The 57,063-nt window shown below is 41.1% G+C and carries 64 protein-coding genes, 1 riboswitch and 1 other annotated feature (2 of these 66 cut by a window edge); of the genes, 43 read left to right on the top strand and 21 right to left on the bottom strand.

What is annotated here, in order from left to right; genetic code table 11:
* From menD to menC, 5 genes are all read left to right on the top strand, one after another.
* Positions 1-385, top strand: the end of a protein-coding gene (gene menD / locus MKY11_RS14300) for a 2-succinyl-5-enolpyruvyl-6-hydroxy-3-cyclohexene-1-carboxylic-acid synthase (protein WP_342501507.1). The gene continues 1,358 nt to the left of window position 1, outside the view; the window shows 385 of its 1,743 coding nt (coding positions 1,359-1,743); its start codon lies beyond the left edge, outside the window; it ends in the stop codon at positions 383-385.
* Complete coding sequence (menH, locus tag MKY11_RS14295; RefSeq protein ID WP_342501506.1) at positions 370-1,200, top strand: 2-succinyl-6-hydroxy-2,4-cyclohexadiene-1-carboxylate synthase; 831 nt, start codon at positions 370-372, stop codon at positions 1,198-1,200. Before menD ends, menH begins: the two co-directional genes overlap by 16 nt.
* A 14-nt stretch (positions 1,201-1,214) precedes the next feature.
* Complete coding sequence (menB, locus tag MKY11_RS14290; RefSeq protein WP_039168312.1) at positions 1,215-2,033, top strand: 1,4-dihydroxy-2-naphthoyl-CoA synthase; 819 nt, start codon at positions 1,215-1,217, stop codon at positions 2,031-2,033.
* A gap of 70 nt (positions 2,034-2,103) precedes the next feature.
* Positions 2,104-3,564: an o-succinylbenzoate--CoA ligase gene (locus tag MKY11_RS14285; protein ID WP_342501505.1), complete on the top strand. Its 1,461-nt coding sequence runs from the start codon at positions 2,104-2,106 to the stop codon at positions 3,562-3,564.
* The gene (menC, locus tag MKY11_RS14280) at positions 3,551-4,675 is read left to right on the top strand and encodes an o-succinylbenzoate synthase (protein WP_008342917.1); all 1,125 of its coding nucleotides are present in this window, start codon (positions 3,551-3,553) and stop codon (positions 4,673-4,675) included. The genes MKY11_RS14285 and menC overlap by 14 nt, the downstream gene beginning before the upstream one ends.
* Before the next feature lie 105 nt (positions 4,676-4,780).
* On the opposite strand, the gene MKY11_RS14275 is transcribed toward menC, so the two are convergent.
* The 4 genes from MKY11_RS14275 to MKY11_RS14260 form a co-directional block, all read right to left on the bottom strand.
* Positions 4,781-4,972: a hypothetical protein gene (locus MKY11_RS14275; RefSeq protein ID WP_024720421.1), complete on the bottom strand. Its 192-nt coding sequence runs from the start codon at positions 4,970-4,972 to the stop codon at positions 4,781-4,783.
* Between the two features lie 25 nt (positions 4,973-4,997).
* Positions 4,998-5,156: a DUF1540 domain-containing protein gene (locus tag MKY11_RS14270; protein WP_008360682.1), complete on the bottom strand. Its 159-nt coding sequence runs from the start codon at positions 5,154-5,156 to the stop codon at positions 4,998-5,000.
* Positions 5,157-5,224: 68 nt separating this feature from the next.
* Positions 5,225-6,271: a cytochrome d ubiquinol oxidase subunit II gene (locus tag MKY11_RS14265; protein WP_206428041.1), complete on the bottom strand. Its 1,047-nt coding sequence runs from the start codon at positions 6,269-6,271 to the stop codon at positions 5,225-5,227.
* A gap of 22 nt (positions 6,272-6,293) precedes the next feature.
* Positions 6,294-7,625, bottom strand: coding sequence for a cytochrome ubiquinol oxidase subunit I (locus MKY11_RS14260; protein ID WP_017358375.1), 1,332 nt, complete (start codon positions 7,623-7,625; stop codon positions 6,294-6,296).
* A gap of 175 nt (positions 7,626-7,800) precedes the next feature.
* On the opposite strand from MKY11_RS14260, the gene MKY11_RS14255 reads away from it, so the two are divergent.
* A complete protein-coding gene (locus MKY11_RS14255) occupies positions 7,801-8,043 on the top strand; it encodes a type B 50S ribosomal protein L31 (RefSeq protein ID WP_017358374.1) in 243 nt (80 codons plus the stop codon).
* 76 nt (positions 8,044-8,119) lie between these two features.
* Here the strand turns inward: MKY11_RS14255 and MKY11_RS14250 are convergent, their stop codons facing one another.
* Positions 8,120-9,112: a zinc ABC transporter substrate-binding protein gene (locus MKY11_RS14250; RefSeq protein WP_025207846.1), complete on the bottom strand. Its 993-nt coding sequence runs from the start codon at positions 9,110-9,112 to the stop codon at positions 8,120-8,122.
* Between the two features lie 213 nt (positions 9,113-9,325).
* On the opposite strand from MKY11_RS14250, the gene MKY11_RS14245 reads away from it, so the two are divergent.
* The gene (locus MKY11_RS14245) at positions 9,326-9,892 is read left to right on the top strand and encodes a carbonic anhydrase (RefSeq protein WP_017358372.1); all 567 of its coding nucleotides are present in this window, start codon (positions 9,326-9,328) and stop codon (positions 9,890-9,892) included.
* Between the two features lies 1 nt (position 9,893).
* On the opposite strand, the gene yidD is transcribed toward MKY11_RS14245, so the two are convergent.
* Positions 9,894-10,118, bottom strand: coding sequence for a membrane protein insertion efficiency factor YidD (gene yidD / locus MKY11_RS14240; RefSeq protein WP_008342933.1), 225 nt, complete (start codon positions 10,116-10,118; stop codon positions 9,894-9,896).
* A 128-nt stretch (positions 10,119-10,246) separates the two neighbouring features.
* Between yidD and MKY11_RS14235 the strand changes: the two genes are divergently transcribed.
* Both MKY11_RS14235 and MKY11_RS14230 read left to right on the top strand, forming a co-directional pair.
* Positions 10,247-10,720 carry an S-ribosylhomocysteine lyase gene (locus MKY11_RS14235; RefSeq protein ID WP_008342935.1) on the top strand — a complete coding sequence of 158 codons (474 nt, stop codon included), beginning with the start codon at positions 10,247-10,249 and terminating at the stop codon, positions 10,718-10,720.
* A gap of 123 nt (positions 10,721-10,843) precedes the next feature.
* A complete protein-coding gene (locus MKY11_RS14230) occupies positions 10,844-11,281 on the top strand; it encodes a FixH family protein (protein WP_008342936.1) in 438 nt (145 codons plus the stop codon).
* Positions 11,282-11,289: 8 nt separating this feature from the next.
* Here MKY11_RS14230 and ytzI read toward each other — a convergent pair whose 3' ends face one another.
* Complete coding sequence (gene ytzI, locus MKY11_RS14225) at positions 11,290-11,436, bottom strand: YtzI protein (RefSeq protein ID WP_017358370.1); 147 nt, start codon at positions 11,434-11,436, stop codon at positions 11,290-11,292.
* Positions 11,437-11,567: 131 nt separating this feature from the next.
* Here ytzI and MKY11_RS14220 point away from each other — a divergent pair, with 131 nt between their 5' ends.
* The 4 genes from MKY11_RS14220 to MKY11_RS14205 all read left to right on the top strand — a co-directional run bounded on the left by MKY11_RS14220 (position 11,568) and on the right by MKY11_RS14205 (position 13,234).
* Positions 11,568-12,005 carry a Dps family protein gene (locus MKY11_RS14220; RefSeq protein WP_007501934.1) on the top strand — a complete coding sequence of 146 codons (438 nt, stop codon included), beginning with the start codon at positions 11,568-11,570 and terminating at the stop codon, positions 12,003-12,005.
* 123 nt (positions 12,006-12,128) lie between these two features.
* Positions 12,129-12,320: a hypothetical protein gene (locus MKY11_RS14215; RefSeq protein WP_008342942.1), complete on the top strand. Its 192-nt coding sequence runs from the start codon at positions 12,129-12,131 to the stop codon at positions 12,318-12,320.
* A gap of 157 nt (positions 12,321-12,477) precedes the next feature.
* On the top strand, positions 12,478-12,882 hold the full coding sequence (locus MKY11_RS14210; RefSeq protein ID WP_008342944.1) for a phage holin family protein: 405 nt from the start codon (positions 12,478-12,480) through the stop codon (positions 12,880-12,882).
* Positions 12,883-12,925: 43 nt separating this feature from the next.
* The gene (locus MKY11_RS14205) at positions 12,926-13,234 is read left to right on the top strand and encodes a hypothetical protein (RefSeq protein ID WP_017358369.1); all 309 of its coding nucleotides are present in this window, start codon (positions 12,926-12,928) and stop codon (positions 13,232-13,234) included.
* A gap of 192 nt (positions 13,235-13,426) precedes the next feature.
* Here MKY11_RS14205 and MKY11_RS14200 read toward each other — a convergent pair whose 3' ends face one another.
* Together MKY11_RS14200 and MKY11_RS14195 are read right to left on the bottom strand one after the other, a co-directional pair.
* Entirely contained in the window at positions 13,427-14,209 is a 783-nt protein-coding gene (locus MKY11_RS14200; RefSeq protein ID WP_008342947.1) for an AIM24 family protein, read from the bottom strand.
* Between the two features lie 22 nt (positions 14,210-14,231).
* Positions 14,232-14,885 carry a TerD family protein gene (locus MKY11_RS14195; RefSeq protein WP_342501504.1) on the bottom strand — a complete coding sequence of 218 codons (654 nt, stop codon included), beginning with the start codon at positions 14,883-14,885 and terminating at the stop codon, positions 14,232-14,234.
* Between the two features lie 246 nt (positions 14,886-15,131).
* Between MKY11_RS14195 and ytkD the strand changes: the two genes are divergently transcribed.
* Positions 15,132-15,608: an RNA deprotection pyrophosphohydrolase gene (gene ytkD / locus MKY11_RS14190; RefSeq protein ID WP_008342951.1), complete on the top strand. Its 477-nt coding sequence runs from the start codon at positions 15,132-15,134 to the stop codon at positions 15,606-15,608.
* 30 nt (positions 15,609-15,638) lie between these two features.
* On the opposite strand, the gene MKY11_RS14185 is transcribed toward ytkD, so the two are convergent.
* Genes MKY11_RS14185 through MKY11_RS14175 form a run of 3 tightly spaced genes read right to left on the bottom strand, consistent with a single transcriptional unit; the run spans position 15,639 to position 18,207 of the window.
* On the bottom strand, positions 15,639-16,433 hold the full coding sequence (locus tag MKY11_RS14185; protein ID WP_007501924.1) for an ABC transporter permease: 795 nt from the start codon (positions 16,431-16,433) through the stop codon (positions 15,639-15,641).
* On the bottom strand, positions 16,420-17,190 hold the full coding sequence (locus MKY11_RS14180; RefSeq protein WP_008342956.1) for an ABC transporter ATP-binding protein: 771 nt from the start codon (positions 17,188-17,190) through the stop codon (positions 16,420-16,422). The genes MKY11_RS14185 and MKY11_RS14180 overlap by 14 nt, the downstream gene beginning before the upstream one ends.
* Before the next feature lie 15 nt (positions 17,191-17,205).
* Positions 17,206-18,207 carry an ABC transporter substrate-binding protein gene (locus tag MKY11_RS14175; protein WP_342501503.1) on the bottom strand — a complete coding sequence of 334 codons (1,002 nt, stop codon included), beginning with the start codon at positions 18,205-18,207 and terminating at the stop codon, positions 17,206-17,208.
* Between the two features lie 173 nt (positions 18,208-18,380).
* Here MKY11_RS14175 and MKY11_RS14170 point away from each other — a divergent pair, with 173 nt between their 5' ends.
* The 6 genes from MKY11_RS14170 to MKY11_RS14145 are packed head-to-tail and all read left to right on the top strand — an operon-like array spanning position 18,381 to position 23,517.
* Positions 18,381-19,109, top strand: coding sequence for a carotenoid biosynthesis protein (locus tag MKY11_RS14170; RefSeq protein ID WP_017358367.1), 729 nt, complete (start codon positions 18,381-18,383; stop codon positions 19,107-19,109).
* The gene (locus MKY11_RS14165; protein ID WP_342501502.1) at positions 19,078-19,824 is read left to right on the top strand and encodes a lysophospholipid acyltransferase family protein; all 747 of its coding nucleotides are present in this window, start codon (positions 19,078-19,080) and stop codon (positions 19,822-19,824) included. Before MKY11_RS14170 ends, MKY11_RS14165 begins: the two co-directional genes overlap by 32 nt.
* The gene (locus tag MKY11_RS14160) at positions 19,809-20,936 is read left to right on the top strand and encodes a glycosyltransferase family 2 protein (RefSeq protein WP_342501501.1); all 1,128 of its coding nucleotides are present in this window, start codon (positions 19,809-19,811) and stop codon (positions 20,934-20,936) included. Before MKY11_RS14165 ends, MKY11_RS14160 begins: the two co-directional genes overlap by 16 nt.
* Positions 20,933-22,414 carry a phytoene desaturase family protein gene (crtI, locus tag MKY11_RS14155; protein WP_342501500.1) on the top strand — a complete coding sequence of 494 codons (1,482 nt, stop codon included), beginning with the start codon at positions 20,933-20,935 and terminating at the stop codon, positions 22,412-22,414. Before MKY11_RS14160 ends, crtI begins: the two co-directional genes overlap by 4 nt.
* Before the next feature lie 26 nt (positions 22,415-22,440).
* The gene (locus MKY11_RS14150) at positions 22,441-23,235 is read left to right on the top strand and encodes a prolyl oligopeptidase family serine peptidase (RefSeq protein WP_017367901.1); all 795 of its coding nucleotides are present in this window, start codon (positions 22,441-22,443) and stop codon (positions 23,233-23,235) included.
* Positions 23,236-23,274: 39 nt separating this feature from the next.
* Positions 23,275-23,517, top strand: coding sequence for a DUF2584 domain-containing protein (locus MKY11_RS14145; protein WP_017358362.1), 243 nt, complete (start codon positions 23,275-23,277; stop codon positions 23,515-23,517).
* 40 nt (positions 23,518-23,557) lie between these two features.
* Here the strand turns inward: MKY11_RS14145 and pckA are convergent, their stop codons facing one another.
* On the bottom strand, positions 23,558-25,144 hold the full coding sequence (gene pckA, locus MKY11_RS14140; RefSeq protein ID WP_007501908.1) for a phosphoenolpyruvate carboxykinase (ATP): 1,587 nt from the start codon (positions 25,142-25,144) through the stop codon (positions 23,558-23,560).
* A 225-nt stretch (positions 25,145-25,369) separates the two neighbouring features.
* Positions 25,370-25,504: riboswitch (SAM riboswitch) on the top strand.
* A gap of 195 nt (positions 25,505-25,699) precedes the next feature.
* On the opposite strand from pckA, the gene metK reads away from it, so the two are divergent.
* Positions 25,700-26,902 carry a methionine adenosyltransferase gene (gene metK / locus MKY11_RS14135; RefSeq protein ID WP_008342973.1) on the top strand — a complete coding sequence of 401 codons (1,203 nt, stop codon included), beginning with the start codon at positions 25,700-25,702 and terminating at the stop codon, positions 26,900-26,902.
* A gap of 148 nt (positions 26,903-27,050) precedes the next feature.
* Entirely contained in the window at positions 27,051-28,949 is a 1,899-nt protein-coding gene (asnB, locus tag MKY11_RS14130; protein WP_047945244.1) for an asparagine synthase (glutamine-hydrolyzing), read from the top strand.
* Between the two features lie 141 nt (positions 28,950-29,090).
* Here the strand turns inward: asnB and MKY11_RS14125 are convergent, their stop codons facing one another.
* A complete protein-coding gene (locus tag MKY11_RS14125) occupies positions 29,091-29,606 on the bottom strand; it encodes a gamma carbonic anhydrase family protein (RefSeq protein ID WP_008342977.1) in 516 nt (171 codons plus the stop codon).
* A 45-nt stretch (positions 29,607-29,651) separates the two neighbouring features.
* Here MKY11_RS14125 and MKY11_RS14120 point away from each other — a divergent pair, with 45 nt between their 5' ends.
* The 3 genes from MKY11_RS14120 (at position 29,652) to MKY11_RS14110 (ending at position 32,548) form a co-directional block, all read left to right on the top strand.
* The gene (locus MKY11_RS14120) at positions 29,652-30,431 is read left to right on the top strand and encodes an alpha/beta hydrolase (RefSeq protein WP_019743683.1); all 780 of its coding nucleotides are present in this window, start codon (positions 29,652-29,654) and stop codon (positions 30,429-30,431) included.
* 29 nt (positions 30,432-30,460) lie between these two features.
* Entirely contained in the window at positions 30,461-31,540 is a 1,080-nt protein-coding gene (locus MKY11_RS14115; protein WP_017358359.1) for a tetraprenyl-beta-curcumene synthase family protein, read from the top strand.
* Between the two features lie 231 nt (positions 31,541-31,771).
* On the top strand, positions 31,772-32,548 hold the full coding sequence (locus tag MKY11_RS14110; protein ID WP_144680040.1) for a sporulation protein: 777 nt from the start codon (positions 31,772-31,774) through the stop codon (positions 32,546-32,548).
* 19 nt (positions 32,549-32,567) lie between these two features.
* On the opposite strand, the gene MKY11_RS14105 is transcribed toward MKY11_RS14110, so the two are convergent.
* Positions 32,568-33,146 carry a class I SAM-dependent methyltransferase gene (locus MKY11_RS14105; protein ID WP_017367896.1) on the bottom strand — a complete coding sequence of 193 codons (579 nt, stop codon included), beginning with the start codon at positions 33,144-33,146 and terminating at the stop codon, positions 32,568-32,570.
* Complete coding sequence (locus MKY11_RS14100) at positions 33,143-34,108, bottom strand: TIGR01212 family radical SAM protein (RefSeq protein WP_017358356.1); 966 nt, start codon at positions 34,106-34,108, stop codon at positions 33,143-33,145. Before MKY11_RS14100 ends, MKY11_RS14105 begins: the two co-directional genes overlap by 4 nt.
* A gap of 149 nt (positions 34,109-34,257) precedes the next feature.
* Between MKY11_RS14100 and MKY11_RS14095 the strand changes: the two genes are divergently transcribed.
* The 8 genes from MKY11_RS14095 to MKY11_RS14060 all read left to right on the top strand — a co-directional run bounded on the left by MKY11_RS14095 (position 34,258) and on the right by MKY11_RS14060 (position 39,739).
* Positions 34,258-34,533 (top strand): YtzC family protein, encoded by a 276-nt coding sequence (locus MKY11_RS14095; protein WP_017367895.1) that lies wholly within the window; start codon positions 34,258-34,260, stop codon positions 34,531-34,533.
* Between the two features lie 150 nt (positions 34,534-34,683).
* Positions 34,684-35,016, top strand: a complete 333-nt coding sequence (locus MKY11_RS14090; protein ID WP_268418643.1) for a hypothetical protein — start codon at positions 34,684-34,686, stop codon at positions 35,014-35,016.
* Positions 35,017-35,281: 265 nt separating this feature from the next.
* Positions 35,282-35,461, top strand: coding sequence for a hypothetical protein (locus tag MKY11_RS14085; RefSeq protein WP_047945253.1), 180 nt, complete (start codon positions 35,282-35,284; stop codon positions 35,459-35,461).
* 17 nt (positions 35,462-35,478) lie between these two features.
* Positions 35,479-35,871: a GntR family transcriptional regulator gene (locus tag MKY11_RS14080; protein ID WP_024719312.1), complete on the top strand. Its 393-nt coding sequence runs from the start codon at positions 35,479-35,481 to the stop codon at positions 35,869-35,871.
* Positions 35,864-36,742, top strand: a complete 879-nt coding sequence (locus MKY11_RS14075; protein ID WP_007501894.1) for an ABC transporter ATP-binding protein — start codon at positions 35,864-35,866, stop codon at positions 36,740-36,742. The genes MKY11_RS14080 and MKY11_RS14075 overlap by 8 nt, the downstream gene beginning before the upstream one ends.
* Positions 36,736-37,719, top strand: a complete 984-nt coding sequence (locus tag MKY11_RS14070) for an ABC transporter ATP-binding protein (RefSeq protein WP_047945254.1) — start codon at positions 36,736-36,738, stop codon at positions 37,717-37,719. The genes MKY11_RS14075 and MKY11_RS14070 overlap by 7 nt, the downstream gene beginning before the upstream one ends.
* Before the next feature lie 21 nt (positions 37,720-37,740).
* Positions 37,741-38,439, top strand: coding sequence for an ABC transporter ATP-binding protein (locus MKY11_RS14065; RefSeq protein WP_007501890.1), 699 nt, complete (start codon positions 37,741-37,743; stop codon positions 38,437-38,439).
* Complete coding sequence (locus tag MKY11_RS14060; protein WP_113747076.1) at positions 38,429-39,739, top strand: ABC transporter permease; 1,311 nt, start codon at positions 38,429-38,431, stop codon at positions 39,737-39,739. The genes MKY11_RS14065 and MKY11_RS14060 overlap by 11 nt, the downstream gene beginning before the upstream one ends.
* Before the next feature lie 60 nt (positions 39,740-39,799).
* On the opposite strand, the gene MKY11_RS14055 is transcribed toward MKY11_RS14060, so the two are convergent.
* Together MKY11_RS14055 and MKY11_RS14050 are read right to left on the bottom strand one after the other, a co-directional pair.
* Positions 39,800-40,498, bottom strand: coding sequence for a hypothetical protein (locus MKY11_RS14055; protein ID WP_342501499.1), 699 nt, complete (start codon positions 40,496-40,498; stop codon positions 39,800-39,802).
* An 84-nt stretch (positions 40,499-40,582) separates the two neighbouring features.
* Entirely contained in the window at positions 40,583-41,386 is an 804-nt protein-coding gene (locus MKY11_RS14050; RefSeq protein ID WP_007501884.1) for an STAS domain-containing protein, read from the bottom strand.
* A gap of 425 nt (positions 41,387-41,811) precedes the next feature.
* On the opposite strand from MKY11_RS14050, the gene MKY11_RS14045 reads away from it, so the two are divergent.
* The 6 genes from MKY11_RS14045 to MKY11_RS14020 all read left to right on the top strand — a co-directional run bounded on the left by MKY11_RS14045 (position 41,812) and on the right by MKY11_RS14020 (position 49,419).
* Positions 41,812-42,141: a DUF4257 domain-containing protein gene (locus tag MKY11_RS14045; RefSeq protein WP_008343006.1), complete on the top strand. Its 330-nt coding sequence runs from the start codon at positions 41,812-41,814 to the stop codon at positions 42,139-42,141.
* A gap of 102 nt (positions 42,142-42,243) precedes the next feature.
* Positions 42,244-42,465: a binding site (T-box leader), on the top strand.
* A gap of 97 nt (positions 42,466-42,562) precedes the next feature.
* Positions 42,563-44,977, top strand: coding sequence for a leucine--tRNA ligase (gene leuS, locus MKY11_RS14040; protein WP_017367888.1), 2,415 nt, complete (start codon positions 42,563-42,565; stop codon positions 44,975-44,977).
* 130 nt (positions 44,978-45,107) lie between these two features.
* On the top strand, positions 45,108-46,010 hold the full coding sequence (locus tag MKY11_RS14035; protein ID WP_160757435.1) for an alpha/beta fold hydrolase: 903 nt from the start codon (positions 45,108-45,110) through the stop codon (positions 46,008-46,010).
* Between the two features lie 52 nt (positions 46,011-46,062).
* Positions 46,063-46,815: an NAD(P)-dependent oxidoreductase gene (locus tag MKY11_RS14030; RefSeq protein WP_268430991.1), complete on the top strand. Its 753-nt coding sequence runs from the start codon at positions 46,063-46,065 to the stop codon at positions 46,813-46,815.
* Positions 46,816-47,033: 218 nt separating this feature from the next.
* The gene (locus MKY11_RS14025; protein ID WP_089374176.1) at positions 47,034-47,894 is read left to right on the top strand and encodes a carbohydrate ABC transporter permease; all 861 of its coding nucleotides are present in this window, start codon (positions 47,034-47,036) and stop codon (positions 47,892-47,894) included.
* Between the two features lie 25 nt (positions 47,895-47,919).
* Positions 47,920-49,419, top strand: a complete 1,500-nt coding sequence (locus MKY11_RS14020; protein WP_008343015.1) for an extracellular solute-binding protein — start codon at positions 47,920-47,922, stop codon at positions 49,417-49,419.
* A 44-nt stretch (positions 49,420-49,463) separates the two neighbouring features.
* Here the strand turns inward: MKY11_RS14020 and MKY11_RS14015 are convergent, their stop codons facing one another.
* Together MKY11_RS14015 and MKY11_RS14010 are read right to left on the bottom strand one after the other, a co-directional pair.
* Positions 49,464-50,303: an aldo/keto reductase gene (locus MKY11_RS14015; RefSeq protein WP_039168372.1), complete on the bottom strand. Its 840-nt coding sequence runs from the start codon at positions 50,301-50,303 to the stop codon at positions 49,464-49,466.
* Between the two features lie 13 nt (positions 50,304-50,316).
* Positions 50,317-51,504, bottom strand: coding sequence for an MFS transporter (locus tag MKY11_RS14010; RefSeq protein WP_024719303.1), 1,188 nt, complete (start codon positions 51,502-51,504; stop codon positions 50,317-50,319).
* 154 nt (positions 51,505-51,658) lie between these two features.
* On the opposite strand from MKY11_RS14010, the gene MKY11_RS14005 reads away from it, so the two are divergent.
* Complete coding sequence (locus MKY11_RS14005; RefSeq protein WP_008343017.1) at positions 51,659-52,030, top strand: helix-turn-helix domain-containing protein; 372 nt, start codon at positions 51,659-51,661, stop codon at positions 52,028-52,030.
* A gap of 35 nt (positions 52,031-52,065) precedes the next feature.
* Here MKY11_RS14005 and MKY11_RS14000 read toward each other — a convergent pair whose 3' ends face one another.
* Positions 52,066-54,366 (bottom strand): helix-turn-helix domain-containing protein, encoded by a 2,301-nt coding sequence (locus MKY11_RS14000; RefSeq protein ID WP_144680029.1) that lies wholly within the window; start codon positions 54,364-54,366, stop codon positions 52,066-52,068.
* A gap of 231 nt (positions 54,367-54,597) precedes the next feature.
* Between MKY11_RS14000 and MKY11_RS13995 the strand changes: the two genes are divergently transcribed.
* The 3 genes in view from MKY11_RS13995 to MKY11_RS13985 are tightly spaced (at most 18 nt apart) and all read left to right on the top strand, a layout consistent with a single transcriptional unit that may run on beyond the window.
* A complete protein-coding gene (locus MKY11_RS13995) occupies positions 54,598-55,563 on the top strand; it encodes a sugar ABC transporter permease (protein WP_008343019.1) in 966 nt (321 codons plus the stop codon).
* Between the two features lie 18 nt (positions 55,564-55,581).
* Entirely contained in the window at positions 55,582-56,694 is a 1,113-nt protein-coding gene (locus tag MKY11_RS13990) for a glycoside hydrolase family 105 protein (RefSeq protein WP_342501498.1), read from the top strand.
* Positions 56,691-57,063, top strand: the 5' portion of a protein-coding gene (locus MKY11_RS13985) for a hypothetical protein (RefSeq protein ID WP_060781306.1). Its footprint extends 152 nt past the window's final position; 373 of the gene's 525 nt are visible here — the first part of the coding sequence; its start codon is at positions 56,691-56,693; its stop codon lies beyond the right edge, outside the window. The genes MKY11_RS13990 and MKY11_RS13985 overlap by 4 nt, the downstream gene beginning before the upstream one ends.

Below are 57,063 nucleotides of genomic sequence, written 5' to 3'. Positions count from 1 at the left end.
CATCGGCGATTTATCTTTTTACCATGATATGAACGGTCTTCTTGCAGCTAAGCTAATGGACATTCCGCTCACGGTTGTATTGTTAAACAATGATGGTGGAGGAATCTTTTCTTTCCTTCCGCAGGCATCCGATGAACCGTATTATGAAAAGCTCTTTGGTACGCCGACTGGGTTGAATTTTGAGTATGCATCAAAGCTATATGGGGGAACCTATTCGAAGCCAACAACGAAAGAAGAGTTAAAAGATGTGTACTTGGCGCATATCCAAGAACCAGGGCTTCATTTAATTGAGATTGAAACTGACCGGCATTCTCGCGTGGGCAAACATCGCCAAATGATGGACGAGATATTGAGGGAAGTGAAAAAAGAATGCCTTCACTCATAATACGAATGCACGATGGAGTGGCGTATGAGGTGATAGACCATAATCCATCTGCTGAAAATGCCACGTTATGTTTACATGGCTTTACAGGGAGTGCAGCTTCTTGGGCTTTTTTGAATACTTATACAGAAAAACATGCGAGATTGATTCAGGTCAGCTTGCTTGGACATGGCCGCACAGACTCACCAAAGAGTATAAGAAGATATGCAATGTCCCAGCAGCTGGCAGATCTTGCTGAGATTTTAGATCAATTAAAGCTTCACAAAGTGAACATTCTCGGATATTCTATGGGAGGGCGTATTGCTTTATCATTTGCCTCCCGTTATCCAGAACGTGTAAACAAACTGATTCTTGAGAGTACATCTCCAGGGCTGAACTCTTTTAAAGAGCGGATGGAGAGGCTGAATCATGATCATCAGCTAGCTCAAAAGATCAGACATGAAGGATTAGCGCAGTTTGTGGATTTTTGGGAGAACATTCCGCTGTTTGCTTCGCAGAAATCCTTGCCAGCGGACAGGCTAACGCAACTGAGAGAGGGAAGGCTAAAAGCCGATCCTAACGGGCTGGCTCGCAGCTTAGAAGGTATAGGAACCGGTTCACAGCCGTCTATGTGGCAAGCATTAAAGCAGATAAAACAGCCTGTTTTACTCATTTGCGGAACACTTGATAAAAAGTTTTGTCACATCGCCAAACGTATGCAGCAGGCGCTTGAATACAGTCAATTCACAGTAGCAGAGCATGCCGGGCATACAGTTCATGTGGAACAACCACATTTTTTTGGTAAAATAGTAAGTGAGTTTATTTTATCGCAAGATTAGAGGAGGAAATATTGATGGCTATTGAATGGCAAACTGAGCGTCAGTATGACGAAATTTTATATGAAACATATAATGGGATTGCAAAAATCACCATTAACCGTCCGCACGTACATAATGCCTTTACACCAAAGACCGTAAGTGAATTAATTGATGCATTCTCACGTGCTCGTGACAATTCAGAAGTTGGTGTCATTGTCCTTGCAGGTGCTGGAGGTAAAGCATTCTGTTCTGGTGGAGACCAAAAAGTACGCGGTCATGGCGGCTATGTAGGAGACGATCAAATTCCGCGTCTAAACGTCCTAGACTTACAGCGTTTAATTCGTGTCATTCCAAAACCAGTTATTGCGATGGTTGCGGGCTATGCGATTGGCGGCGGACATGTGCTTCATGTCGTGTGTGACCTCACGATTGCAGCAGACAATGCGATTTTTGGACAAACAGGACCAAAAGTGGGCAGCTTTGATGCTGGTTATGGGTCTGGCTATCTTGCACGTATTGTGGGTCATAAGAAAGCAAGAGAGATCTGGTACTTATGCCGTCAATACAATGCACAAGAAGCGCTTGATATGGGACTTGTCAACACAGTTGTACCATTAGAGCAGCTGGAAGAAGAAACAGTGAAGTGGTGTGAGGACATGCTAGAAAAGAGCCCGACTGCTTTACGATTCTTGAAAGCTGCATTTAATGCGGACACAGATGGATTAGCTGGTATTCAGCAATTTGCAGGAGATGCGACCCTTCTTTATTACACAACAGATGAAGCAAAAGAAGGACGCGATTCCTTTAAGGAAAAACGGAAGCCAGACTTCGGTCAGTTCCCTCGTTTCCCTTGATTCAATGATATGGATGAAAACAGCTTAGTGCATCAGACTGAGCTGTTTTCTTTTATGAAAAGGAGGTGTCATGATGAAGCAACCCAATTGGCTGCTGCATCGTGCGTATTTAACGCCAGACCGGGTCGCACTCATTTATCAAGACAAAGAGTGGACATTTCGTGATTTAGCGAATGATGTAGACCAACTTGCGAATCGACTGACACGTGTCTCTTTTAAAAAAGGGGATACGGTTGCGATTTTAATGAACAACCATCCTCATATGGTCATGCTTGTTCACGCTTGTTTTTTATTAGGCTTCAAGATTGTGTTATTGAACAATAAGTTAACAAAAGCAGAGAGACGTTTTCAGCTGGAAGATGCGAAAGTCATGGCTTTATTAACAGAGCCTGCATATGCAAATGAGCATCATGGTGATTTACCTGTTTATACAATAGAGACTTTACCTGATGCAGATCATGATATGGAAAAGAAGGTCGTACATGATATTGATTTAAATGAGACGGCGACGATTATGTATACATCTGGAACGACAGGACGCCCTAAAGGGGTGGAGCAAACGTTTGGTAATCATTTTCATAGTGCTGTTTCCTCGGCATTGAATTTAGGGATCAGGGAGGACGACCGCTGGCTCATTGCCTTGCCTCTTTTTCATATAAGCGGTTTATCCGCTATATTTAAATCTGTCATATACGGTATGACTGTCGTGCTTCATCAAAAGTTTGATGTCGATGAAGTCAAGAATGCTATTGAACAGCATCGAGTGACGATGTTGTCAGTTGTTCAAACCATGCTGTCCCGTTTATTAAGTGGACTTGAAGAATGTCCGTCTTCTTTGCGCTGCCTGCTGTTAGGCGGAGGCCCTGCGCCTTATGCGATGCTTCAAGAGAGTAAGGAGAAAGGATTTCCTGTGTTTCAATCGTACGGTATGACGGAGACCTGCTCGCAAATTGTGACACTTGCGCCAGAATTTAGTGTGGAAAAGCTTGGATCAGCGGGAAAACCCCTTTTTGGGTGTGAATTAAAGATTCAAGATGAGGACCGTCCGTGTCGTCCTTTTGAGCATGGTGAAATCATGGTAAAAGGTGCAAATGTCATGAAAGGCTACCTTTATCGTCAAGAGGCAACAGCTGCTGCATTTGATCAGGGCTGGCTGAAAACGGGTGATATTGGCTATGTAGATGAGGACGGATTCTTATTTGTGCTTGATCGGCGGTCAGACTTAATTATTTCTGGCGGAGAAAATGTTTATCCAGCAGAAATTGAAGCAGTTCTTTTAACACATCCAAATGTAAAGGAAGCCGGAGTGACGGGTATATATGATAAAAAATGGGGAGAGGTACCTGCTGCCTTCCTTGTGACAGATGAGCAGATTCCGGAGAATGAGCTCTATGCTTTGTGTCAGTCGCAATTAGCCAAGTATAAATGGCCCGCCGCTTTTCACTTTGTGGATGAGCTGCCAAGGAATGCGTCGAATAAATTGCAGAGGCACAGACTCAAATCAAAGGGGTTTTTAGATGATTCAAATTGAACGTGTGATCTTATATCATGTCACGATGAAACTCAAACAGCCATTTACAACGAGCCTTGGGACCATTTCAGAGCGTGAGTTTATTATTGTCGAGGTCAAAGATCAAACAGGATTAACTGGATGGGGAGAGGTATCTGCCTTCTCTTCTCCGTGGTATACAGAAGAAACCATCGAGACCTGCTATCACATGCTCAGGGCTTTCTTTATCCCGAACGTGCTGACCCGATCTTTTACACATCCTTCGGACATACCAGACAGCTTGTACCATTTTAAAGGCAATAGAATGGCCAAAGCGGGAATTGAGGCAGCTGTGTGGGATATTTATGCAAAGCGAGAAAATAAGTCCTTACGTGACGTCTTAGGCGGTACTAGAGATAGAATTCCATCTGGTGTCGTTGCGGGGTTAGGACCAATAGATGATATGATTCAGCAAATCGAGCAATTTGTTGATCAAGGCTATCAGCGTGTGAAAGTGAAGATTAAGCCGGGACAAGATATTGGACTTCTACAAAAGATAAGGGAGTCTTTCCCTCACCTTCCGTTAATGGCGGATGCAAACTCTGCTTATGAATTAAAAGATATTAGCAAACTGAAGCAGCTCGACGATATTCGTTTATTAATGATTGAACAGCCTTTAGCCGCAGATGACATTGTCGATCATCGGCATTTGCAAAAGCATTTAAAAACACCAATCTGTTTGGATGAAAGTATTTGTTCTTTAGATGATGCGAGAAAAGCTGTAGAACTTGGAAGCTGTCAAATTATTAATGTGAAGCCTTCACGAGTTGGAGGGCTGACTGAAGCTCTTAAGATTCATGCGTTCTGCAAGGAGCAGCAGATTCCGTTATGGTGCGGTGGAATGATTGAAACAGGCATTTCTCGCGCGCAAAACGTGGCACTTGCATCACTTCCGCAATTTACGATTCCTGGGGATATTTCAGCATCGTCGAAATATTGGGAACAGGATATCATTTTTCCTGAAATTAAAGTTGAAAATGGATTTATTGAAGTACCGCGTTCTCCAGGTATGGGTGTAGAAGTTGATTATCAAGCGCTTCGTTCTTTCTCAGATAAAATTGATGTGTTTACAAAACATGATTTTGTGAAATGAAAACGAATGAATCGCCATTTGCACCATCAATAGAACCACTGTATAGTTGAGGAAAGTTTTTCCTTCCTGTCTGAACAAAAAGAAAGAGCGGTCATCCGCTCTTTCTTACTCTTCTACAAGCCCGCTGTCGTAAGCAAGCTGGCCAATATACTGATGCATGTCATTGGGCATGTCGGAAACATGTCCGTATTCATAATCCCAAAGATTTAAAAAGGAGTGAGCTGCTTGATAAAATGCAGCCTCGTCCGCGTCCTGAATTTCTTCAAGAAACGTTTGAGTAAGCCGATCGTTTTTCAAAGCGAAGCGCCTCCTTTAATGAGACTTAAAGGTCTTGAGGTTTAAACGTTTTACAGTCAGTTTCTTCACTTTTCTCAGCCGTATTTCCTGTATGGCTGACGACATAAATTGCATCTGCACCACAACGATTTCCAGCATTCCAGTAGGAACAGTTGTTTACTTCACAAAGGATTTTTTGACTCATACAGATGACCTCCTTTTGAGTATGTCTTTCATCTATAATGTAACCGAAGTAAGGGGCGTTCATTCATGTTAATCTTCCTGACGAATATAACGCTTATCTTTCATAAACAATTTCCAGAAGAAGTAGAACCCAGGGAATAGGATGATAAACCCTACAATATACGTAATAAATAATGCCCTAAATGTGACGGGATCTGTAAACCCAGACATGATGGTAATATCAGGATAGGCCATATAGGGCAAATGCGCATGTCCATACACATAGCTTGCTAAGAAATATTGAATTGTAATGGCGATAACCGCTAAACGTGGTCTCCCTTTCCGATGTTTAAAGCGGCTGTTTGGTAAAAATAGAGCCAAACCTGCAAGCAAAAACATGAGTAGAGAAACAAGCAGGATCGGGATGTTCTGCATCATTTTTGTGAACAGCCAATTGGCCTCACTTCTCAGTGTGAGCATGATAAAGAAAGCCATCATGAGAGAAAGTGGACCTGTAATCAGTGCTCCTTTTCTATAAATGTTATAAGCCTCATCTTCGTTTGCAACATTAGAAAAATCAGCTAAAAGCAAAGATGAGAGGAAAAGGGTACTGAAAATCGCAAAACCTACGAAAGAATAGACATTTGCGCTTGTAAAGACCAATCCTAAATCTAATGAGTAGACATTATTCTCCTGAAAGATGAATCCACCATGTGTAATGGGGAGAACCATGATGAGGATGGACGGAATAATAAAGCCGCTAATTCCTGAAATATATGTCACGGCTTTTCTATATTTTTTAGGCAGTGAATGAGAGAAGACGAGAAATCCGCTTCGCAGTGCAAGAAGCAACAAAATAATGCTGCCAGGTATTAATAGAACAGTGCCTAGCACAAATGTTGCACCTGGAAACAGGCTAAACAAGGCAACGACGATGGCCACAATGAAGACGTTTGTTACTTCCCAAGTTGGAGAAAGATACTTATTTGCGATATTTGCGGCCTTTGTCTGCTCTTTGTTCATGTAAATCATTGACCAAAATCCTGCACCGAAATCCATTGATGCCATCACTGCATAGATAAACACGAATCCCCATAAGATGGTGATTGCAATGAGTGCATCAGTTGTTACATCCATTTGCATCAAGATCGCTCCCTTTTTAAGATTCTGTTAACCGTAAGTCTTCTTCAATTGAATGTTTTCTAAAGTAGTACGTCAGTACAATCACAGTTGCGATGCCTAAAATGAGATAGACAATGGCAAAAAGGATGAAAAGTGTACCGATAGACCCTGATGATGTGACGACTTCAGAGGTTTTGAGCATTCGATAAATCACCCATGGCTGACGGCCTGTACAGGCAAAGATCCACCCAAATTCAATCGCCAAAAGACTAAGAGGTCCGCCAAATAAATAAAGGACAAGCAGCCATTTTGGATAATGATCGCGTTTTAAAATTTTTCGGTAAAACAGTGCTAACACAGCAAAGAAAATGAGCAATGAGCCGATAATGACCATTCCGTTAAATAATGTGTGAATAAATAAAGGCGGCCACTCGTCCCTAGGAAAATCATTTAACCCTTTAACCACAGTATCAAAGCTATTTCCTGCAAGAAAACTAAGTGCCCAAGGGATTTCGATAGCTCCTTTGATTTCTTGCGTATTGGCATCAGTAAAACCGCCAATGGCTAGAGGCGCATGTGATTGCGTTTCAAATAATCCTTCAGCACCCGCTAATTTTTCAGGCTGATATTCATATAGAAGCTGAGCTGATTCGTGACCGTTTAAGGCTGTGAGAAAAGAGAAAAGTCCACCAACAATCAGTCCAAGAAAAAGGGCTTTTCGATGAAAGGTATAGAGCTTTTCGTTTTTTCTTGTTTTCAACATTTTAAATGCAGCGACAGAAGCAATGACAAAAGCGCCTGTTGTAAAAGCAGACAGTACTACGTGAGTAGCAGTTACAACAAAACTAGGATTGAAAAATGCCTTCCAAGGTTCGATATTCGTTATTTCTCCATTGACCATTTGAAAGCCAGCGGGTGTTCCTTCAAAAGCATGTACGTTTGTAATGAGAATCGCTGAAGCTGCTGCACCAATGACAACGAAAATAACGGTAATGATGCGCATGGCTGGTGATAATCGATCTGCTGCGTACACATAAATAGACATAAATAATGCTTCAATAAAGAAAGCATAAATTTCTATTTGAAATGGCAGTGACATGACTTTTCCGATGACCTCCATAAAACCAGGCCATAGAAGGGCAAGCTGCGTACCAGCAATGGTACCGGTTGGAATGGCAACACCTAACAGAACAGCCTGCGCTTTTGTCCATCGTTTGGCCATGATGGCATAATGCGGGTCCTTCGTTTTTTGAAAAATGAGTTCAGCTAACAAAATCATTAGCGGGATGCCTACGCCAAGCGAGGCATAAATAATATGGAAGCCCATTGTTGTGCCGAACAGACTTCTAGCTAAAACGAGATCAGTCAATTTTTTCTCCGCCTTTCTTATCGCATCTCTTTTGATGGTGTTTATTATTCTCCACCATTTTTAGATTATTCTTCCTGACTAAGAAAGCTTGTTTTTTGACAAGTTGTAAAAGGGGGAGTAGAATATAACTATAAAACGTAACCATTACGTTTTAATGATGAAGGGAGTTTTGACATTGAAAAGAGATATTCATCCAACCTCACATGAAGTTGTATTTATGGACGTAAACAGCGGTTATCGCTTCTTAAGTAGATCAACAAAGACATCACATGAGACCGTAGAGTGGGAAGATGGGAAGACTTATCCTGTCATTAAAGTAGAGACAAGCTCTGATACGCATCCATTTTATACAGGACGCCAAAAATTCGGAGAAAAAGGCGGCAGAGCGGAGCAGTTTAAGAAAAAATATCAAATGTAAACAAAGAAACACACCTGATCATGGTGTGTTTTTTGTGCAGTAAAAAACCCCGGCTGATCGCACGGGGTTCATGAATTCATTCAACATTTAAAGCTGTTTTTAATGTGTTTAAATTTTGTTTCATTAAGCTGACATAGCTTTCGCCATTTTTAGCATCATCTTCTGTAATGGATTCTAGATTTTTCAGTGTAAGGCTTTTTGCCCCAATTTCACTGCGAATCGTATCTGATACTTTACTGCTGACGTTATTTTCAAAAATGACATACTTGATGTGATGCTTTTCTGCCTGTTGTACGATATTTTCAAGCTGTTTTTGGGAAGGCTCTTCAGAAGCAGAGAGTCCTAGTACACTGATTTGCTCAATGCCATAGCGTTTTTCCCAGTAGCCGTATGCAGCGTGAGAAACGAGAATTTCTTTATGTTTTGCTTTAGATAACGTTGTTTTGAATTCCTGATCTAACGATTGTAATTCTTTTTTTAGTGATTCATAGTTTTTTGTGTATTCGTCTTTATGATCTGGATCTAGTGAAACGAGTGTGTCTTTAATGTTTTTTGCCATTTGCTGTGCATAAACAGGGTCTAGCCATGCATGGGGATCTTTATCTCCGTGGTCGTGTCCATCATGGTCATGATCTTCACCTTCATGATCGTGATCATGGTCCTCCCCTTCTTCATGAGCATGTTCTTCTTGTGTTGATAATAGCTTGATGCCTTCGGCTGCTTTCACTGTTTTCACGCCTTGGTCTTTTAACGTAGAAGCCGTTTTATCAGCAAATGCTTCAGCACCTGTTCCGCTGTAAATAAAGGCATCTCCTTCAGCCATTTCAACCATCGTTTTTGAACTTGGTTCAAAGCTGTGTGCATCTGCATTGGCAGGGTACACACTTTGAGCGTTCACGTGAGAGCCGCCAATTTTTTCAGTGAAATCTTGAATAGGGAAGATCGTCGTGTAAATGGTTAATTTCCCATCTGCTTTTCCTTTTGAAGCATTTGTCCCCGCACTGCTTGAGCAAGCGGCAAGACCGACCGCTAATAAAGCAGCTGTTAAAATAAAAAAGATTTTTTTCATCTAAGAATGTCTCCTCTCAACCTATTAGATAGAAATGATTACGATTTAATGTCCTGAGTTATTGTATCGTAATAATTACGATTTGAAAAGAGGAAAATAAAAAATTTTCATCAGAAGATGTTTCCTCTAAAAAAATAGACGTCAAAACGTGACGAAATTTAAAACATTGTGCTATATTTATTTTTAAAAAAAGAAAAAGGAATGGACAAACTTATGAAACTTTTAGACGAAATCATCGAATATAACCAACAATTTATTGAAGAGAAGCGATATGAAGAGTTTACAACAACGAAGTTTCCACAGAAAAAAGCTGTCATTCTATCATGTATGGATACAAGACTTGTTGAACTGCTTCCACGCGCCATGAACATGAAAAATGGCGATATTAAAATTGTCAAAAGTGCTGGCGCTCTTGTTTCTCACCCATTTGGAAGTATTATGCGAAGCATTTTAGTGGCTGTTTATGAATTGAATGCTGACGAGGTGTACGTCATTGGGCATCACGATTGTGGTATGAGTAAAATAGACAGCGAAACACTCTTAAATAAAGCCATTGAGCGTGGTATTCCAGAAAAACGGATTGAAGTACTGGAATACTCAGGAATCGATTTTCAACAGTGGCTCAAAAGCTTTAGCTCAGTTGAAGAAAGTGTGAAAGACAGTGTATCTGTCGTTAAAAATCATCCGCTTCTTCCATCTGATGTGCCTGTACATGGTCTTGTCATTGATCCTGGAACAGGTAAGCTTGACTTAGTTGTCAATGGTTATGAAGAAAAGTAAGTTATTTTTCCTTTTTAGGCGGGACCGGATCCATGCCTCCAGGATGCAGCGGGTGACATTTTAAAATTCGTTTAATCGTGAGCCAGCCGCCTTTTAAAGCGCCATGCGTTTTGATCGCCTCTAGCCCGTAGTTTGAGCAAGTGGGGTAAAACCTGCAGCTCGGTGGTGTTAGAGGGGAAATGCATTTTTGATAAAAGCGAATGATGCCGATAAAAATTTGTTTCATAGAGGTTCCTCCTTGTCTGTCTTTTCACAGTATAAGAAAAAAGGACAAGGAAGGGAAGTTTTATAAACTAAACTGGTCGGAACAATATGTTATAATATAGGAAATTGCAATTATAGGAGTGGTGATTAATGCCTTCAGTCGAAAGCTTTGAACTTGACCATAATGCTGTAAAAGCACCTTACGTTCGTCATTGCGGCGTTCATAAAGTGGGATCAGATGGGGAAGTGAACAAATTTGATATCCGTTTTTGTCAGCCAAACAAGCAGGCAATGAAACCTGATACGATTCATACATTAGAGCATTTACTTGCGTTTAATATTAGAACACACTCAGAGAAATACGATCATTTTGATATCATTGATATTTCTCCAATGGGCTGCCAGACTGGCTACTATTTAGTTGTCAGCGGTGCACCGACACCAAGAGAGATCGTTGAACTGCTTGATGCAACATTCAAAGATGCAGTGGAAGTAACAGAAATTCCTGCTGCAAATGAAGAGCAGTGCGGTCAAGCGAAGCTTCATGATCTTGAAGGAGCAAAACGTTTAATGCGTTTCTGGCTGTCTCAGGATCAAGAAGAGCTATTAAAAGTATTTGGATAATCAGTAAGATGATGAACCGGACATATTGAATGTCCGGTTTTTTATATGAAATGAAACGAGAGCTGTTAAAATAGGGGATATTTGTTAAAATGGACATGTCAGTAAAAAAAGGGGGATACACGAATGCGGAAAATGGTAGGAATCATTTTGATGCTCGCATTACTTAGTGCATGTGGAAACTCGGCAGCGAGCAATGACAAGGGAGAAGTGCCTGAGCTATTAGAAGTCAAACTAACAGGGCCGGAGCAAGTGGAGAAAAATGAAAACGTTATCGTAAAAGCAGCTGTCACATATGGTGATACGCCTGTTGATGATGCAGATGATGTTGAATTTGAAGTGTGGAAAGATGGCGACAAGGATAACAGCAAGATGATTCAGCCAAAGAAAAAGGAGAAAGGTGTATATGAATTGCATACAGCTTTCAAACAAGATGGCCTTTATATCATACAAGTCCATGTGACAGCTAAACAGCAGCATAATATGCCGAAGACAAACATCCATGTAGGTGATGTGAAAAAAGAGAGTTCATCTACTGAAGAAGAAGATACCTCACATCATTGAAAGCGGTTTTATTTTGGGTTAGGACGTTGGTTTGGTTCAGCATCCTGTGGTGAATCGACTTTATGCTTGTAATCATAAGCCTTTGATGTCGTCCACAGTGATAAAAAGACAACGATTGAGATAATGATAAAGCTGATAATCCCAAGTAACAGCATCTAACTCCCTCCTTATTTCCATATTAACATATATTTCATGCAGTCAAAATAGAAGAAAATGATGGCAGGTTTCAGTATAATAAAAAAAGGGTAATCCTATACTAAACGCAACTACATAAGGAGGAATCAACATGTCTGAAAAATTATTAAACGTCGTCAATAAACAAGTAGCAGATTGGACTGTGCTTTACGTAAAATTACATAACTATCACTGGTATGTAAAGGGAAAAGATTTCTTTACACTCCATGAAAAATTCGAAGAATTATATACAGAAACAGCCACTTATATCGATGATTTGGCTGAGCGTATGCTCGCATTAAATGGACAACCTGTTGCGACAATGAAAGAGTGCTTAGAAATTTCTAGCATTCAAGAAGCGGAAGGCAATGAATCAGCCGAGCAAATGGTGAAAAATCTGTATGATGATTTCTCTAATATTGCAGAAGAACTTAAGCGAGGCATGGAGCTGGCTGCAGAAGTTGGCGATGAAACAACAGGCGATATGCTGCTTGCGATTCATCAATCCATTGAAAAACACAACTGGATGCTAAAAGCATACTTAGGATAAGCGAATGTGAAAGGAATGTCGATCATCAAACAGATCGGCATTCTTTTTTGTGGATTTGTGACAGACAGCCCATTGAATTGATGGGGCTTTCAGCCGAAGAGAAAAGGGAAGGGAGGGGAGAAGATGTCCTCAATTGCAGGAATGATGAGCCAGCAAGTGGCGAGTATTCAAAAAACACTTAATATCAGTTTATTGAATTCACAGCTTGCCACGAACACAGCCCAAGCCATGGTGATGCTCGATCAAGTGCAGCAGCAGCCTCAAGCTGTTCAGCCCAAAGATTCAGATGCTACGTTTATTGATGTCAGAGTTTAACCAAGAAAGCCGCCGTCACAGGCGGCTCTTTTTATGCGCTTCACGAATTTTTTGAACAGCTAACCATGCCTTTATTTTTTGTCGTCCAAGCTATTCATCAAATGCGGCATATACTATTGAGGTAAGAAGTTCCACTATGAAAGGATGTTGATGCCAAGTGAGCAAGGATTTAGGCATCTTTTCGTTGTTTACAGTCAGTTTGTCGGCAATGGGCTTTCTGTTTGGTGGAGCAGGATATTTACTCATGATATTAGTGACACTCATGGCTATAGAATTAATTTGTTCAAGCCTAAGAGAATCTGTGACTGGACAACTTACGATGAAGCGTTTTTTGACCAGGCTTGTTCGAAAGGTTGTGACGATCTCTTTAATATCCATGGCACATTTCTTCGATGTCATGCTGAAGACTGGGGGGACAATTAAGGATTTAGCGCTCATCTTTTATATTATTTATGAATCGTACCAGATTGTCTCAACAGCCAGAGCTCTCGGAATTCCCATTCCACAGTTGTTTATTGATGTGTTAGACATGATTAAAAATAAATTGCGCAAAAAGCCGTAATTTCTTCATATCTGGTCATACTAAAGGAAAAAGGATGAATCAGATGGCGACACACACATACTATGTATCCGTTCAAGACGGATCAATCTCACAGCACAGAGACGCGGCTGCTTGGCAATTTCAGATAGAAGCAGATGATGACCAAATCTTGCAGTTAAGAGAGTATTTTGATGAACAGTATATGACAGATTGGAAAGGTTTCTTTCGGGCGCATGTTCCATTTCTTGAATATCATTATGATAGTCCAAACGACGAAATGGACAGGAAAAGAAAAGAGATTTACTCGATGATTCATGATCTCGGTAACGAAGAGACAAAGAACTTTATTGAGACCAATGGACTGATGAATTGAAAAAGCATGTAGACAAACCCTCGCATTCTTTGTCAGGTGCTCATGAATGTGAAATTCGCTCCGCGCCAGTACTCGTTTTTCCTAGACTGAAAGGTTTTCTATCACGCTGAAAAGAAGACAAAAGGCTAAAAGAAAGTTCATTTTAGCCTTTTGTCAACGATCTGAAAGTATGTAGAGACATTCTACATGCTTTTATTTTCGAGGCTGTAAGATACCGCCGATTAGATCACTGATTCCGCCTCTATTTTCCTGCTGTGAGTTGGTGATTTCGTGTGAGGTACTCTGACTCTGGGGTTTGTACCGGTTATCATCTATCCCGACCCGCATTCCAGATGTTCGTTCAGATGGCTGGATAATCACAATTTGGTCCTGTTCATGAAATTCAAACAAGTAGGATTCGCCTGATGTTTGTCCAATGAACGTTTTCCAGTTCACATCTAATTTGACTTTCGGTGCTTTGCCCGTCCAAGCGACAATGGCGTCAGGATCTACACGGCAAGGTGCTTTTAAAATCAGCGGGTTTCCATTTGTTTTGATGGCAACCTGCGCCCCGTGACCTTGATACGAGAGCTTTGAAGTAAATAGCCCTTTCTGTGATAAAATCCCAACGCCTACTGGTGTCACGCCATAGTGACATTCTTCGGTAAATGCAAGTAAATCTTCACTTTCCACGCTAACATGTTGCCAAGGACCGTTCGGCTCAAGATTGATGACGGTCACATGCTCGCTAGAATCAGCCAAGTAGCAAGTGCCTTGTCCACTCACTTCCATCATCTCAAGGTTTTCACCTGTTAATTTTCTGCTAATATGATTAAATACTTGGCTGACCATATTTCCTTTATTCGTCCCAAGTAATCGTTTACGGTATTGAAATGTGCCTTGATCGGCAATCATCGCGCCTTTTTTGGCAAAAAAGATCCCGTTGCCTTCTGCTTGTAAGGTCAGTTCTTCGATCGTGTTGAAATGAAATCCCATTTGTGCCAGCTCCTTTCCTTTGTCAAGATGTGAATCCGTAGATGCGGCATAGGTCGTTTAAATCAAGGGTCGTACCTTGTCCGGTTGCGGTGATTTTCCATTCGTTCTCAACTCTCGTTAGTTCAGCACAAATGATGGATGTACAAAATGAATAATCCTCTGTTAACTGAAAGGTACAAATCTCCTGTTGTGTGATTTGATCTGAAAGGCGCAAGTAGGCATTGGTCACCTGTCCAAAATGATGTGCCCGCTCGTGTGCATCATGTATCGTGGCTGTTACGACGATTTTCTGAATATCGGGTGAGACTCTGCTCAGTTGCATAATGATGATCTCATTATCCCGATGGCCTCCGCCGACCTGATGATCACCTAGATGGCGAACAGCTCCATCTAAGCTTTGCTGCTGATGATAATAGATCAGGTGTTTTGGAGACAGAAGCTTGTCCTCTTCATTTAAGAGAAACACTTGCGTATCTAAATCAATTGGCTGACCAGATAAGTCCCAGCCAAGTCCGATATGAATTTGATCTACATTTGGATTGTCTTTTGTTAAATCTAACTTTTGTCCTTTCATGAGGTGTTTCTGCACTGCCTCAAGAGAAGCGTCTTCTTTCTCATGTGGCCTCATTGGCCATGCTTTGTTATTTTCTTGTTTTGATCCATTTGTGATGCTCATGTTGGTTTCCTCCTCGTCTGTGTAGGACAAACACTTATTGATTTACGTCATCATGGGCAAAAGGTTTCATGATTAAAATGGGATGAGGATGGAGATGATAAAAAGGTTTTAGCAAGAATACTTATTTTACATACAGACGAGATAGAAGCACTTGTTTGTTTCACTTTTCATAAAAATTCTTCAGAGAAATGTGATCTGTGGTATGATGTTTTACAAGAAGCAAGGACAGGATATGAGGGATTTCACATGCATGTATTTAAAGACTATTATCATAATACGGTCAAGCTCTCTTTTGAAGAGCAGCCTTTTTCAAGTCATCCTAAGCATGTTTGGGCTATTTGCCGCTATCAAGGAAAATGGCTACTTACAGAACATGAGGATCGAGGCTACGAGTTTCCAGGAGGGAAAGTAGAGCCAAATGAAGAAGCAGATCAAGCCGCTATACGAGAGATTCACGAAGAGACGGGTGCTGTTGTTCGTGAATTAACGTATATTGGTCAATATCAGGTGCTTGGCAGAGAGAAAGTCATTGTCAAAAATATTTATTTCGCCGATATTGAAAGGCTCGTCAAGCAGGACACGTATTTTGAAACGAAAGGACCCGTTCTTTTCGCAGACTTACCAAGATCCATCGCAAAAAATAAAAATTTCAGTTTTATTATGAAAGATGATGTCTTAAGGCAAAGTCTTGCTTATTTAGAAAAGAACGGTTTGATTCGTTAAAAAAAGCGTAGGGAAATGACCCTGCGCTTTTTATTTTTGCAGAAAACGGCGTTCCAGCCATTCAACAAGCTGATACATGATGGTGGCGAAGACGGCGATAATGAAAAGACTTAAGAACACGAGTGTAAAGTTGAAGACTTGAAAGCCATAGATGATCATATAGCCGAGTCCTTTTGAGGAAACAAGGAATTCTCCCACAATGACCCCAACCCAAGAAAGACCAACATTGACCTTAATGGCAGAGATCATCGTTGGAATACTTGCTGGTAAAATGACCTCACGGAAGACCGTTCTTTTTTTCGCGCCAAAGGTTTTCATGACTTTTAAATAATTCTCATCGACTTCTTGAAAGGCTGTATAAATGACGATGGTGGTAATGATCACACTGATAATGGCACCCATCGCGACAATGCTGATCATGCCTGGTCCAAGGGCAACAATTAAAATGGGGGCGAGAGCGACTTTCGGCATCGCATTTAAAATAACCAAATAAGGATCAAGTACATTTGCAAGACGGGTGGACCACCATAAGGCGGCGGCTAATAAAATACCGCAAAAAGTACCAAGTAGAAAGCCGAGCACTGTTTCAAATAGCGTAATGCTCATATGATTAATTAATGAACCATCTGATAATTTTTGTACAAACAATTGGCAGACGGCAGATGGTGAACTGAAAATGAGCGGGTCAATCAGTCTGAAATGGCTCGCAAGCTCCCAAAGCGAAAAGAAACTGGCGAAAATGATCAACTGGTAGACTCGCGTCATGCGTTTTTCCATTCGAACTTTTTTTCGATAGGCTTCATGTAAAAGATCACTGTGTTTCAACTGTCTTCAGCTCCTTCCAAATCGTTTGAAAGAGCTCTTGGAAACTTGCTGTCTGTCTCGCTTCAAAAGGAGAGAGCGTCCTCAGATCATCGGGAACGGTAAACATTCGCTGGATAGAGCCGGGATGCTTTGAGAATAAGAAAATGCGATCACTCATCGCAATGGCTTCGCCGATGTCATGCGTGACAAGAACAGCCGTTTTTTGGTAGTTTTTTAATGTGTGAAAGACGAGGTCTTCTAATGTCAGTTTCGTCTGGTAATCTAGTGCTGAAAATGGCTCATCTAGCAGAAGCAGGCCGGGATCAACTGCAAGCGTTCGGGCGAGAGCCGCACGCTGCCTCATCCCGCCTGACAGCTCCTTCGGGTATTTTTCTTCGACATCATTGAGTCCAAGCTTTGGCAGTAAGCTAAGGGCAGCTGAGGTGGCTTCATGTGAATCTTGTTTTGCAATTTTTAACCCGAGAATGACATTTTCCTTGATCGTTTTCCATGGGAACAAATAATCTTGCTGGAGCATATAACCGATTTGATGCTCCTGTTGATTCGGTTCTTTTCCTTCGATTAAAATTCGACCTTCAGAGGGTGGCGTAATGCCTGCGATGATGGAAAGCAAGGTTGTTTTCCCGCAGCCGCTAGGACCAATAAATGAGATGAATTCACCTTGAGTGATCTCCATATTGATGTGCTGTATGGCCGTTGTTTTTTCTTTTAAAGAGAAGTACGTGTGGGTCACATGGTCAATTTGAAGGAAAGACATGTGCTACCTCCTGTTCTATTTGTGATCTGTGACCTTCTTGGCAATGGATGAATCGACAAGTTGTTTGTACGGGATAAATTTCGGCAGTTCACCACTTGCCTTCATGATTCCCTGTAATTTGTTCCATTCCTCTTCATTTAGAAGAGGATCTGTTGCATAGGAGTTCTGCTGTTTGTAACGTTTGATAGCTGTTGATAAGACATCAAGGTCTGTATCAGGAAATTGAGATTGGATTGTCTTGGCAATCTCCTCAGGGCTCTTTACTTTGACCCATTTTTGCGCTTTGTAAATGGCACGAGTAAAGGCTTCAGCTGTCTCTTTGTTTTCTTCTAAGTAACTCTTCTTTGCCATAAAGGTGGTATAAGGCACCTTGCCGGAAGCCTCACCAAAGGAGGCGGTAATGTACCCTTTGCCTTCTTTTTCAATTAAGGAAGCTGTCGGTTCGAATAACTGCACAAAATCGCCAGTTCCAGAGGAAAAAGCACCTGAAATGTTGGCAAAATCAATATTTTGAATCATGCGAAGATCTTGTTTCAAATTAATGCCTTCTTTTTTCAGGACATATTCACCGACCATTTGCGGCATGCCGCCTTTCCGTTGTCCGAGAAAGTCTTTTCCTTTCAATTGATCCCAAGAAAATTGATTGATTTTTTCCCTTGAAACAAGAAATGTACCGTCTGTTTGTGTTAGCTGTGCAAAGTTCATGACAGAGTCTTTCGTGTCTTGTGCTTCCACATAAATAGAAGATTCAGATCCGGTCAGAGCGATATCAGCGCCGCCAGATAAGAGAGCTGTCATTGTTTTATCGCCGCCCCAAGTGGTTTTTAATTCAACCTCTAAGCCTTCATCTTTGAAAAATCCTTCGGATAGGGCGACATAAAGCGGTGCATAAAAGACCGAATGAGTCACCTCGGCTACTTGTACGGTCTGCTCTTGGTCTTTTTTACAGGCGACAAATGGAATAAAGAGCAGGACAACGAATATGAATGCCAGTCTGACTTTAATGGAACGATTCAAGAGTAATTCGCCTCCTTTGTTCTAGATCACTAATTAAAGTATGTCAAAAGGGATTTTTGGTGAGTGCCTAGATGAAATAAGAAGCGCATTGTTTATTTATAGAACGTGTCTTTTTTTCTATACTAGAAGCATGAATGCTTTCTTGAATTTGGCAGAAATAAAGGAGCGGTTTCGTGTATAGATTGAGTTGGGTATTTGTTGGTTGGTATGTAGTAGGTCTTATTTTAATGGTCTTTTTTGAAGTGCCGGCATGGCTTCAGTTTGCGAATGGTATCTTTCTTGTGCTTTACGCCTGCTGCGTCATTGAGATTGGCCGAAATATTTACGGGGCATGGAGCTTTGTGATCGTAAGAGCAGCCATTGTGGGTGTGTTGACGTTTACAGTTGAATGGGTGGGGATCACAACTGATTTTCCATTTGGGGCCTATGATTATTATCCGACACTTGGATTTCTTGTGGCGGGAGTGCCTTTGACGATCGCTTTTGCATGGGTTGGTGTGTTTTTAAATAGTCTTTTTTTATCAAGACAACAATCGAAGTGGAAACGAGCCGTCGAAACGGGTATATGGATTGTACTGCTTGATCTCATATTAGATCCGGTAGCGGCTGAACGAAAGTTTTGGGTGTGGTATGACGGCGGAGGTTTCTTTGGTATCCCTTTTGAGAATTTTGTCAGCTGGGGTATCATTGGAGCAGGACTTTCATTTCTGTTCCCGCTCGTATCAATTGATCAGCAGGCATTGCGCTGGAATGGGCGTATTTATCAGGCCATGGTGTTCTTCTTTGGTCTTTTAGCATTAAAGGGCGGGCTGGATGTCATTTTTTATTTAGCACTGATCATTGTCATCTTGTGTGAAGGAAGGGTTCGATTTGAAAGAAAGCGACAAAAACCGATCGTTTAGACGACTCTTTTATTTTTATCTAGAACGATATTTACTGAACAAACATTTTCGCTGTGTCATGATGAAAGGTACGGTTGACCCAAAGGAGGAGCATCCTGTTCTTTATCTTGCTAATCACAGTTCATGGTGGGATGGACTGATCATTTTTCTTTTAATAGAACAAATGTCTGAGCTGGATCATGCCATGATGATGGAAGAGAAGCAGTTAAAGCAATATGCTTTTTTTCAAAAACTTGGTGCATTTCCAGTTCATAAAGAGAAGCTGAAAAGTGTCAAGCAGGCATTAATGACCGCAAAGGAGAAGATGGAGGCTGGCGGGGCTGTGTGGCTCTTCCCGCAGGGGAAAATTATGCACCAAGACATAAGGCCGCTTGAACTGGAAGGCGGAGCTTCTTTTTTAGTCAGGCAATTTGAGCAGGTCGTCATCAAACCTGTGACGCTGCATTATACATTTAATCAATTTCAAAAACCAACGGTATCGGTTGAATTTGGAGAAGATGTCCTGGTAGCTGGCCGATCACTTCGGAGTAAGGAAGTAACAAGTTTACTCGGAGACCTGCTTGAAACACAGTTAAACGCACATCAAGCACAGGTTATTGCTGATCCAGATTTTTCAACAAACGAACAATTTAGGCAGGTGACAAGGACAAGCCGGTCAACTAGTGATGCGTTTGATTCCTTTAAAAAGTGGGTGAAAACATGGCGGTCTTCTTAATTGTCATCAGTGTTTTGCTGCTCTGCCAATTGATGTTTACGATTTGGAATATGAAGCAATTTCCTGTACTCAAGCCGGCATCTCTTTCACCTGATGAACCCATTTCATTATCGATCCTCATTCCAGCGAGAAATGAAGAAAAACGGCTGGAAGCCTGCCTTCAGTCGATTGTTGATCAGCGTCTCCATCCGAAAGAGTTGATCGTGCTGGATGATCACTCGACAGATCAGACGAGAATGATTGCAAAGGGCTTCGCAGAGACATATCCATGGATTCGCGTGCAGTCAGGTCAAGTATTGAAGCGCGGCTGGCTTGGAAAATCATATGCTTGTTCCCAGCTTGCTGAGGCAGCATCTTCTGATTGGCTGTTATTTTTAGATGCAGATGTCCGCTTAAAACAAGGAGCTATTGAAGCGGTGTACAAGCAGTTATGCATACAAAAAACGGGCATGCTTTCAGGTTTCCCAGAGCAAAAAACGGGAACGCCTTTTGAGCATCTTGTCGTTCCTATGATGATGTTTACGATTGGCTGTCATCTGCCAGTGAAGTGGGTCAGAACATCTCAACATCCTGCTTTTGCCGCAGCACATGGCGGCTTTATTGCCATTGAAAAGAATTGTTATCACGAAATAGGTGGTCATGAAGCGATCAAGGATTCTCTTGTGGATGATATGGCTTTGGCTAAACGAGTGAAAGAGAAGGGCTTTCCGTTCACACTGGCAAGTATTCATTCTTTTGTCTACATGAGAATGTATGAGAGTGGACAGGAAGTATGGGAAGGATATCGGAAAAATTTGTTCCCGGGAGTGAATCGAAACATTGCTTTGTTAAGCAGTGTCTTTTGTTTATACTCCTTCCTTTATGTAGTTCCTGTTATTTGCTTTATGATCGCACTGATTCATTTTGATGTGGTCAATCTCTGTTTAGCCCTTCTTTGCTACGGGCTGGGTGTTTCCATTAAAGCAGTCATTGATATCGAAAATGGAAGAACGTCTACGATGGCCTTTTTATTGCCTGTCAGTATCATGAGCCTGATTGCCATTGGTTTTGCTTCTATGAAAATTGGGCTGAAAAAAGAAGGCTATGAATGGAAAGGAAGAAGGTACGAATGAAAAAAGTGATCATTATTGGCGGCGGACTTGGCGGGTTATCGGCTGCGATTCGCTTACAGTCACGCGGTTTCCAGGTCACCATTTTAGAAAAAGAAGCTGTATTAGGCGGGAAATTACAACGCCATCAAGCGTCTGGCTACTCTTTTGATTTAGGACCGAGTACCATTACAATGAAGGCGTATTTTGAGGAAGTATTTACCTCCTGTCATAGACGAATGGAGGATTATGTGACGTTTTATCCGATTTTTCCCCTTACTAAAAACGTTTTTTCAGATGGACATACGGTTGAGTTTACGTCAGATATTGAGCAAATGGAATCACAAATTGCAGTTTTTAGTCCAGAGGATGCAAAGCAATACCGGGCATTTTTACAGGAATCGAAGAAGCTTTTTCAAATGGCAGAGGATCAGTTTTTAAATCGTTTATTATTGACCTGGAAGGATAAAGCGGATGTCAAGCTAATGAAAGCCCTTCTTGCTGTCAAACCTTTTACATCTGTTCAGCGCTTGCTGCGTCAATATTTTCGTCATCCTCATACATTGGCGATGTTTGGCCGGTATGCGACTTACATTGGCTCTTCTCCATACGAGGCACCTGCTATTTTTAATATGATGGCTTATTTAGAAGGAGAAAAAGGCATTTATGGTATCAAGGGCGGTACATATCGTTTAGTTGAGGCATTTGAGACACTGGCAAAGGAATTGGGTGTCCGAATTCATCTCAATGAACCAGTCAAAAAGATTCATGTAAAGAATAAGCGAATCCAAGGAGTTGAAACAGATCAGCAGTTATATGAGGCAGATCAAGTCATTGCGGGGGCAGATGCACTGACTGTTTATCGCCAATTAATTGATGAAGAAGACCGCCCGAGCTTTGGAAATCAAAAACTGTCAAACATTGAGCCATCGTTATCAGGTTTTGTTCTTTTGTTGGGCGTCCCTAAAGTCTATGAACAACTGTCTCATCACAACGTGTTTTTTCCAGAGAATTATGAACAAGAATTCAAGGATATTTTTCAGAAAAAACAGCTTCCTCATGATCCGACGCTTTACATCTGTTATTCAGGTCATTCAGAGCCAGCTTTAAGCGGAGGGCCAGGAAGAAGTAACTTGTTTGTATTAGCCAATGCGCCATATGTGACAAAAGAGCAAAATTGGGACATGCTAAAGGAGACATATGGCCAGCATATGAAAACAAAACTAAAGGAAAAGGGTCTCTTTGATCTTGACCAGCTTGTAGAATTTGAAGCGGTACAAACCCCGCTTGATTTGCAGCAAAAAACGGGAGCGTATCATGGGGCCATTTATGGTATGTCGTCAAACTCATTCAAGCAGGCATTTTTTCGCATCAATAATCAATCAAAGGATATTGAAGGACTTTGGTTTGTTGGGGGCACAAGTCATCCAGGCGGCGGCACTCCGATGGTGACAAAATCAGGACAGCTCGTCGCAGAAGCCATTATCAAGCATTTGACGTAACACCGAATGAAAAGGAGAGAATTCAAGTGATTGTGGAAAAGAGAAGGTTCCCGTCGCCACATCCGCATATTCACTTATATACAGTGACATATGAGGCCGATGGACTTCGGATGAAGGGGCTGCTCGCTGAACCGGCCGGAGAAGGTCTCTATGACGGTTTTTTATATTTACGCGGCGGCATTAAAAATGTGGGAATGGTTAGACCTGGCCGAATTGTGCAATTTGCTGCGCAAGGGTTTGTCGTCTTTGCGCCCTTCTACCGAGGGAATCAAGGAGGCGAAGGGAACGAGGATTTTGCTGGAGAAGATCGGAAAGATGCATTTGCTGCATTTCAGCTGTTGAAACATCATCAAAAGGTGAAGCAGGAGCGCATTCATATCTTTGGTTTTTCCCGCGGCGGAATTATGGGCATATGGACCGCTGTTGAAATGAAGCATGAGGCCGCTTCCTTTGTGACATGGGGAGGCGTAAGTGATATGAAGCTCACCTATGAAGAACGTGTGGATATGAGAAGAATGATGAAGCGTGTGATAGGAGGTCCTCCGCATAAGGTACCAGAAGCATATGAGGCTAGAACGCCTTTGAATCATGTACACCAAATTGAAGCACCTGTCCTAATCATTCATGGGGAGCTGGATGAGAATGTATCCATTGAGCATGCGTATTTATTAGAAGATGCCCTGCGTCAGCATGGCAAGTCTGTGGAAACATGGTATTTTCACGGATATCATCATTATTTCCCGCCACAGCATAACCGGGAGATTGTCAGACGGTTGACGACATGGATGCACAGCCGAAAAGGCGGAAATGTGGTAAAATAAACGGTAGAAAGAAATATAGAAAGTAGGGGGATTTTCATTATGGGAATGCCTGTTGAATTTAATACAATGATTGTCACAAAAGGAAAAGAGACAAGAATTGAAGAAAATGTGTTTGAGCTCATGAAGGAAGGGTACCGCATTTATCCATTAAATATTCCGCTTGAGGTGCGTAAAACGAAAGACGGAGAAAAAACAGGAACAGCACATGTTGAAAAGCTGGAGCTCACAGACAATATCACGAAGGTGACGTACCGTCTTGTGTCATTGCATTCAACGAACTAAAAAAGCTGAGGGATTCATTCCCTCAGCTTTTTCCTTTTGATTAGACGAGTGGTCCGCCTTTTGCTTCAATATCACTTGCTGCATGGCTGAATTTTTTGAAGTTCTTTTTAAATTCATTTGCAAGGAAGTTTGCTTTTTCTTTGTAAGCCTCTTGATCGTCCCATGTTTTAGCAGGCTGAAGCACTTCATCTGGCACTCCTGGAATATGAAGCGGGATGTGTAATCCGAAGATGTCGTCAGTGATCATTTCAGCGTTGTCAAGATCTCCTTCGATCGCTGCCTGCACCATTGCTCTTGTATGAGCAAGATTCATTCGTTTGCCCGTACCGTAGCCGCCGCCAGTCCAGCCTGTATTCACAAGGAATACTTTTGCGCCGTGCTCATCGATTTTTTTACCAAGCATTTCAGCATAGACATGAGCAGGAAGTGGCAAGAATGGTGAACCAAAGCAAGTAGAGAACGTTGTTTCTGGTGACGTCACACCACGCTCAGTTCCCGCTAATTTACTTGTGTAACCGCTCAAGAAGTGGTACATCGCCTGTTCTTTCGTTAAACGGCTGATTGGAGGTAAAACGCCGAATGCATCAGCTGTTAAAAAGACGATGGCAGATGGGTGACCTGCAATACTTGGTTTCACGATGTTATCAATCATTTCGATTGGGTAAGCCGCACGTGTATTTTCAGTAAAGAATGTGTCATCATAATCTGCTTCACGTGTTTCTTCATCAAGTACTACATTTTCAAGCACTGATCCGAAGCTGATGGCTTTGTAAATTTGTGGTTCTTTTTCTTCACTTAAGTTCACACATTTTGCATAGCATCCGCCTTCAATATTGAAGACACCTGTGTTAGACCAGCCATGCTCATCGTCTCCAATCAGCTTGCGGCTTGCACTTGCAGAAAGCGTCGTTTTTCCAGTACCTGAAAGGCCGAAAAATAAAGCAACATCGCCTTCTTGACCGACGTTAGCAGAGCAGTGCATTGATAAAATATCTTGTTCAGGAAGCAGGTAGTTCATAACAGAGAAAATGGATTTTTTCATCTCTCCTGCATATTCTGTTCCACCGATCAGAATCGTCCGTTTTTCAAAAGAAACGATAATAAACGTTTCAGAGTTTGTGCCATCTGTTTCAGGATCTGCTTTAAAGTGAGGTGCAGATAAGATGGTGAAAGGTTTTTCGTTTGATGATGGTGTTGATCCATCAGGTCTGATGAATAGCTGCTTTGCAAAGAGATTGTGCCAAGCGAATTCATTTACAACTGTAATTGGCATACGGTATTTTTCGTCAGCACCGGCAAAACCATCAAAGACAAATAGTTCATCACGTTCTTTTAAGTATGACACAACCTTTGTATATAAACGATCAAATGCCTCTTTCGAGATCGGCTGATTCACTTGACCCCAATCAATTTTATGTTCAGAGTTTTCTTCTTTTACGATGAATTTATCTTTAGGCGAACGTCCAGTGTAGGCACCCGTTGTGGCGCGGACAGCACCAGTTGAAGTTAAAACGCCTTCATTACGTGCCAAAATCTTTTCAACAAGTTTCGGAACAGATAAATTTTGGTGCGTATTTTCTAATGAGAGCAATGACTGCAAATCTTCTTTTAAATCCACTGAGTTCATAAAAAACCCTTCCTTTACCGTTGAATTTGTTTGTTTTGATTAGTATAACACATTGATAATAATAGTCTATACTATTTAAACATTTTTGTGTGTGTTTTTTCATTTCTGCTATGAAAATATGCTTTTTGGTGATGCTAATGATGAGGTGAAAAAAAGGGGAGATAATTCCTATGAACCATTGACATGACGCAAGGGTTTAAGATAAGATATCTTATTGAACGGATACTCTTATCCCGAGTTGGTGGAGGGACAGGCCCGATGAAGCCCAGCAACCGGTTTCTTATGAAAAAGGCATGAACATGCTGAGAAACCAAGGTGCTAACCTGATGCAAGGTACAAGAACACCTTGAGCGATAAGAGTGAAAGGCATGCGATCTCAGACCCTTTCCTCGCAATGAAGGAAATGGTTTTTTTATTTTTGGGATATCATATGAACAAATTGCCAATAACATCTCTAATATAAACATGTTGAAATATAAGAGGGAACGAGTTCCGTATCATATTGGAGGCCTCATCTTGGGATGATGTGGTCTTGTACAGGAGGAAATAGCCATTATGAGTCAAAATCGTCGTTTATTTACTTCAGAATCAGTGACCGAAGGACATCCAGATAAAATCTGTGATCAAATTTCAGACAGCATTTTGGATGAAATTTTAAAGAAAGATCCAAATGCACGTGTTGCCTGTGAAACTTCTGTAACAACCGGTCTCGTATTAGTAAGCGGTGAGATTACAACGTCTACTTATGTCGACATTCCAAAGACGGTGCGTGACACGATTAAGGAAATTGGCTACACACGTGCGAAATATGGTTTTGATGCGGAAACATGTGCGGTTCTTACATCAATTGATGAACAGTCTGCTGATATTGCGCAAGGTGTAGACAAAGCGCTTGAAGCACGTGAAGGAACAATGACTGAAGAAGAAATTGATGCGATCGGTGCAGGTGACCAAGGTTTGATGTTTGGTTTTGCAAACAACGAAACTGAAGAGCTTATGCCACTGCCGATTTCTCTTGCACATAAATTATCTCGCCGTTTAACAGAAGTACGCAAGAATGAAACACTTGCATACCTTCGTCCAGACGGAAAAACTCAAGTAACAGTTGAATATGATGAACAAAACAAACCAGTTCGTATTGATACGGTGGTTATTTCTACACAGCATGCACCAGAAGTGACGCTTGAACAAATTCAAAGCGACTTAAAAGAGCATGTCATCCGCCCTGTCGTTCCAAGTGAACTGATCGATGAAGAAACAAAATACTTCATCAACCCAACAGGCCGCTTTGTCATCGGTGGACCTCAAGGGGATGCTGGTTTAACTGGACGTAAAATCATCGTTGATACTTATGGCGGGTATGCTCGTCACGGTGGTGGTGCTTTCTCTGGTAAGGATGCAACGAAGGTTGACCGTTCTGCAGCATATGCGGCTCGCTATGTAGCGAAAAACATCGTAGCAGCTGGTCTTGCAGATTCATGTGAAGTACAGCTTGCTTATGCAATTGGTGTTGCACAGCCTGTCTCTATTTCAATTGATACATTTGGAACAGGCAAAGCCTCTGAAGAGAAATTAATTGAAGTGGTACGTGCAAACTTTGATCTTCGTCCAGCCGGCATTATTAAAATGCTTGACTTACGTCGTCCGATCTATAAACAAACCGCTGCATACGGACACTTTGGCCGTCATGACTTGGATCTTCCATGGGAAAAAACGGATAAAGCCGACACGCTTCGCAAGGAAGCATTAGGAGAATAACAACATACAAAACCGCTTATTTTAAGCGGTTTTCCTTTTGATTAAAAAAAATTCTACAAAAAGCGTAAAAATGTGAAACAAAATTGGACAAAATACTGTCTAATTATAGGTCTACTTTTAAGAAATAACATAACGTGGAGGCAATAATATGTGTGGGTTTGTTGGTGTATTTAATCACCGTCCATTGTCCGAAACTACTGAGCAGGAAGAGTTAATTAAGCAAATGAATCGTCTCATCGTTCATCGAGGTCCGGATGATGAGGGGTACTTTCATGATGAGCATGTAGGGTTTGGATTTAGACGTTTAAGTATTATAGATGTTGAACACGGAAAGCAGCCGCTTTCTTATGAAGATGAAAAATATTGGATTATTTTCAACGGAGAAATTTATAACTATGTGGAGCTGAAAGAAGAGCTTGTGAAAAAAGGCTATACGTTCAGCACAGATTCTGATACGGAAGTCCTTCTTGCCACATATCGCCACTATAAAGAAGAAGCGGCATCGAAGCTTCGCGGGATGTTTGCATTTTTAATTTGGGATAAAGAAGCGCAGTTATTATATGGCGCAAGAGATCCTTTCGGCATTAAACCGCTCTATTTTACACAATTGGATGACCAAGTGTACTTTGCTTCTGAACGCAAAAGCTTAATGGCTGTGAATGAGAACATTTTATTTGATGAGACTGCTTTGCAGCAGTATATGTCTTTTCAGTTCGTTCCTGAGCCAAATACACTTGATCAAAAAGTGCACAAAGTTGAGCCAGGTCATCAGTTTACACTGCGTCCAGGCCAAGACATTGCATTTAAGACTTACTGGAAAGTTCAATTCAAACCTGAACAAACACAAGAGCAGAAATTAGTAGAAGAAGTACGTGATGCTATCTATGATTCTGTAAAAGTCCACATGAGAAGTGATGTGCCTGTTGGTTCATTCCTATCAGGCGGGATCGATTCTTCTTTCATCGTGTCGGTCGCAAAGGAATTTCACCCTGAACTGAAGACATTCTCTGTTGGTTTCCAGCAGGATGGATTCAGTGAGGTAGATGTAGCAAAAGAAACAGCTGATAAGCTGGGATTGCAAAACTTTAGTGCTGTGATTTCTCCTGAGGAATATATGAATGAGCTTCCAAAGATCGTCTGGCATTTAGATGATCCTTTGGCTGATCCAGCGGCGATTCCATTGTATTTCGTGGCAAAAGAAGCGAAAAAACAAGTCACAGTTGTTCTTTCAGGTGAGGGAGCAGACGAGCTGTTCGGTGGATATAATATTTACCGTGAGCCGCTATCTCTAAAGCCTTTTGAATCTGTACCATCCATGCTGAAAAAGCTTCTTCTTCGTCTGGCTCGTTTAATGCCAGAAGGAATGAAAGGGAAAAGCTTTATCGTTCGCGGCTGTACGCCATTAGAGGAACGTTATATCGGCAATGCGAAAATCTTTGAAGAGCCAGTGAAGAAAAACCTCTTAAAGCAGTATGATCCGAACATCACGTATCGTGACGTGACGAAAACATACTTCGAGGAAAGTGCAGGCTACAGCGATATTAACAAAATGCAATATGTTGATATCCATACGTGGATGCGCGGGGATATCCTGCTGAAAGCAGATAAGATGACAATGGCGAATTCTCTTGAGCTTCGTGTTCCATTCCTTGATAAGGTCGTATTTGAAGCAGCTTCTAAAATTCCAGAAGAGTTGAAAACGAAAGACGGTACAACGAAATATTTATTGCGTAAAGCAGCAGAAGGCATTGTACCGGACCATGTGTTAAACCGTAAAAAACTAGGTTTCCCTGTGCCAATTCGTCATTGGCTGAAAAATGAGATGAACGCTTGGGCGAAAGATATCATTAAAAACAGTCAAACAGATGAATACATTAACAAGGCATATGTTCTTGATTTATTAAATGATCATTGTGCTGGAAAAGCAGATCATAGCCGTAAGATTTGGACTGTTCTGATCTTTATGATCTGGCATAGCATCTACGTAGAGCGCAGCATTGATCCAGAGCAGTTGAATCACCAGCCAAAAGAAGTTATTTTTAGCTAATGAAAAAGGTTTTCAGCTTTGTGCTGAAAACCTTTTTTGTCATGATAGAAAGTAGTGGAAAAGGGTAAAATAACAAGCGGTACACAGTTATTGCTTAATATCCTGAAAAAAACATGATAAAGTGAAGATACATGTATGATGTTAACGCGATAAAAGGGAACGATAGTATTGTCCTTTTTCTACATATTCTCTGCGGATACGATCCATGTCTTGGATATCTTCATCTGTTAACTGGCGAACGACTTTGGCTGGACGGCCAAAAGCAAGTGAACCTTTTGGGATGACTTTTCCTTGCGGGACAAGGCTACCTGCACCAATAAAGGCTCCTTCGCCAATTTCCGCACCATCGAGAATGATGGATCCCATGCCAATGAGGGCATTTTTTCGAATGATAGAGCTATGTAATGTGACTTGGTGTCCAATGGTAGCACCATCTTCAATAAGAAGTGTTTTTCCAGGACTTTGATGCAGGCAGGATAAGTCTTGAATGTTGACGTTTTTTCCAATTCTCACAGGAGCTACATCGCCTCTAATGACCGTTTGGAACCAAACGCTTGAATATTCTCCAATTGTGACATCACCTGTAATGGTGGCGTTTTCTGCAACAAAGACCGATTCATGAATCTCAGGTGTAAACTGATGATATGGATAAATCACTTTTTCGACTTCCTTTCTTAATACAACATTTGTGAGGTGTTTACTTTGTGGACTTGGCATGCTGAAAGACCGGTTGGTACAATTGTCATTGTACATGGTGCTAGTGAATATCATGGCCGATATAAATGGCTGATCGAAATGTGGCGAAATGCAGGCTACCACGTCGTCATGGGTGACCTGCCTGGGCAAGGGACATCGACACGTGCGAGAGGCCACATTCGTTCTTTTCAAGAATACATTGATACAGTGGATGAATGGATTGAACATGCGAAGTCGTTCAGACTTCCGACATTTTTACTTGGACATAGTATGGGGGGACTGATTTCGATTGAATGGTTCAAGCAGTATACCCATACGAAGATCGATGGCCTTATTTTATCATCACCTTGTTTAGGTCTGCAATTTAAACCGAAGAAGCTGATGGATTTTGCGTCAAAAGGGCTAAATGTGCTGGCGCCGTCTTTTAAAGTCGAATCTGGGCTGTCGATTGAACTTGCCACACGGAATCAAGATGTGATAGAGGCAGATTCGAATGATTCGCTTTATGTGACGAAGGTGTCGGTTCGCTGGTATCGAGAACTGGTGAAAAATATCGATGCGGCGATGCAGCCAACGAATGTCTTTCGGTCGATTCCACTCCTGCTCATGCAGGCAGGCGATGACAAGATTGTAGATAAAACAAGAGTGATGAAATGGTTCAATGGTATTGAATCAACCAATAAATCATACCGTGAATGGGAAGGGCTTTATCATGAAATTTTTAATGAGCCCGAGCGAGAAGATGTGTTTAAGGCGGCAAGAGCCTTTACTGATCAATATATTTGATTGTGAGCTTAAGTTGGGGGTGGATTGATTTGTCAGTACCAGAACGTCCTTTTGCACTGATGACGAAGGTGTATAAAGATATTTTTCCGCTAGTTCATCAGGAGCTAAAAAAGTGGCGGGCTCATGCAGAAATGATTGAAAATGAAGAACTGAGAACGCAGGCACTAGCGAGCATATCCAGTAAAACCTTTCACTGTGAAGGCGGGGGAATTTTATCTCTGCTTGCAGGTGAAGCGAAGGAAACGTGTATTGAATTCATTGTGGCGTATCAAACGATTAGCGATTACTTAGATAACTTGTGTGACCGCAGTACATCACTTGATCCAAAGGATTTTCATATGCTGCATCAGGCAATGAGAGATGCACTCGATATTCATGCGGAGCTTAAGCCGTATTATCAATTCCGTGATGATCAAGAGGATCATGGGTACCTGCATGCGCTAGTCAGGACGTGCCAAGATGTGCTGTCACGTCTAGCACATTATCCGATCATTCAGCCCTATTTACATACGCTGTGTGATTATTATAGTGATTTACAAGTACATAAGCATGTGGTTCCTCATGAGCGTGAACCTCGATTAGAGTCATGGTTCCGCCAGTATGAAAAGGATTTACCAAAGATGGAGTGGTATGAGTTTTCCGCATGTGCAGGATCAACGCTGGGTATTTTCTGTCTTGTGGCTTATGCACTTCAGCCTGATTTTACAGAGAAGCAGGCGAAGCAAATTTACGAAAGCTATTTCCCTTATATCCAAGGTCTGCACATCTTACTGGACTATTTAATCGATCAAGAAGAGGACAGGCTGGAAGGCGATTTAAATTTTTGCTCGTACTACAACTCTCATCATGAGATGATGGATAGACTACAGCATTTTATTGAAAAAGCGGATGAACAGCTGAAAGGCATTCCACACGAGAATTTTCACAAACTAATCAATAGAGGGTTACTTGCGGTCTATTTGTCTGATGAAAAAGTGACAGCTCAAAAAGAGATGAACAAGCTGGCAAAGCGGTTGATCAAATCAAGCGGGAAAACATCGTTCTTTTTCTATATCAATGGCAGAGCCTATCGAACCTATCAGAAAATGCCTTGGATGAAATCTTCTTAACGTATAAAATAAGCTCATCAGCTTGTAGAAAATGTTTTTCTACAAGCTTTTTTGTTTTGAACTGTTTCGCTTTGGACCATGTACAGTTCTTTTATGATTACAATCCTCTTATTTGCTGCCGATATTATTCTTAGTGTACGAAAAGTAGGAGAAAAGTATGAATCGAGCGAATCGTATCTCCTTCTTATGGCGTATATTTGTTGGAAATTTTAAAAAAGGGGAAGGTCGAATATGTCGTTTTTTAAAAAGTTTGCAGCAAGTGTAGGAATCGGTGCAGCAAAAGTGGATACAATTTTGGAGAAAGATGCGTATGAACCGGGAGAAGAAGTAAAGGGAACAGTCCATGTGAAGGGCGGAAAAGTGCCTCAAGATATTCGCTATATTGATTTAAAGTTGAATACATGGTACACCATCGTAAAAGATGATGAAGAGCAGCGAAAATACACAACGATCCATTCTGTCCGAGTGACTGAATCATTCACGATTCAGCCAGGGGAAGCTCATCAGTTTACTTTCTCTTTTTACCTTCCTCTTGATACACCAATGACTGTAGGTAAAGTAGAGGTGGCTGTTGTGACAGACCTTGATATTCAAGGTGGTATTGATAAATCTGATCATGACCGCATTTTTGTAAGCGCGCACCCGTGGGTGAATCGTGTGCTTGAAGCTGTTGGAAACTTAGGCTTTCACCTTCATGAAGCAGACTGCGAAGAAGCACCTTATTTCAGGCGCCGCCTTCCCTTTGTTCAAGAGTTTGAGTTCATACCGACTTCCGATTATTATCGTCAAATGCTTGATGAGTTAGAGGTGATTTTCTTCATTGATGAAGAGGGGCTAGATCTCATTTTTGAAGTTGACCGCAGAGCAAGAGGGCTGCGTGGCTGGCTGGAAGAAATGTATAATGACGGAGAACAGCTTGTACGTGTCCGCTTTACTCGATCAGAGCTTGCAGATGCAGAAGAGCTGGAAGTAGTGCTTGAAGAAATCATTGACCAATACGCTTATTAAATAATAAAACTCAAATCCATTAAGAGGATTTGAGTTTTTTTTCGATGGCTACCACAAAGGGCGGATCGTTTTGAATATTCATGTATTGATAAGATATTACCTGTACTTCTTCGTGATGGAGTGTTTTGCAATAATCAAGAAGGATGTCCTTCTCTTTTTTTCCTTCGGGATGACCGTGGTAAATCACAAGAACGATCAGACCTCCAGGCTTAAGCCAATCCATGAGCTGTTTGATCGCTTCAATGGTCGTATGTGCCTGAGTCGTGACGGTTTTATCGCCTCCTGGTAAGTACCCAAGATTGAACACTGCACCAGATATGTGGCCATAAGCATCCGCTGGCAGATGTTCAGCAAGTTGTTCATGTCCGTCATGGATCAGGTGAACGTTTGGATAGTGCTCACCAAGTCTTTTGCTTGTTTGCTCAATGGCTTCCTTCTGTACATCGAATGCGAAAACTTGTCCATCTCTCCCGACAAGGTCAGCTAAATAGCGTGTATCATGGCCATTTCCCATCGTTGCATCAATGACAATATCGCCTTTTTGACAAGCACGTTCTAACAGCTCTTTACTAAAAGGGAGCATCCGTTTTAAAATCATTTTGCCGCTTCTTCCAATCTGACGAAGCGTTTACCTTGGTAGCTGTTACGTCTTTCAAGCTCAGCATTAATGGCATTGAGCACTTCCCATTTATTCACACTCCACATTGGACCTACCATTAATTCAATGGGACCATCGCCTGTAATACGATGAATAATCATTTCTGGGGGCAGGATCTCCAGCTGATCACAGACAAGCTGGACATATTCCTCTTGGCTGAGAAACTCTAGTTTGCCTTTCTCATATTGCTTTACCATCGGTGTTCCTTTTAACAGGTGAAGTAGATGAATTTTAATTCCTTGCACATCTAAATCAGCGACAGCTTTTGCTGTCTCCATCATCATATCTCGGTTTTCAAGAGGAAGACCGTTGATGATATGTGAACAGACTCGAATGCCATGTTTTCGCAGTTTTTCTACACCTTCTACGTAGCATTCATAATCATGGGCACGGTTGATGAGCATCGCTGTCCGCTCATGCACAGTTTGTAGACCAAGTTCAACCCATAAATACGTCCGTTCGTTTAACTCAGCTAAATATTCCACCACGTCATCTGGCAGGCAATCAGGTCTTGTGGCAATCGATAAACCAACCACTCCATCCAGATTCATGACGGTTTCGTATTTTTCTTTTAAAACAGGAAGCGGCGCATGTGTGTTTGTGTAAGCTTGGAAATACGCCATGTATTTTCCGTCTTTCCATTTTGTATGCATCCGATCCTTGATTTCATTAAATTGAGTGATGAGATCATCCGCCCGGTTCCCTGCAAAATCACCAGATCCTGCTGCGCTGCAAAATGTGCAGCCTCCATGTGCGACAGTACCATCACGGTTTGGACAATCAAAGCCGCCGTCTAATGCGACTTTAAATACTTTATGACCAAAGTGCTCACGCAAATGATAATTCCATGTGTGATAACGTTTCTCGCTGTTTGAATATAAAAAAGGGTTATGCTGATCCAAGTCAGTAACCTCCTTGCATAATAGGCATCCTTAAAGTTTAACAAAAATCACGAAAGAGGACAATTGAATCTGTCCAACATTTTCTTTAGTGAAAAAGCTTTACGTGGGCAAAATAGGCGAGAGCAATGATGAAATGGAGGGATGGCTAGATGGCAACTAGAAAATCAATCGATGAATTTGTCCAAAAAAGCACTGAGACTCTTGAGTTTGCAAGCGAACAGTTTGATTTGAGCTCTCGCCAAGAACATTATAACGTAGAAGAATTTTCAAAAGCGCAGCTCATGCTTGAGGATGCGGTGAATGAATTAGAAAAGTTAAAAGATGTCGCCAATGATCAGCAAAGAGAACGTTTAGACAGAACGCGTGTACAAATTCAAAGTCTGCAAAACCAAATGATTTTAGGTATTTCATACGAGAACGAATGATGAACAGATCCTTCTTTTAAGGGTCTGTTTTTATTTTTTGGCTGTTTTCGCAAAGATTGTTGTTTTTGGATATATATTTGTAATAGGTTTTTATTCTGTTAAAGTATGTTATATATAGAAATTGCAAATATCTTCAAGGGGGTAGAAGAAATGTTGGAGACTCTTCCTGATTGGTTTTGGGCATTATATTACTTGTTTTTCTTAGCAACATTAGGAACCGCAATATTCAGTGTTGTGAAAAATAAACATAGGGGATTGTCCATTCTAACCATTGGATTTACTGTTACAATTCCGATTATTAGCCTGATAAATAGCATTGGTAGAGTAGAAGGAATGAATGAATTTGAACACTTATTTAGTCAATTGCGACAGGGTGCAGTTTGGTCTATCTTTACAGTTATAGGCTATATATTTTTATTAGTATGGTGGGTGCTAATCCTGTTCAAAAGCAAGTCCAAAAACAAAGTAGTAGTATCTAATTAAAACATTGTAGAGACCTCAATATTCGGGGTCTTTTATTATGCACTTTTTCAGGCGATTATGAAAGTTATTAACGTGTTGAACACCCTAAACCAGAAGCAAACCTGGCTTCCGAAAGCTTTTAAGTAGCTTCGTCATTTTATCTGGTTCGTCTGCCAATTTTTTTCTAAAGTCTCTTGACTTTTCAATTAAGTGTCTATATTGTATTAGGTGTACTACATCAACTAATACACTACAGACACTTAAACGTGAAGAAAGGTGTTTAATCATGAAAAAAGAAAAAAAAACAATCAATTTAAAGTGGATGGTACTGGCTGTTGCGTTAGCATGTACATTTTTTTTCGTTCTCGTTTTCATTGGTTTTGAAGTTCAAAAAGATTTTATTCCAAATTCGGTCCCTTTAATGCAAGGACATGATCAAGCGATAGGACTGCAAAAGCATGAATGAGAAAAGAGGGAGCCATCATGATTCAAATAGATCCAAGAAGCGCTGCACCAATATATGAACAAATCATTGAGCAGTTAAAAATTTTGTGCTTAAAAGGCGTGATGAAACCAGGTGACAAACTGCCTTCTGTGAGAGAGCTTGCCACCATTATTATTGCGAATCCAAACACCGTCAGCAAAGCGTATAAAGAGCTTGAACGGGAAGGAATTATTGAAACATTAAGAGGTCGTGGAACGTATGTGACAGAAGGTGCACAGTTAAAGCTGAATGAAGGGAAGGTGTTAGAGATGAAGGAGCAATTAAGGCAACTCATTATTGAAGCTCATTATGCCGGTATTGATATTCATCAACTCAAAGAGTGGCTGGAGGAGATCAGCTCAAGTCTAAAAGGAGGAAAACAAGTTGATTGAGGTCAGAAATGTATCAAAGAAATTAAATGGACGCGAAGTACTCAGCAACGTTTCCTTCAAGATAGGCGAAGGAGAGATCTTTGGTCTGCTTGGCCGGAATGGCTCTGGTAAAACAACACTTCTTCGCTTGATTCAGCAAATCCTTCTTCCAGATGAAGGAGAGATTTATTTTAAAGATGTACTCGTAAAAGACCACCCGTTAGTGAAGCAAAATATTGTGTATATGCCAGTCGTAAATCCCTACTTTGACCGGTACAATTATGGACAGCTTGTGAAGCTGTTAAAACAACTGTATCCAAAGTTTGACGTGACATATGCCAATGAGCTTGTGAACCGGTATGAGATTCCGGAAAAAGTGAAATACCGGGAATTGTCGACAGGTTTAAAGAAACAGCTATCCCTCATTTTAAGTTTTGCCATCAAACCAGCAGTCATTTTGTTAGATGAGCCGACAGACGGGATTGATGCAGTCACAAGAAATGACGTTCTTCAGCTGATGATTGACGAGGTGGCAGAACGACAAACAACGATTTTAATTACATCTCACCGTTTAGAGGATATTGAGCGTATGTGTAACCGAATCGGGTTTTTGGAAGGAAATCAGCTCACAAGTGTTATGGATTTAGACGAATTAAAGAATGACTACGTTAAAATCCAGATGGCATTTGAAGAGGATATGAACTTAAGTATTAGAAAAAAAGGCGTTGCCATTTTAGATCAAGCGGGTGTGTTCTATACAGCACTTGTACTCAAAACAGATGAAGAAGCAAAAGAGTATTTGAAATCGCTTGAACCAAAAGTGTGGCATGAACTGCCTGTAAATTTAGAAGAAGTATTCATTGCGAAGTTTGGAGGGAAACGCAGATGGTAAAGCGGCAATTGTTATATAAGGAATGGAAGCAGTCTGAGCTGACATTCATTTTAGTGATGCTTGTTGCGGTATTTGCGACGCCATTATCCTTTTTAATGGAATACTCATCCTTTCAAGATTGTTTAGAAAACCGAGAATGTCTAATGGATACAACAACATTCACTTATATTTTTAAGACGGACGCATTTCTCTCACTTTCATGGGTCATGGGAATATTTTTTGCTGTGATTCAGCTAGGATTTGAAAGAAATAAAGGGCAGATGGACTTTACCGTATCCTTGCCGTTTAGTAGAAGTTCCATCTTTCACACAAAGTTTTTCTTAGGTGCTGGAATTATTGCAAGTGTTCATGCTGTTTCATACCTTCTCATTTATTTATTAAAATTAGGTCTTGGGCCAATAGAGACACCTGGATTTAACAGTCATTATTTCTCTGCGTTGTTGTCAGCCTTGATGATCTATAGTTTGTTTTTTGCAGCAGGTGCTTTAACAGGGAGTGCTATTTCTCAAGCAATCGTTGGATTTAGTACAGCTATTTTACCTTACTTAGTGATTGGTTTACCAATCCTTCACTTAGATTTTATCTTTAAAACAAGCGGGATGTGGCTGGATAAAATCTTTAATTTTTTGATCACGCCCATTTCCCCCATTACTTATATTACAGCTAACAGTTTTTATCAGGAATATCCGCTTTGGTTCAATGGTGAAGAATACATCGTTCCAATTGTCATGATGTTGCTATTTTACCTTATTGGCTTGTTTAGCTTTATTAAACATCCAATTGAACGAAATGGCCGATTCTTCCTTTATTCAATAATGGATCGCCCAATTCAAATTATGGTGATCGTGTTTGGCGTCTTAGGGTTTGGCTGGGTTGGTTTCTCCTCAGATTCATTAATTGGATATTTTGTTGGGATGTGCATCGGTGGAGCTGTAGGCGCACTGACGAGTTATTTCTTAATCTATCGAAAAAGATAAACAGAGAGCAGGGGAGTAGAGATGATTCAAATTCAATCGTTAGATCATGTGTTTAAAATTGGGAAAAAGGGCAGGGAGAACGAGATTCCTGTGCTCAAAGACATTGACTTGTCTATTAAAAGAGGCGAAATTGCATGTATCGTCGGACGAAGCGGTTCGGGGAAATCCACTTTACTGAATTTAATATCGGGATATATTACGCCAACAAGCGGACAAATTATGGTTGATGGCACCAATGTGACCGGCTTTAATGAGAAAGAATGGGCAGACTTTCGGTTAGATCATTTTGGCTTTATCTTTCAAAGCTTTCAATTGATCGGGAGTTTAACAACATATGAGAACGTTGAACTTCCGCTCACTTTAAAAGGTGTGAAGCCGTCTGAGCGAAAAGTGAAAGTAAAGGAAATGCTGAAACGAGTTGGACTGGAACATCACGCAGGACATTATCCTAATGAACTATCAGGTGGACAGCAGCAGCGTGTGAGTATTGCAAGAGCCTTGATCCTTAATCCGTCTATTATTTTAGCGGATGAGCCAACAGGCAGTCTGGATTCAGAAACTGAAGGAGAAATTCTAGCCTTTATCCAGCAGCTTAATCGTGAAAAAGGAATTACATTTGTCATCATTACACATGACGATGAAGTCGCTTCAATCGCAGACACAACGTTCCAGCTTCATGATGGTGTATTAAAGAAAGGGGATCAGTCCATTGAAATTTAGAGATCAGGTCAAATTCATCAGAAGAAATATGAAGAAAAATAGATTGCGTGTGTTTATGACCATACTTGCAACGACAATGGCATGCTCTTTCTTAATCGTTCTAGCGTCAGTTGGTTTTGGTCTGCAAAAATCGGCTCAAGATGAAATCATGAAACAACAAATTATCACAGAAATTAAAGTGTTAGGCAAAGAAAAAGGTGACGTCAAGGTTGACGATTTAAAGAAATATGATCATGCGAAATCTGTCGTTGCAAGAACGTCAATCATTCCATCGGTTCACGTCGAGCTCGATAATCGCTCAAGTGATACGCAGGCTGTACTGACAGATATGAAAGAAGAAAAAGAGGCAGGCCTTGAACTAGACCGTGGAAAAGTCCCAACATCGGCGAATGAAATTGTAGTTGGGTATCAAATGGCAGAACAACTTTGGACGGAAAAAGAACGAAAAGACTATGAAAAAGAAATGAATCAGACATCAAATGGTGAAGATACACCGGAAGAGCCAAAAGGCTATACGAAGGAAATTTTAAACAAAGTCATTCAAATCAAGGTGCCGAAACTGAATGAAGAAAATGAAGTGGTGAAAGAAAAGACGTTCGATTTCCGTGTCGTCGGTGTATTGAAGAAACCGAATTTGGAGTGGCAGCAGGATCATAAAATTCTTATTCCGAATGCTTATGAAAAAGAATTTAGTCAAGTGCTCGATCTGTCTCCTGATGCAGGAAATGTCGAAAAAATGACGTCTGTCTATGCTGATAAGTTCGACAATGTCGGTGCGCTCACAGATAAGCTGACAGATGACGGCTATCAAGTCATCTCTGTGACGAATCAGCTTGAAGGAATGGATATGTTCTTTACAGTCTTTAAAATTGGACTCATCTTTGTTGGATGTATTGCGGTCATTATTTCGGCGATCGGCATTTTCAATACGATGACAATGGCCGTAACAGAGCGGACACAAGAGATTGGGATCATGAAAGCCATCGGTGCGAATCCTTCCATTATTAAGCGAATGTTCCTCATGGAAAGTGCTTATATTGGGGTGATTGGATCGATCATCGGGATTATCATCTCGTACATCGTTAGTTTTGCAGTGAATTTAATCATTCCAGCAATTTTGTCTTCCATGTCTGAAGGGGGATCAAGTGATCAATTCTCGATCACCTTCTCCTATATTCCGCTAAGCCTTGTGGTCACAGCAACAGTGATTAGTGCAGGAGTCGCCATTATTTCTGGACTCAATCCAGCACGTAAGGCGACAAAAACGAATGTATTAACAGCATTAAGAAGAGAAATTTAAAGAAGAACCTCCTGTACCTATATTGGGCTGACAGGAGGTTTTTTTATCGTCAAAAGATGTCTATTGCTTTGGTGCCCGGTACCCTGCACGCTCAGCTTCTTCTACGGAGCAGAACATTTTGGTCACGTTTTTTGTCCGTGAGTAGTATCTGCTGCTCGGTGTGTGATATATGCCGTTGACACTTCCTTTAATATTACAGGCGGCAGATTCTTTTTTTGTTTCTTTTTGTGACTCATGACCGCCAGTATTCGACCCATCATCTTTAGGAGCAGATCGCTGGGCCGATGACGTGGTGTCTTTGTTTACTTTCTGGTGTTCTTTTTTGAGTGTTTCGTTTGTAGAGGTGAGCTTGTCTATTTTCTCTTCAAGCTCATGGATGGTTTTTTCTTGCTGTTTGACTGTCTTCTTTTCGGAGGTGATGGTTTCTAATTTCTTGGATAGCTTTTCTTTTTCTTTGGTCACGTCTTCTAAAGAGGCCGTCAGCGTTTCTTTGTCTTCCTTTAGAGGAGAAATGTCAGATGCTAATTGTTTTTGCACTTTCAGCAGCTGTTCAGAAGATGGATCTGCTTGTGCTTTCGGAGCACCTGTGCCGGCAAACGGTAATGACATAATAGAAAAAACAAGACCAATGGTCAAAAAAGGATAGAAGAGTTTTTTTGAAAAGATTTGTTGATTTTGGTGTTTAAGTAATAAATAATTGACGGCATATCCTATGGCGAAACAAATACATAAAAGACCTATGATGAGTAACATCATCATCTGGCAGCCCCCCTATATCGCTATTTATACCTATCATACCTCATTTTTCCATTTTGGGGAGCGGTTCAATTAAAAAAACCCTGTTTAAACAGGGTTTTCAGCTAATGGCAATCCTTTGATTGCTTCTTTTACCGTTAAATAAGTGATCGTATTCTGGAAGTCTGTATCTAAGTCTTTCATTTTCATCGCAAGCTGTGGTTTGATCCCAGTGATGATGAGTTCAGTTCCAGTTAAGTTCAGCAGGTGATGCAGTTTGAAAATTCGCGCTGCAACGGAATCATCGACATCAATTAAACCAGAAAGATCGACAATTAAATAATCATCCTTTGAATCTTCTAATATACAAGTTAACTTCGCGACGATAGCATCAAAGCGTTCTTCTGATAATTTTCCGATGAGTGGAAGAGCGGAAACACCATTTTTGATTGGGACAATTGGCGTCGACAGAGAGGTGACTTCCTGTAAGGAATCTTCTAGGAGTTGTTCATATTCTTTCTGCTTTGTAATGTCCTTTTGAAAGCCAATAAAAAATGTTTTGTCATCTTGTTCAATGTATAGAGGGTCTATATTGAGTTCATTCCAAAAAAAAGTACCGTCTTTTTTATAATTTTTGAGCTGTGTGGTAATAGGTGTTTTGTTTTGAATTCCGTGACGTATTAAGGCAAGTTGCTCTTGATTTGTGTCTTTTCCTTGGAGGAATCGACAATTACGTCCAAGAATCTCATCTGGTTTATATCCAGTCATTTGTGTAAAGCCATGATTCACATAAACGATAGGGTTATCCTCTAAAGAAGGGTCTGTAATGACAACACCAATCCGCGCATGATCCAGCGCTTTTTTTATGAGTTCAAGCTGTTTTTGCAAGCCGAAGATGTTCGAGCTGACCATATTACCCTCCTTTGCTGCTGCTATCAGACATTTAAGATGGTTTTTTTAAAACCAAATGAATTCTTTTTAAACGTAACATAACATATGTTCTGTTTCAATGATTGCAATCGCTTTGTTAAATTTGTCATCATAGTTTGTCCTCCATTAGAATAGAGTAAGTAAGGAGACTTTTCATTAGAAAAAGAAGGAATCATTTGAGGATAATTCATAAAATGACAAAAATAGTTAATATGGATTAGGTGAAAATGATTCCAATGCATCAAGATTGTTTTTGGGTCATTCACATATAATGGAAGAAACAAGCTTTTTTTCTTCGTTAGAGAGAATAGACCTTTTACATGGATTATGACGGAACAGCAGAATGGCATTACAGGGGGCTGGACAGCCTGAAGTCGCTTTACTATTCTAAGGGCTTTAGGAAGGTGATGAAAATGCTGCAACAAGTCATTATTGCTTGCGCCATTGGAGGGGTCATGGGCATTCTCGGTCACGTAAAGAAAAAAGGCAGGCTAGAGAAGCCCAGAATGACAAAGAAGTTTATTTATCTAGGGTTTATTGAAGATTGGCTCGTTGGGATGATTGCTGCTACACTGCTTGTCTTATCCTCAAATCCCGAATCTAGTCTGCACTTGATCATCTTATCCATTATTTCAGGTTACGGAGGAGAAGCAGTTCTGCGAAGCTTCGATTTTGTGAGAGAAGAACGTTCACAGGATGCAGGCTCCAACCGTCATAACCGATCTCCACACGAATAATATCCTCACTTTACCCTAGTCTAGGGTACATTCCCATTGTATACAAACCTGCTTGCACTTATGATCATAATTCTATAAAATACTACTTAGATGACGGTTACGATAAGAACAGTGAAGAGGAGTAGTAGGAAAGCAGTATTTGTCTTTAGAGAATTGACGGCTGGTGAAAGTCAATCAAATCTGCTTCTGAACTCGCCTCAGAGTTGCAGTTGCGTTAAAGCTTCTGTCGCATGTCTGCGTTAAAGATATTAAGTGAGCGTATGAACAGTTCATGACGCTAACAAGGGTGGTACCGCGGGAACCAAAAAATCTCTCGTCCCTTTCCAGGGATGAGGGTTTTTTGTTGATTTTAGAAAAATCTGAATTCTTGCAGTGGTCATCTGAGCAGATAAAGCCGTACATATTAAAGGAGGTTTTCACATTGAGTTTTCAGCATCGGGAAATTGAAAAAAAGTGGCAGGATTATTGGCTGACACATAAAACATTCGCCACATCTGACTCGGAAGATAAACCAAAGTTTTATGCGCTAGATATGTTTCCTTATCCATCAGGAGCAGGGCTTCATGTAGGGCATCCTGAAGGATACACAGCAACGGATATTTTATCACGTATGAAACGTATGCAGGGATACGATGTTCTTCATCCAATGGGATGGGACGCATTTGGTCTTCCAGCGGAACAATATGCGCTGGATACAGGAAATGATCCAGCTGCATTTACAGAAGAGAACATTAATAATTTCCGCCGTCAAATTCAATCATTGGGCTTCTCGTATGATTGGGATCGAGAAATTAACACGACAGATCCGAATTATTATAAATGGACCCAGTGGATTTTCTTGAAATTGTACGAAAAAGGATTGGCGTATATTGATGAAGTACCTGTAAACTGGTGCCCAGCACTCGGTACAGTCCTTGCAAATGAAGAAGTCATTGATGGGAAAAGTGAGCGCGGAGGGCATCCTGTTGAACGACGTCCAATGAAGCAATGGATGCTAAAAATTACAGCATATGCGGACAGGCTGTTAGAAGATTTAGAAGACATTGATTGGCCTGAAAGCATCAAAGACATGCAGCGCAACTGGATTGGACGTTCTGAAGGTGCACATGTTCACTTCGAAGTAGAAGGACATGACGAACAGTTTACGGTGTTTACAACACGTCCTGATACACTATTTGGTGCAACATATGCCGTTCTTGCACCAGAGCATGCACTAGTTGAAAAAATTACAACAGCTGCTCAAAAAGAAGCAGTTGAAGCATATATCAAAGAAATTCAGTCTAAGAGTGACTTAGAGCGAACAGATCTTGCTAAAACGAAAACGGGCATTTTCACAGGTGCTTATGCCATCAATCCATTGAATGGGGAAAAGATGCCGATCTGGATTGCAGATTATGTGTTAGCCACATATGGCACTGGAGCGATCATGGCAGTTCCTGCTCATGATGAACGTGATTATGAATTCGCCAAAACATTCGATCTTCCAATCAAAGAGGTTGTCGAAGGTGGAGACATTGACAAAGAAGCCTACACAGGTGATGGAAAGCACATCAACTCTGATTTCTTAAACGGCTTAGGGAAAGAAGAAGCAATTGAAAAAGCGATTGCATGGCTGGAAGAACATCAAAAAGGTGAAAAGAAAGTCACTTATCGTTTAAGAGACTGGCTGTTCAGCCGTCAGCGTTACTGGGGAGAGCCAATTCCAATTATTCATTGGGAGGACGGAACATCTTCAGCTGTTTCAGAAGAAGAGCTTCCACTGATTTTGCCTAAGACGACTGAGATTAAGCCAAGCGGAACAGGTGAATCACCTTTAGCGAATATTAAAGATTGGGTAGAGGTCGTCGATCCAGTGACAGGTAAAAAAGGACGCCGTGAAACCAATACGATGCCACAATGGGCAGGTAGCTGCTGGTACTTCTTACGTTATATTGATCCACATAACACAGAAGAACTTGCATCGCCTGAAAAGCTGAAGAAATGGCTTCCGGTTGATGTGTATATTGGTGGAGCAGAACATGCTGTGCTTCATCTGCTATATGCACGATTCTGGCATAAATTCTTGTATGATATTGGTGTTGTTCCAACAAAAGAACCGTTCATGAAATTGTTCAACCAAGGAATGATTCTTGGTGAAAATAATGAAAAAATGAGTAAATCAAAAGGGAATGTTGTCAACCCAGATGATATCGTAGAATCTCATGGTGCAGATACATTAAGACTGTACGAAATGTTCATGGGACCTTTAGATGCGTCGATTGCTTGGTCTGAAACAGGTCTTGATGGTGCTCGTCGTTTCCTAGATCGTGTATGGCGTCTGTTTACAAATGAAGATGGCTCCATCAGTGATAAAGTGACAGAGCAATCTGGCGGCGCATTAGAGCGCAGCTACCATGAAACCGTCATGAAGGTAACGGATCATTATGAAGGCTTACGTTTCAATACTGGGATTTCACAATTAATGGTGTTCATCAACGATGCATACAAGGCTGACACACTGCCGAAAGAATATGCAGAAGGATTTGTGAAACTTCTTTCTCCGATTGCACCGCATGTAGCGGAAGAGCTTTGGAATAAACTTGGTCATGAAGGGTCTATTTCTTATGAAGCATGGCCGCAATATGATGAGTCAAAACTTGTCGATGATGAAGTGGAAATTGTCGTACAGCTAAATGGAAAAGTGAAAGCAAAATTAACGGTCCCTGCTGATGCAACAAAAGAGCAGCTAGAAGAGCTTGCGAAAAATGATGCACGGATAAAAGAACAGCTTGAAGGGAAAACAATCCGCAAAGTGATTGCGGTTCCTGGAAAACTTGTCAATATTGTCGCAAACTAATGAACGCACCCATCGGTATCAGCCGATGGGTGTTGTTTATTTCCCGGGACATAATTTTGTCGAAAACAAGGTAATTCCTCCATCAATCTCGTATTTAACAAGTTGATCAAGAAAATGAGGAGTGACGTCAATGGAAAAGGAAAGCAAACGTGAACAACTGCTCAGTTTATTAGGGGAAATGCCGGAGCGCCATCGTGTGGAGGCGTATACGTTAAAGATTGAGGAACGTGAATCGTACTTAGTAGAAACACTCATTCTCTCTATTCATGGGGTGGAGGAAGTTCCGGCTTATTTTGTGAAGCCGAAAGATACAGTAAAAAAAAGGCCTGTTGTCTTGTTTCAGCATTCTCATGGTGGGAATTATGTGGATGGGAAAGAAGAGTTATTGAAGGGGGCTCATTATTTGCAAACGCCTTCATACGCAAAAGAATTCACTTCAAAGGGCTATAGTGTGTTGGCGATTGATCACGCGGGATTTGGTGAAAGAAGGGGAAGAACAGAAAGTGAAATTTTCAAAGAAATGCTGTTAACAGGAAAAGTGATGTGGGGCATGATGCTGTATGAGAGCATGTGTGCAATTGATTATTTGCTGTCCCGCTCTGATGTGCTTCCAGAGCGTTTAGCTGTTTTTGGGATGTCAATGGGCGGCCTTCTTTCATGGTGGACGGCAGCACTTGATGAGAGGGTCAGTGTGTGTGTGGATCTTTGCGCACAGGTTGATCATCACACATTGATTGAAACAAATCATTTAGATAGACACGGTTTTTACTATTATGTACCGAGCTTAGCTAAGCACTTTACAGCAGCTGACATCCAAGAAATGATTTTCCCAAGACCGCATTTAAGCTTAGTTGGAAAGCATGATCAGCTTACACCAGCTGAAGGTGTTGGACGAATTCAACAGACATTAAGTCAAGCCTATCAAGCTGCTTCCTTAAAGGAACGTTATCAGCTTGTAGGTTTACATGCAGGTCATTTTGAAACGGCTGCTATGCGCCACGAGGCTACACGTTTTTTGAAAAAGTGGCTGTAATCAATAGACGGCATGGACATACTACTCCGATAGAAGATGAAGGAGGAAACAGATGAAAAAAATCACCATGATTGGCGGATGTGGTGTCATCGGACGTTTATTAACTAACGAGCTCTCTTCGGAGTATGACCTGACCATCATTGATCAAACAAGATGTGTAAAAGAAGTCATTTTTGCAAATACGGCAAATGATGAGGAGTTGTTTCAAGCCATTCCAAGAGATACAGATGTGATCATTCATCTTTTAAACATAGACATGACGCATGATGTGATGAATGAAAAGGAGTTTGCAAAAATGAATGATGTGTTTTGGATAAGCACGTATAATATGTTTCGTTCAGCGGTCAGGTTAAGCATTCCAAAAGTCATTTTTGCAAGCAGTAATCATGTGACAGATCGATATGAAAAAGATGGTCACTCCTTACTAGGGCGAGAAATTACGACTGATGATGTACCAGCAACGAAAAATGTGTATGGCATTTTAAAATTTGCTTCCGAACAGCTTGGGCGTTTGTTTCACGATCAAACAGGTATGTCTGTCATCAATTTGAGAATTGGAACCGTCGTGACAGATGAGATGGAAGGATTGCACACTAAAAAAAGAACGAAACGAACGCTTCTTTCACATGAAGACCTTTTCGGCATGATCAAGGCTGCCATCGAAACGGACGTTCCATTCGGGACTTATTATGCTGTATCAGAAAACGAAGGAAAACCTTGGTCTACTGAGAAAGCGAAGCAGGAGTTAGGCTACAGGCCAGATGTCAATACGGCAGAAATTTTGAAAGAAAACGATCAGGCATAGGGCATAATCATGACATTAGCTCATGATCTTTTTCTTTTCATTGATGAGGCTAAAAGCACGAATGGCATGATCATCTCTGTGGTCTGTCATGATGATTATAGACGCTTTCTTCCCCCGTTTGTTACATTTTAATCACGATATCGTCAAAGGCTGCAGCTTATGTTCAGACGAAATGATAACGCTTACAAAGAAAGGGCGTGATGAACATAGATCGTTCTATTAAAGGCCGATTGTTCAATGTATTGAATTACTCTTTTCTACTCATGTTCGCATTAATATGTGTGCTCCCGTTCATCCATGTCATTGCCGCCTCTTTTGCGACAGTAGAAGAGGTCATCTCAAAGAAGTTTATTTTGTTTCCAACGACGTTTTCTCTAGAGGCCTATCGCTATATCTTTTCTACAGATATTGTGTATCGCAGCCTGATTGTATCCATTCTTGTGACACTCGTTGGAACAGCGGTCAGCATGTTTTTATCCTCACTCATGGCGTATGGGCTGTCTCGTCAGGAGCTAAAGGGCCGAAGAACCCTCATGTTTCTCGTTGTCTTCACGATGCTGTTTAGCGGAGGGATGATTCCGACGTTTATCGTCGTGAAAACACTTGGGCTGCTTGATACTTACTGGTCACTCATTCTGCCAGTGGCCATCAATGCATTCAATTTGATCATTTTGAAAAACTTCTTTCAAAACATACCGGCTAGCCTTGAAGAATCAGCGAAGATGGACGGCTGTAACGATTTAGGGATCTTCTTTAAAATCGTACTGCCACTTTCTTTGCCAGCTATTGCGACGATTTCACTTTTTTATGCCGTGACGTATTGGAATACGTACATGACAGCCATTTTATATTTAAACGATTCGGTGAAATGGCCAATTCAGGTCCTGTTAAGACAAATCGTCATTGTATCAAGCGGTATGCAGGGAGATATGTCAGATATGGGCTCATCAACACCGCCGCCAGACCAAACCATTAAAATGGCGGTCATCGTCGTGGCGACCATTCCCGTTCTGCTTGTCTATCCATTTATTCAAAAGCATTTCAACAAAGGGGCATTACTAGGTTCTGTAAAGGGTTAAAAAGATGGAATAACGGAGGGATCTTATGGGGAGAAAGAAATTATGGCTGATTGCCTTTGTTTTGTTATTTGCCGCAAGTGGTATTCTGTCAGCTTGTTCAAGTAAAGGGGCAAGTTCATCAGATGAAAAGGTTGATTTAGACAAAAAGGTGAAGCTGACATGGATGGCGATTTTATATCATCAGCAGCCGCCGAAAGATTCAGTGTTAGAAGAGATTGAGAAGCTCACAAATACAGAGCTTGATATTACGTGGGTGCCTGATGCGGTGAAAGAAGACCGTTTAAATTCAGCACTTGCCGCAGGGAACCTCCCGCAAATTGTGACGATTCAAGACATTAAGAATTCATCTGCTATCAATGCGTTTAGATCAGGCATGTTCTGGGAAATCGGTCCATACTTAAAGGATTATCCAAATTTAAGTAAGATGAACGAACTGATTAATAAAAATGCCTCTATCGATGGGAAGCTTTATGGCATTTATAGAGAGAGACCACTTTCAAGACAAGGGATTGTCATTCGAAAGGATTGGCTTGAAAATTTAAATTTGGATACACCAAAAACGCTGGATGACCTTTATGAAGTAGCCAAGGCATTTACTGAAAAAGATCCGAACAAAAATGGTAAGGACGATACAATTGGTTTTACAGACCGTAACGATTTGATTTACGGTGCATTTAAAACGCTCGGTTCTTATGAAGGAATGCCAACAGATTGGAAAGAAGAAAACGGCAAATTTACGCCAGACTTTATGACAGATGAGTATATGAATACAATGAAATATATGAAAAAGTTGCGTGACAATGGCTATATAAACAAAGACTTCCCAGTCACAAGCAAAACGCAGCAGCAAGAATTGTTCTCACAAGGAAAAGCGGGTATCTATGTTGGAAATATGGTAGATGCAGTGAACTTAAGAGATGATGCAACAGATAAGAACATGGAAGTGGATATTATCAACCGAATCAAAGGCCCAGATGGCAAAGAACGTGTATGGGCATCAGGCGGCCATAATGGCATCTTCGCCTTCCCTAAAACAAGCGTCAAATCAGAAGCAGAGTTAAAGAGAATTTTGGCTTTCTTTGACCGCATTGCAGAAGAAGACGTGTATGGTCTCATGACGTACGGGATTGATGGAAAGCATTATAACAAACAAGATGGAAATACATTTGTGAGGGAAGAAAGCCAAGTGAAAAGCTGGCAGACAGATGTACAGCCGCTTGTCAGCCTCGTAGGGATTGATAAACGTTACTTGAAAAATAAAGGCGATGCAGTTCGTACAAAATATGAAGAACTAGAAGAAGACAATAAAAACATCATTGTCGCTAACCCTGCTGAAAGCCTGTATTCAGAAACAGCATCAGAGCGAGGAAATGAATTGAAGAAAATCATCGATGATGCGACCTATAAGTTCATTCTTGGTGATATCAACGAAGAACAATTTAAGAAAGATGTAGAGAAGTGGAAATCAAATGGTGGAAATAAAATCATAGAAGAATATGAAGCTTCCTTTAAAAAATCAAAATGATGAACATGAAGACCCCCGCTTAGTAAAAAGCGGGGGTGTTTTCATTAAAAGTCGAAGTTGTCTGGATCAGGACCAATTCGTTTATTTTCATTTAAGGCAGACAGGCGCTTCATATCCTCATCAGATAGGACAAAATCGAAAATATCGGCATTTTCTTTTAAACGATGGGCTTTCGTTGATTTAGGAATCGTAATGACGCCTTTTTGCACATCCCAGCGCAAAATAATTTGAGCAGGTGTTTTGCTGTATGTGCCCGCAAGCTCCGTGATCAGCGGGTGGTGCAGCAGCTCTCCCTGCATAAGTGGTGACCAGGCTTCCATTTGGATACCATGTGTTTTCAAATACGTAAACAACGTTTCCTGCGTGAGTTTTGGATGAAACTCGACTTGATTAATCGCTGGAATGATGTCCGCATCTTTCAATAATTCATCTAGATGATGCGGCTGGAAGTTACTCACACCGATGGCTCTAACTTTTCCTTCACGGTACAGCGTTTCAAGCGCGCGCCAGGCTTCCTTGTATTTCCCTTCAACTGGCCAGTGAATTAAATACAGATCAAGGTAATCAAGCTGAAGTTTTTTCAGGCTGTCTTCGTATGCTTTTAGTGTCGCTTCATATCCTAAATCGGCATTCCACACTTTGGATGTCACAAAGATGTCTTCGCGGCGAAGGCCTGTTTCTGCTAGACCAAGTTGTATGCCTCGTCCAACACCTTCTTCATTGCCGTAAATAGAAGCTGTATCAATACTGCGATATCCTAATTGAATGGCTGTTTTAACAGCTTCAATTAATTCCGTTCCCTCTTCAACCTGAAAGACCCCAAGACCAAATCCTGGCATGCGGACGCCGTTGTTTAATGTTTTTGTACTTTGTAAATCGTTCATATGAAAGTCTCCTTTAAATGGTTTGTTTGTATTCTTTTTGTTCGATTTGATGACTCACCATCGTGAGTATAGCCGCCATGAGCACCATGATGCCGCCAACCCAGCCGGTATGCACAAGCCCAAGGGTATCTGTCACGATACCGCCTAAAAATGAACCAATGGCGATACCTGCATTAAAGGCAGCGATATTCAGAGCGGAAGCAACATCGACAGCTCCAGGTGTATACCTTTCTGCAAAATCAACGACGGCAACTTGAAGGCCGGGTACATTCATGAAAGCAAACAGTCCCATCAGCATCACAGTTCCAATCCCGAGTGTCATAAATCCAGCAGTAAAGCTAAGGATAAACAAGATGAGACTTTGAATGATAAACATATAAATCAGTGCTTTCATTGGCTGTTTATTCGCTGCTTTTCCGCCAATGACATTCCCAGCGGCGATGGTCATCCCGTATAACAGCAGGATCAAGGCAACTGTTCCAGGCGCAAGACCTGTCACATGCTGCAAGAGAGGGGATAAATAGGTGAAGACGACAAAAGTTCCTCCATACCCTGTAGCAGTAATGACAAATAAAAGCAAAATTCTTTTCGTCTTTAATAAGGCTGCTTGATCCTTAAACGTTGTTTTCACACCCTGTTTCAATTGAGACGGAACAAGGAAATAGTTAGAAATCAGTGCGATTAGGCCAATCATGACAATCACACCAAATGACGTCCGCCAGCCGAGCTCATGACCAAGAAACGTACCGAATGGCACACCGGTCACAGTAGCGACTGTTAAACCAGTGAACATAAAGGCAATAGCGCTTGCCCGCTTTTCTTTCACCACAAGGCTTGCGGCAATGGTCGAGCCAATCGACATAAATACGCCATGTGATAGGGCTGAAATCACTCGTCCGATTAAGAGCACAGAAAAAGTCGGGGCAATCGTGGCAAGTGTATTTCCAATGAGAAAGACGAGCATAATGAGCAAAAGCAATGTCTTTTTGTTCATAGCGGAAGTCAGGGAGGTTAGAATTGGTGCGCCAAAGGTAACACCGAGCGCATATAAAGAAACGGTCCAGCCGGCCTGACTGACACTCACGCCAAAGTCCTCTGAGATCATCGGTAGGAGACCTACAGAGATAAATTCAGTTGTACCTATAGCAAATGCACTAATCGCTAGTGCGAGAAGGGCAAAGTGATTTTGTTTGTTTTGCATAGTGATTCACATCCTTCTTTCATGACATTTTAATAGACGAAGCCGATCGGCAAGAGTTATTATCTAACATAGATAACAGAAAAAAAAGTACGTACTTTTTTGTAATATAGGTACTAAAAAGTGCCTGTACAGCATCAAAAGGAGTGAAGAGACGTTGGAAAAGAAGAAATATAATATCTCTGTGGAAGCAACGCTTGAAGTGATCGGCGGGAAATGGAAGTGTGTCATTTTATGTCATTTAACACATGGGAAAAAGCGGACGAGTGAACTGAAGCGCCTCATGCCAAATATCACGCAAAAAATGCTCACACAGCAGCTGAGAGAGCTTGAAAATGACGGTGTGATTAACCGCATTGTATATGAACAAGTGCCGCCTAAAGTGGAGTATGAATTAAGTGAATACGGACAGTCACTTGAGCGAATTTTGAATGCGTTATGTGATTGGGGGGCAGCCCATATTGAACGAGTGTATGGCGAGCCGCTTTCAGTGCTGGAAGACAGTATTCTAAATGAACAGTTTAAATAAAAAAGTCCCGCTTCTTGTGAGAGCGGGACTTTGCTTTATATGCCTTTTTTCTGATCACGGTACTTCCCAGGTGTTGTGCCTTCCAGCTTTTTAAAGGAGCGGATGAAATTTTGCGGATTTTTATATTTTAGCTTTTCCGAAATTTCTTTCACCGACATATCCGTCTCCACCAACCAGTTTTTGGCGACATGATGTCTGTAAGACGAGAGATATTCACTAAAGGAGATATCCATTTCCTTTCTGAAAATACTACTTAAATAATTTGGATTGTAGTGCAGGCGTGTAGCGATTTCGTCCAATGTCAGATCTGAGTCAAATTCTTGATGAATGATATGAATGATTTTCTCTGAGATATTTTTATATTGAGAGTCTTCACGCGCGCCGAGCTGATCAATGATGGGTCGAATGATCTCATGTTTCAGCCACGCTTCTGTATCTTCAAACGTTTTAAACTCAAAGATCGTATCATAGAGCATTTTATTATCTTCGACTTCAAACAATTCAATGCCTAGCAAATGCATCAGCTCGATGAGATTGTTTAAAAAACGAGCGAGAGCAATCTGGTACTCATGTGGTCCAGCATTTTTAGAAAAAATGGATTGCAGAAGCACATGTAAATAGTGATCTGCCTTGCCTTGATCGCCTGCTTTAATGGCATCAAATAAATCATGCTGCAGCTGTTTTGGGAAATGAGTCTTAAACGTCTTTCCTTGCTGAATGTGCTCGTATAAAAGAATGGATTTTTTCTCTGCCTTGAGCCTATATTTTAAGGCTTCTTTTCCCTCAATATAAGCATGTTTGGCCATAGAGAGCTCTTTAAATGAGCGACTGATCCCAATGCTGATCGATAAGCCCAGCTCTTCCTCAATCCGCTGCTGAATTGTTTCGGCTAATTGATTTAAATATTCAGTAAATTCCTCTTCTGACTTCGATTGATTGAGAACAATCGTCGTTTGATGCTGATTGACAACGGTCGGCTGAAGGTGCTCCTCTAGCGGAATAATCTGCTCAATCAGTCCGTTTATCGCAAATAAAAGCAAGTCTGCATCCTTTTTTTCATACGGCGTTCCTTTTAGTGTATCGATTTGGGTCACAAGCATGGACAAATGGGACCAGTCACGAGGAAAGCCTAGACTTTGAAATCGGTTGTGAATCTCTTCTTCCGTCAGTTTGCCAAGCAGCAGCCGCACCATAAAGTATTGCTGTAAGTGGGTCACTTGCTGCTCAATCCGTTCCTCTAGATCATTGTTTTGATCTTTCATTTGTTTAATGCTCGATTCGATGAGCTCAAATTCATTTTGGAAAGGCTGTTTATGCAAAAACGACTCATTACGTGCAAAGGATTCGTATAATAAGCGAATCGGTTTATAAAAGTGTCTAGAGCCAAACCATGAAAATAATAATGAAAGCGCTAACAAAATAAAGCAAATAATAAAGGTGATCCACCCGATTGATTTCGTTTGCTGCTTTAGTTCTGGAATGGAGACAAAGGATAAGTATGTCCATTCGTTATAATCTGATTTTTGAAACGTAATTTGATAGTTTAGTTCATCGATTTTCATATCAAATTGTCCGGATCGTTCTTCAAGTGACAGGACATGTTTGACGAAATCTTGATTTTTTAACGAGTCACCAATTTGTTCTTTTCGATTATGTAGCAGCACTTTTCCGTTTGTATCAATGACAAACATACTATCAGATTGAGAGAAGTCAGGCATGTTGTCAGCAATCACGCAGCTTGGAATGCTGGCGACGGCGATCCCCTTCTTTTGGACACTGTTCATCGGAAGCTGCTTGATTAAATTCACATTGTATTTGCAAAAGGATGTCTTTCCTTCTTTTGTTGAGACAAGTGGATTATTTTCTTCAAGTGCCCAGCTGGAATGACTCGGAATATTGAGGTAAGAGGTTAACGCTTTCTCTTGATCTCCGTTTGAGACATGATAAAGACCAGAATTGTTCATATACCAATCTTCCATTTTACTAACAAGTGTAATATTGGAGAGATCGGTGTCGAAGGTTTGCAGGTAATTCAGTTCTTGCTGGACTTGATTATAAAGTTGGAATTGGTCTGGATTTAAAGGTTCTGCCAGTGTTTGAAGGAGAGGCGGCGAACTGACATAGTGAGTGAGAGAATGATCTACTGTCTTTAGAATATGCTCAATATTGGATTGCGTTTGTTTGACGCTGTCCAGCTTTTCATTTGAAATATTTTCGAGTGCAGTTTTTTGCGAATGCTGATAAGAAAAAATACCGACAATAATAACAGGAATTGTACTAAGCACGAAAAAAAACGTCACCAGCTTGTAATAAAATTTATACTGCTTTCTTTTCATAAAACCCCCCATTTCAAACGAAACAATCTTTTCCCCTTAGTTTATTAATCCAAAAATCTGGTAGGTTTGTCAATAATCATTTTCTGAGATTAGGATCATTTTCTTATGTTTTATGTAACGTTTTGAGTAGCTTCCCCTGAGTAAATATGATCTGATGATATGATTGTAGACGGATTTTTCATCCTTAAGATACAGTTAACACATGCATCAGCATGAGGGGAGGCTTTATCTGTGAAAACACAGGATGTCACTGCCAAGGGTGTGCCTGCGGCAGCTTTGAAAAAAGAAAAGAGAAAGCGCTTACTTAATCAATTACTTAGTCAAAAATTTCTGTATTTAATGATTTTGCCAGGGCTCCTTTATTTTCTTGTCTTTAAATATGTCCCTATGTGGGGGCTGATCATTGCCTTTCAAGATTACCAGCCGTTTCTCGGAATTCTTGGCAGTGAGTGGGTTGGCTTCAAACACTTTATTCGCTTATTTACAGAACCAACATTTTTCATCTTATTAAAAAATACGCTCATTTTATTTGCCATGAATGTCGTGATTTTCTTTCCGATTCCAATCTTATTAGCCCTTCTTTTAAACGAGGTCAGATTGGCACTGTTTAAGAAATTTGTTCAGACAATGATTTATATTCCTCACTTCATGTCATGGGTGATTGTCGTGTCCTTATCTTTTGTTTTGTTAACGGTAGATGGCGGGTTAATCAATGAATTGATTGCTTTCTTCGGAGGAGAAAAGATTAACTTCCTTCTTAGTCAAGAATGGTTTAGACCCATGTACATTTTGCAGGTAATCTGGAGAGAAGCGGGTTGGTCAACCATTATTTATCTTGCAGCGATTACAGCAGTAGATCCGCAGCTATATGAAGCAGCAAAAATGGATGGAGCCGGCAGACTCAGACAAATGTGGCACATCACCCTTCCTGCGATTAAAAGTGTCATTGTTGTACTGCTCATTTTAAAAATCGGTGATACATTAGAGCTTGGATTTGAACATGTCTATTTATTACTCAATGCGACCAACAGGGAAGTCGCAGAGATTTTTGATACGTATGTGTATACAGCTGGTCTGAAGCAAGGACAATTCAGCTATAGTACCGCTGTTGGTTTATTTAAAGCAGCCGTTGGACTTATTTTGGTCATGATGGCAAACCGTTTAGCGAAGAAGTTTGGAGAAGAAGGGATTTATTAAAAGGGGAGATGAAGACCAATGACATTATCGATTGAAAAGGGATCACCGCTTGAGCATGCAGAGAAATTAGCACAAACAATAATGAAAGCGTATACACCGATTGAACTTCCGCCAGCTGGAAGGTGGCACTATCATCAAGGGGTTTTCCTTTGCGGAGTGATGAAGCTTTACGAAGCAACAGAAAACGAGGCGTACTTTGATTATGTGAAAAATTATGCTGACTCACTCATTGATGACCATGGGAATCTGTTATTCCGCAGAGACGAGCTTGATGCCATTCAAGCAGGGCTCATTTTATTCCCGCTGATTGAAAGAACGGGAGAGAAGCGGTATGGGAAGGCAGCAGAAAAGCTTCGTGGGCTTTATCGGACGCTGAATCGCACGTCTGAGGGCGGTTTCTGGCATAAAGACAATTATGCCTATCAAATGTGGCTAGATGGTCTTTATATGGGTGGGCCTTTTGCTTTAAAGTATGCCCAGTTGACAGGAGAATCGGAGCTGGTGGACATGGTCATCCATCAAGAGCATCTCATGAGAAAGCATACCAAAGATGAAAAAACGGGCCTTTACTATCATGCATGGGATGAACGGAAAGTGATGCCATGGGCTGATCAACAGACGGGTTGTTCCCCAGAATTTTGGGCAAGATCCTTTGGCTGGTATGTCCTTGCGTTAGCCGATATGATCGAAGATTTACCAGAAGGACATGAAGGACGAAAAGTGTGGAAGGACACACTGACAAATATGCTGGAAAGTGTGGCAAAATATCAGGACGACGAGACGGGTCTATGGCATCAAATCATTGATAAAGGAAGTCATAGCGACAATTGGCTTGAAAGCTCAGGGTCATGTCTATTCATATATGCAATGGCAAAAGCCATGAATGAAGGATATGTCAGTCTTCGATATGTTGATCACGTGGTCAAAGCGTATCAAGGATTGATTCAGTATAAAACGGAGGAAAAAGACAACGGCGATTTTACGGTGAACGATATTTGTATTGGAACATCTGCGGGATTTTATGACTATTACGTTGGCAGAGAGCGGAGCACGAATGATTTGCATGGAGCAGGCGCTTTTATTATGGCGTTAACTGAACTAGAAAAGCTGTCTGTGTTTCAAAAGGTATGAGGCGGCATCAAAGGGCTGCGGCATGGCTCCTCAGCTTCATCGCTGCCTTTTATTTGTCCGCCTGTCAGGGGAAAACAGAGGGGATTGATGTGCTTATTTTTTCTGACATGTCAAAAGCAATGAAAGACCAATTAGTGGAGAAAGCTTTTCAACCAAATCAGGAGACATACGACGTTCACATCTTCCCTGCAATTCCTGAAAAACTTCTTGTTGAAATAACTGCAAAAGAGGGGGACGTGATGTTTGTCCCGGAAGAAATGTTTAGAACATATGATGATTCTGAAAGCTTTCAGCTGCTTGAAGAGATGCGGATAGATGGCGAAGGGGCAGGACCATATACGGTGGAAGATGCAAAGACGGGAAATACAG

It is taken from the genome of Bacillus sp. FSL W7-1085 (assembly GCF_038595035.1).
GTDB classification, from domain to species: domain Bacteria; phylum Bacillota; class Bacilli; order Bacillales; family Bacillaceae; genus Bacillus; species Bacillus altitudinis.
The sequence above is the reverse complement of the archived record's forward strand: the minus strand, read 5'-3'. Positions and strand labels throughout refer to the sequence as shown.

Coding starts and splice junctions, on each gene's coding strand:
- menH (WP_342501506.1), top strand. CDS start 370: ATGCCTTCACTCATAATACGAATGCACGATGGAGTGGCGTATGAGGTG.
- menB (WP_039168312.1), top strand. CDS start 1,215: ATGGCTATTGAATGGCAAACTGAGCGTCAGTATGACGAAATTTTATAT.
- MKY11_RS14285 (WP_342501505.1), top strand. CDS start 2,104: ATGATGAAGCAACCCAATTGGCTGCTGCATCGTGCGTATTTAACGCCA.
- menC (WP_008342917.1), top strand. CDS start 3,551: ATGATTCAAATTGAACGTGTGATCTTATATCATGTCACGATGAAACTC.
- MKY11_RS14270 (WP_008360682.1), bottom strand. CDS start 5,156: ATGAGTCAAAAAATCCTTTGTGAAGTAAACAACTGTTCCTACTGGAAT.
- MKY11_RS14265 (WP_206428041.1), bottom strand. CDS start 6,271: ATGGATGTAACAACTGATGCACTCATTGCAATCACCATCTTATGGGGA.
- MKY11_RS14250 (WP_025207846.1), bottom strand. CDS start 9,112: ATGAAAAAAATCTTTTTTATTTTAACAGCTGCTTTATTAGCGGTCGGT.
- MKY11_RS14245 (WP_017358372.1), top strand. CDS start 9,326: ATGAAACTTTTAGACGAAATCATCGAATATAACCAACAATTTATTGAA.
- yidD (WP_008342933.1), bottom strand. CDS start 10,118: ATGAAACAAATTTTTATCGGCATCATTCGCTTTTATCAAAAATGCATT.
- MKY11_RS14235 (WP_008342935.1), top strand. CDS start 10,247: ATGCCTTCAGTCGAAAGCTTTGAACTTGACCATAATGCTGTAAAAGCA.
- MKY11_RS14230 (WP_008342936.1), top strand. CDS start 10,844: ATGCGGAAAATGGTAGGAATCATTTTGATGCTCGCATTACTTAGTGCA.
- ytzI (WP_017358370.1), bottom strand. CDS start 11,436: ATGCTGTTACTTGGGATTATCAGCTTTATCATTATCTCAATCGTTGTC.
- MKY11_RS14220 (WP_007501934.1), top strand. CDS start 11,568: ATGTCTGAAAAATTATTAAACGTCGTCAATAAACAAGTAGCAGATTGG.
- MKY11_RS14215 (WP_008342942.1), top strand. CDS start 12,129: ATGTCCTCAATTGCAGGAATGATGAGCCAGCAAGTGGCGAGTATTCAA.
- MKY11_RS14205 (WP_017358369.1), top strand. CDS start 12,926: ATGGCGACACACACATACTATGTATCCGTTCAAGACGGATCAATCTCA.
- MKY11_RS14200 (WP_008342947.1), bottom strand. CDS start 14,209: ATGGGATTTCATTTCAACACGATCGAAGAACTGACCTTACAAGCAGAA.
- MKY11_RS14195 (WP_342501504.1), bottom strand. CDS start 14,885: ATGAGCATCACAAATGGATCAAAACAAGAAAATAACAAAGCATGGCCA.
- ytkD (WP_008342951.1), top strand. CDS start 15,132: ATGCATGTATTTAAAGACTATTATCATAATACGGTCAAGCTCTCTTTT.
- MKY11_RS14180 (WP_008342956.1), bottom strand. CDS start 17,190: ATGTCTTTCCTTCAAATTGACCATGTGACCCACACGTACTTCTCTTTA.
- MKY11_RS14160 (WP_342501501.1), top strand. CDS start 19,809: ATGGCGGTCTTCTTAATTGTCATCAGTGTTTTGCTGCTCTGCCAATTG.
- crtI (WP_342501500.1), top strand. CDS start 20,933: ATGAAAAAAGTGATCATTATTGGCGGCGGACTTGGCGGGTTATCGGCT.
- MKY11_RS14145 (WP_017358362.1), top strand. CDS start 23,275: ATGGGAATGCCTGTTGAATTTAATACAATGATTGTCACAAAAGGAAAA.
- pckA (WP_007501908.1), bottom strand. CDS start 25,144: ATGAACTCAGTGGATTTAAAAGAAGATTTGCAGTCATTGCTCTCATTA.
- metK (WP_008342973.1), top strand. CDS start 25,700: ATGAGTCAAAATCGTCGTTTATTTACTTCAGAATCAGTGACCGAAGGA.
- asnB (WP_047945244.1), top strand. CDS start 27,051: ATGTGTGGGTTTGTTGGTGTATTTAATCACCGTCCATTGTCCGAAACT.
- MKY11_RS14110 (WP_144680040.1), top strand. CDS start 31,772: ATGTCGTTTTTTAAAAAGTTTGCAGCAAGTGTAGGAATCGGTGCAGCA.
- MKY11_RS14105 (WP_017367896.1), bottom strand. CDS start 33,146: ATGATTTTAAAACGGATGCTCCCTTTTAGTAAAGAGCTGTTAGAACGT.
- MKY11_RS14095 (WP_017367895.1), top strand. CDS start 34,258: ATGGCAACTAGAAAATCAATCGATGAATTTGTCCAAAAAAGCACTGAG.
- MKY11_RS14090 (WP_268418643.1), top strand. CDS start 34,684: ATGTTGGAGACTCTTCCTGATTGGTTTTGGGCATTATATTACTTGTTT.
- MKY11_RS14085 (WP_047945253.1), top strand. CDS start 35,282: ATGAAAAAAGAAAAAAAAACAATCAATTTAAAGTGGATGGTACTGGCT.
- MKY11_RS14080 (WP_024719312.1), top strand. CDS start 35,479: ATGATTCAAATAGATCCAAGAAGCGCTGCACCAATATATGAACAAATC.
- MKY11_RS14070 (WP_047945254.1), top strand. CDS start 36,736: ATGGTAAAGCGGCAATTGTTATATAAGGAATGGAAGCAGTCTGAGCTG.
- MKY11_RS14065 (WP_007501890.1), top strand. CDS start 37,741: ATGATTCAAATTCAATCGTTAGATCATGTGTTTAAAATTGGGAAAAAG.
- MKY11_RS14055 (WP_342501499.1), bottom strand. CDS start 40,498: ATGATGATGTTACTCATCATAGGTCTTTTATGTATTTGTTTCGCCATA.
- MKY11_RS14050 (WP_007501884.1), bottom strand. CDS start 41,386: ATGGTCAGCTCGAACATCTTCGGCTTGCAAAAACAGCTTGAACTCATA.
- MKY11_RS14045 (WP_008343006.1), top strand. CDS start 41,812: ATGAAAATGCTGCAACAAGTCATTATTGCTTGCGCCATTGGAGGGGTC.
- MKY11_RS14035 (WP_160757435.1), top strand. CDS start 45,108: ATGGAAAAGGAAAGCAAACGTGAACAACTGCTCAGTTTATTAGGGGAA.
- MKY11_RS14030 (WP_268430991.1), top strand. CDS start 46,063: ATGAAAAAAATCACCATGATTGGCGGATGTGGTGTCATCGGACGTTTA.
- MKY11_RS14020 (WP_008343015.1), top strand. CDS start 47,920: ATGGGGAGAAAGAAATTATGGCTGATTGCCTTTGTTTTGTTATTTGCC.
- MKY11_RS14015 (WP_039168372.1), bottom strand. CDS start 50,303: ATGAACGATTTACAAAGTACAAAAACATTAAACAACGGCGTCCGCATG.
- MKY11_RS14010 (WP_024719303.1), bottom strand. CDS start 51,504: ATGCAAAACAAACAAAATCACTTTGCCCTTCTCGCACTAGCGATTAGT.
- MKY11_RS14000 (WP_144680029.1), bottom strand. CDS start 54,366: ATGAAAAGAAAGCAGTATAAATTTTATTACAAGCTGGTGACGTTTTTT.
- MKY11_RS13990 (WP_342501498.1), top strand. CDS start 55,582: ATGACATTATCGATTGAAAAGGGATCACCGCTTGAGCATGCAGAGAAA.